This window comes from Gracilibacillus pellucidus (genome assembly GCF_033949965.1).
GTDB classification, from domain to species: Bacteria; Bacillota; Bacilli; order Bacillales; family Amphibacillaceae; genus Gracilibacillus; species Gracilibacillus pellucidus.
Genome location: NZ_JAWZSR010000005.1, coordinates 1 through 57,671, shown reverse-complemented (window position 1 = coordinate 57,671; position 57,671 = coordinate 1). Strand labels below are relative to the sequence as shown.

Annotated in this window: 62 protein-coding genes, 11 tRNA genes, 1 rRNA gene and 2 riboswitches (1 of these 76 running past the window's edge); of the genes, 60 read left to right on the top strand and 14 right to left on the bottom strand. The window is 37.3% G+C overall.

The window, feature by feature from the left end; genetic code table 11:
• On the bottom strand, window positions 1-1,054 hold the 5' portion of the coding sequence (locus tag SH601_RS10240; protein WP_319958201.1) for a CynX/NimT family MFS transporter. The gene continues 137 nt to the left of window position 1, outside the view; 1,054 of the gene's 1,191 nt are visible here — the first part of the coding sequence; its start codon is at window positions 1,052-1,054; its stop codon lies off the left edge, out of view.
• A gap of 175 nt (window positions 1,055-1,229) precedes the next feature.
• On the opposite strand from SH601_RS10240, the gene lepB reads away from it, so the two are divergent.
• The 17 genes from lepB (at window position 1,230) to murB (ending at window position 18,861) form a co-directional block, all read left to right on the top strand.
• Window positions 1,230-1,778, top strand: coding sequence for a signal peptidase I (gene lepB, locus SH601_RS10235; protein ID WP_319958200.1), 549 nt, complete (start codon window positions 1,230-1,232; stop codon window positions 1,776-1,778).
• 47 nt (window positions 1,779-1,825) lie between these two features.
• A riboswitch (TPP riboswitch) is annotated at window positions 1,826-1,934 on the top strand.
• 108 nt (window positions 1,935-2,042) lie between these two features.
• A complete protein-coding gene (tenA, locus tag SH601_RS10230; RefSeq protein WP_319958372.1) occupies window positions 2,043-2,732 on the top strand; it encodes a thiaminase II in 690 nt (229 codons plus the stop codon).
• The gene (gene thiD, locus SH601_RS10225) at window positions 2,729-3,553 is read left to right on the top strand and encodes a bifunctional hydroxymethylpyrimidine kinase/phosphomethylpyrimidine kinase (protein ID WP_319958199.1); all 825 of its coding nucleotides are present in this window, start codon (window positions 2,729-2,731) and stop codon (window positions 3,551-3,553) included. The genes tenA and thiD (SH601_RS10225) overlap by 4 nt, the downstream gene beginning before the upstream one ends.
• Window positions 3,550-4,338 (top strand): hydroxyethylthiazole kinase, encoded by a 789-nt coding sequence (thiM, locus tag SH601_RS10220; protein WP_319958198.1) that lies wholly within the window; start codon window positions 3,550-3,552, stop codon window positions 4,336-4,338. Before thiD (SH601_RS10225) ends, thiM begins: the two co-directional genes overlap by 4 nt.
• The gene (gene thiE, locus SH601_RS10215) at window positions 4,335-4,982 is read left to right on the top strand and encodes a thiamine phosphate synthase (protein ID WP_319958197.1); all 648 of its coding nucleotides are present in this window, start codon (window positions 4,335-4,337) and stop codon (window positions 4,980-4,982) included. Before thiM ends, thiE begins: the two co-directional genes overlap by 4 nt.
• 67 nt (window positions 4,983-5,049) lie before the next feature.
• Complete coding sequence (locus tag SH601_RS10210; RefSeq protein WP_319958196.1) at window positions 5,050-5,574, top strand: type 1 glutamine amidotransferase domain-containing protein; 525 nt, start codon at window positions 5,050-5,052, stop codon at window positions 5,572-5,574.
• Window positions 5,575-5,685: 111 nt separating this feature from the next.
• Complete coding sequence (locus tag SH601_RS10205; protein WP_319958195.1) at window positions 5,686-6,162, top strand: DUF456 domain-containing protein; 477 nt, start codon at window positions 5,686-5,688, stop codon at window positions 6,160-6,162.
• 32 nt (window positions 6,163-6,194) lie between these two features.
• A complete protein-coding gene (gene thiD, locus SH601_RS10200) occupies window positions 6,195-7,007 on the top strand; it encodes a bifunctional hydroxymethylpyrimidine kinase/phosphomethylpyrimidine kinase (RefSeq protein WP_319958194.1) in 813 nt (270 codons plus the stop codon).
• A gap of 142 nt (window positions 7,008-7,149) precedes the next feature.
• A complete protein-coding gene (locus tag SH601_RS10195; protein ID WP_319958371.1) occupies window positions 7,150-8,055 on the top strand; it encodes an ABC transporter ATP-binding protein in 906 nt (301 codons plus the stop codon).
• A complete protein-coding gene (locus tag SH601_RS10190; RefSeq protein ID WP_319958193.1) occupies window positions 8,048-8,995 on the top strand; it encodes an ABC transporter permease in 948 nt (315 codons plus the stop codon). Before SH601_RS10195 ends, SH601_RS10190 begins: the two co-directional genes overlap by 8 nt.
• Before the next feature lie 21 nt (window positions 8,996-9,016).
• Entirely contained in the window at window positions 9,017-9,445 is a 429-nt protein-coding gene (locus tag SH601_RS10185; protein WP_319958192.1) for a DUF4064 domain-containing protein, read from the top strand.
• Window positions 9,446-9,690: 245 nt separating this feature from the next.
• A complete protein-coding gene (locus tag SH601_RS10180) occupies window positions 9,691-10,950 on the top strand; it encodes an argininosuccinate synthase (RefSeq protein WP_319958191.1) in 1,260 nt (419 codons plus the stop codon).
• A complete protein-coding gene (argH, locus tag SH601_RS10175; RefSeq protein WP_319958190.1) occupies window positions 10,947-12,371 on the top strand; it encodes an argininosuccinate lyase in 1,425 nt (474 codons plus the stop codon). Before SH601_RS10180 ends, argH begins: the two co-directional genes overlap by 4 nt.
• A 215-nt stretch (window positions 12,372-12,586) precedes the next feature.
• Window positions 12,587-13,681, top strand: a complete 1,095-nt coding sequence (locus SH601_RS10170) for a carbamoyl phosphate synthase small subunit (protein ID WP_319958189.1) — start codon at window positions 12,587-12,589, stop codon at window positions 13,679-13,681.
• The gene (gene carB / locus SH601_RS10165) at window positions 13,674-16,910 is read left to right on the top strand and encodes a carbamoyl-phosphate synthase (glutamine-hydrolyzing) large subunit (RefSeq protein ID WP_319958188.1); all 3,237 of its coding nucleotides are present in this window, start codon (window positions 13,674-13,676) and stop codon (window positions 16,908-16,910) included. Before SH601_RS10170 ends, carB begins: the two co-directional genes overlap by 8 nt.
• Window positions 16,907-17,842: an ornithine carbamoyltransferase gene (argF, locus tag SH601_RS10160; RefSeq protein WP_319958187.1), complete on the top strand. Its 936-nt coding sequence runs from the start codon at window positions 16,907-16,909 to the stop codon at window positions 17,840-17,842. Before carB ends, argF begins: the two co-directional genes overlap by 4 nt.
• 116 nt (window positions 17,843-17,958) lie before the next feature.
• Window positions 17,959-18,861, top strand: a complete 903-nt coding sequence (gene murB, locus SH601_RS10155) for a UDP-N-acetylmuramate dehydrogenase (protein WP_319958186.1) — start codon at window positions 17,959-17,961, stop codon at window positions 18,859-18,861.
• 171 nt (window positions 18,862-19,032) lie between these two features.
• On the opposite strand, the gene SH601_RS10150 is transcribed toward murB, so the two are convergent.
• The 3 genes from SH601_RS10150 to SH601_RS10140 all read right to left on the bottom strand — a co-directional run bounded on the left by SH601_RS10150 (window position 19,033) and on the right by SH601_RS10140 (window position 20,078).
• Complete coding sequence (locus SH601_RS10150; RefSeq protein ID WP_319958185.1) at window positions 19,033-19,374, bottom strand: hypothetical protein; 342 nt, start codon at window positions 19,372-19,374, stop codon at window positions 19,033-19,035.
• A 229-nt stretch (window positions 19,375-19,603) separates the two neighbouring features.
• Window positions 19,604-19,879: a nuclease-related domain-containing protein gene (locus SH601_RS10145; RefSeq protein WP_319958184.1), complete on the bottom strand. Its 276-nt coding sequence runs from the start codon at window positions 19,877-19,879 to the stop codon at window positions 19,604-19,606.
• Between the two features lie 13 nt (window positions 19,880-19,892).
• Window positions 19,893-20,078 (bottom strand): PspC domain-containing protein, encoded by a 186-nt coding sequence (locus SH601_RS10140; RefSeq protein ID WP_319958183.1) that lies wholly within the window; start codon window positions 20,076-20,078, stop codon window positions 19,893-19,895.
• A 117-nt stretch (window positions 20,079-20,195) separates the two neighbouring features.
• A riboswitch (FMN riboswitch) is annotated at window positions 20,196-20,344 on the top strand.
• Window positions 20,345-20,667: 323 nt separating this feature from the next.
• Here SH601_RS10140 and ribD point away from each other — a divergent pair.
• Genes ribD through ribH form a run of 4 tightly spaced genes read left to right on the top strand, consistent with a single transcriptional unit; the run spans window position 20,668 to window position 24,081 of the window.
• The gene (gene ribD / locus SH601_RS10135) at window positions 20,668-21,774 is read left to right on the top strand and encodes a bifunctional diaminohydroxyphosphoribosylaminopyrimidine deaminase/5-amino-6-(5-phosphoribosylamino)uracil reductase RibD (protein ID WP_319958182.1); all 1,107 of its coding nucleotides are present in this window, start codon (window positions 20,668-20,670) and stop codon (window positions 21,772-21,774) included.
• A complete protein-coding gene (gene ribE / locus SH601_RS10130) occupies window positions 21,756-22,388 on the top strand; it encodes a riboflavin synthase (RefSeq protein ID WP_319958181.1) in 633 nt (210 codons plus the stop codon). The genes ribD and ribE overlap by 19 nt, the downstream gene beginning before the upstream one ends.
• 10 nt (window positions 22,389-22,398) lie before the next feature.
• Window positions 22,399-23,601: a bifunctional 3,4-dihydroxy-2-butanone-4-phosphate synthase/GTP cyclohydrolase II gene (locus tag SH601_RS10125; protein ID WP_319958180.1), complete on the top strand. Its 1,203-nt coding sequence runs from the start codon at window positions 22,399-22,401 to the stop codon at window positions 23,599-23,601.
• Window positions 23,602-23,613: 12 nt separating this feature from the next.
• Complete coding sequence (gene ribH, locus SH601_RS10120) at window positions 23,614-24,081, top strand: 6,7-dimethyl-8-ribityllumazine synthase (protein WP_319958179.1); 468 nt, start codon at window positions 23,614-23,616, stop codon at window positions 24,079-24,081.
• A 42-nt stretch (window positions 24,082-24,123) separates the two neighbouring features.
• Here the strand turns inward: ribH and SH601_RS10115 are convergent, their stop codons facing one another.
• From SH601_RS10115 to SH601_RS10100, 4 genes are all read right to left on the bottom strand, one after another.
• Window positions 24,124-24,603, bottom strand: coding sequence for a glutathione peroxidase (locus tag SH601_RS10115; RefSeq protein ID WP_319958178.1), 480 nt, complete (start codon window positions 24,601-24,603; stop codon window positions 24,124-24,126).
• A gap of 85 nt (window positions 24,604-24,688) precedes the next feature.
• Window positions 24,689-25,663 (bottom strand): oxygen-dependent tRNA uridine(34) hydroxylase TrhO, encoded by a 975-nt coding sequence (gene trhO / locus SH601_RS10110; RefSeq protein WP_319958177.1) that lies wholly within the window; start codon window positions 25,661-25,663, stop codon window positions 24,689-24,691.
• Window positions 25,664-25,806: 143 nt separating this feature from the next.
• Window positions 25,807-26,682, bottom strand: coding sequence for an NAD(P)-dependent oxidoreductase (locus SH601_RS10105; RefSeq protein ID WP_319958176.1), 876 nt, complete (start codon window positions 26,680-26,682; stop codon window positions 25,807-25,809).
• Window positions 26,683-26,862: 180 nt separating this feature from the next.
• Window positions 26,863-28,110: a S1C family serine protease gene (locus SH601_RS10100; protein WP_319958175.1), complete on the bottom strand. Its 1,248-nt coding sequence runs from the start codon at window positions 28,108-28,110 to the stop codon at window positions 26,863-26,865.
• Window positions 28,111-28,310: 200 nt separating this feature from the next.
• Here SH601_RS10100 and SH601_RS10095 point away from each other — a divergent pair, with 200 nt between their 5' ends.
• The 4 genes from SH601_RS10095 to SH601_RS10080 all read left to right on the top strand — a co-directional run bounded on the left by SH601_RS10095 (window position 28,311) and on the right by SH601_RS10080 (window position 32,613).
• Entirely contained in the window at window positions 28,311-29,003 is a 693-nt protein-coding gene (locus SH601_RS10095) for a response regulator transcription factor (protein ID WP_319958174.1), read from the top strand.
• Window positions 29,000-30,355, top strand: a complete 1,356-nt coding sequence (locus SH601_RS10090; RefSeq protein WP_319958173.1) for a sensor histidine kinase — start codon at window positions 29,000-29,002, stop codon at window positions 30,353-30,355. The genes SH601_RS10095 and SH601_RS10090 overlap by 4 nt, the downstream gene beginning before the upstream one ends.
• 79 nt (window positions 30,356-30,434) lie before the next feature.
• A complete protein-coding gene (gene typA, locus SH601_RS10085; protein ID WP_319958172.1) occupies window positions 30,435-32,258 on the top strand; it encodes a translational GTPase TypA in 1,824 nt (607 codons plus the stop codon).
• A 76-nt stretch (window positions 32,259-32,334) separates the two neighbouring features.
• On the top strand, window positions 32,335-32,613 hold the full coding sequence (locus SH601_RS10080; RefSeq protein ID WP_319958171.1) for a YkvA family protein: 279 nt from the start codon (window positions 32,335-32,337) through the stop codon (window positions 32,611-32,613).
• Window positions 32,614-32,617: 4 nt separating this feature from the next.
• Here SH601_RS10080 and SH601_RS10075 read toward each other — a convergent pair whose 3' ends face one another.
• Both SH601_RS10075 and SH601_RS10070 read right to left on the bottom strand, forming a co-directional pair.
• On the bottom strand, window positions 32,618-33,958 hold the full coding sequence (locus tag SH601_RS10075) for an ABC transporter permease (RefSeq protein WP_319958170.1): 1,341 nt from the start codon (window positions 33,956-33,958) through the stop codon (window positions 32,618-32,620).
• The gene (locus SH601_RS10070) at window positions 33,955-34,647 is read right to left on the bottom strand and encodes an ABC transporter ATP-binding protein (protein ID WP_319958169.1); all 693 of its coding nucleotides are present in this window, start codon (window positions 34,645-34,647) and stop codon (window positions 33,955-33,957) included. The genes SH601_RS10075 and SH601_RS10070 overlap by 4 nt, the downstream gene beginning before the upstream one ends.
• A gap of 110 nt (window positions 34,648-34,757) precedes the next feature.
• Here SH601_RS10070 and SH601_RS10065 point away from each other — a divergent pair, with 110 nt between their 5' ends.
• From SH601_RS10065 to SH601_RS10035, 7 genes are all read left to right on the top strand, one after another.
• Window positions 34,758-35,900, top strand: a complete 1,143-nt coding sequence (locus SH601_RS10065; RefSeq protein ID WP_319958168.1) for a CapA family protein — start codon at window positions 34,758-34,760, stop codon at window positions 35,898-35,900.
• 13 nt (window positions 35,901-35,913) lie between these two features.
• The gene (locus SH601_RS10060) at window positions 35,914-36,726 is read left to right on the top strand and encodes a DUF368 domain-containing protein (protein WP_319958167.1); all 813 of its coding nucleotides are present in this window, start codon (window positions 35,914-35,916) and stop codon (window positions 36,724-36,726) included.
• Between the two features lie 82 nt (window positions 36,727-36,808).
• Complete coding sequence (locus tag SH601_RS10055; RefSeq protein WP_319958166.1) at window positions 36,809-37,129, top strand: thioredoxin family protein; 321 nt, start codon at window positions 36,809-36,811, stop codon at window positions 37,127-37,129.
• 123 nt (window positions 37,130-37,252) lie between these two features.
• On the top strand, window positions 37,253-37,723 hold the full coding sequence (locus SH601_RS10050) for a MarR family winged helix-turn-helix transcriptional regulator (protein ID WP_319958165.1): 471 nt from the start codon (window positions 37,253-37,255) through the stop codon (window positions 37,721-37,723).
• A gap of 167 nt (window positions 37,724-37,890) precedes the next feature.
• Entirely contained in the window at window positions 37,891-38,151 is a 261-nt protein-coding gene (locus SH601_RS10045) for a hypothetical protein (protein ID WP_319958164.1), read from the top strand.
• 59 nt (window positions 38,152-38,210) lie between these two features.
• A complete protein-coding gene (locus SH601_RS10040; protein WP_319958163.1) occupies window positions 38,211-38,549 on the top strand; it encodes a YppG family protein in 339 nt (112 codons plus the stop codon).
• Window positions 38,550-38,697: 148 nt separating this feature from the next.
• Window positions 38,698-39,429 carry an alpha/beta hydrolase gene (locus SH601_RS10035; protein ID WP_319958162.1) on the top strand — a complete coding sequence of 244 codons (732 nt, stop codon included), beginning with the start codon at window positions 38,698-38,700 and terminating at the stop codon, window positions 39,427-39,429.
• A gap of 35 nt (window positions 39,430-39,464) precedes the next feature.
• Here the strand turns inward: SH601_RS10035 and SH601_RS10030 are convergent, their stop codons facing one another.
• Window positions 39,465-40,370: a DMT family transporter gene (locus SH601_RS10030; protein WP_319958161.1), complete on the bottom strand. Its 906-nt coding sequence runs from the start codon at window positions 40,368-40,370 to the stop codon at window positions 39,465-39,467.
• Between the two features lie 405 nt (window positions 40,371-40,775).
• Between SH601_RS10030 and cshA the strand changes: the two genes are divergently transcribed.
• The gene (cshA, locus tag SH601_RS10025) at window positions 40,776-42,236 is read left to right on the top strand and encodes a degradosome RNA helicase CshA (RefSeq protein WP_319958160.1); all 1,461 of its coding nucleotides are present in this window, start codon (window positions 40,776-40,778) and stop codon (window positions 42,234-42,236) included.
• 453 nt (window positions 42,237-42,689) lie between these two features.
• Here the strand turns inward: cshA and SH601_RS10020 are convergent, their stop codons facing one another.
• A complete protein-coding gene (locus SH601_RS10020; RefSeq protein ID WP_319958159.1) occupies window positions 42,690-43,133 on the bottom strand; it encodes a hypothetical protein in 444 nt (147 codons plus the stop codon).
• A 20-nt stretch (window positions 43,134-43,153) separates the two neighbouring features.
• Entirely contained in the window at window positions 43,154-43,918 is a 765-nt protein-coding gene (locus SH601_RS10015) for a rhomboid family intramembrane serine protease (protein ID WP_319958158.1), read from the bottom strand.
• Window positions 43,919-44,052: 134 nt separating this feature from the next.
• Here SH601_RS10015 and acpS point away from each other — a divergent pair, with 134 nt between their 5' ends.
• The 14 genes from acpS (at window position 44,053) to SH601_RS09945 (ending at window position 55,337) form a co-directional block, all read left to right on the top strand.
• Window positions 44,053-44,418: a holo-ACP synthase gene (gene acpS / locus SH601_RS10010; protein ID WP_319958157.1), complete on the top strand. Its 366-nt coding sequence runs from the start codon at window positions 44,053-44,055 to the stop codon at window positions 44,416-44,418.
• 256 nt (window positions 44,419-44,674) lie between these two features.
• Complete coding sequence (locus SH601_RS10005; RefSeq protein WP_319958156.1) at window positions 44,675-45,694, top strand: LolA family protein; 1,020 nt, start codon at window positions 44,675-44,677, stop codon at window positions 45,692-45,694.
• Between the two features lie 317 nt (window positions 45,695-46,011).
• Entirely contained in the window at window positions 46,012-47,130 is a 1,119-nt protein-coding gene (alr, locus tag SH601_RS10000; RefSeq protein WP_319958155.1) for an alanine racemase, read from the top strand.
• A 170-nt stretch (window positions 47,131-47,300) separates the two neighbouring features.
• Complete coding sequence (locus tag SH601_RS09995; RefSeq protein WP_319958154.1) at window positions 47,301-47,576, top strand: CopG family ribbon-helix-helix protein; 276 nt, start codon at window positions 47,301-47,303, stop codon at window positions 47,574-47,576.
• Window positions 47,577-47,579: 3 nt separating this feature from the next.
• Window positions 47,580-47,930, top strand: coding sequence for a type II toxin-antitoxin system PemK/MazF family toxin (locus SH601_RS09990; RefSeq protein WP_319958153.1), 351 nt, complete (start codon window positions 47,580-47,582; stop codon window positions 47,928-47,930).
• A 173-nt stretch (window positions 47,931-48,103) separates the two neighbouring features.
• Entirely contained in the window at window positions 48,104-48,970 is an 867-nt protein-coding gene (locus SH601_RS09985; RefSeq protein ID WP_319958152.1) for an RsbT co-antagonist protein RsbRA, read from the top strand.
• A 12-nt stretch (window positions 48,971-48,982) separates the two neighbouring features.
• Window positions 48,983-49,339: an STAS domain-containing protein gene (locus SH601_RS09980; protein WP_319958151.1), complete on the top strand. Its 357-nt coding sequence runs from the start codon at window positions 48,983-48,985 to the stop codon at window positions 49,337-49,339.
• Window positions 49,340-49,341: 2 nt separating this feature from the next.
• A complete protein-coding gene (locus SH601_RS09975) occupies window positions 49,342-49,743 on the top strand; it encodes an anti-sigma regulatory factor (RefSeq protein WP_319958150.1) in 402 nt (133 codons plus the stop codon).
• Between the two features lie 35 nt (window positions 49,744-49,778).
• Window positions 49,779-50,786, top strand: a complete 1,008-nt coding sequence (locus tag SH601_RS09970) for a PP2C family protein-serine/threonine phosphatase (protein WP_319958148.1) — start codon at window positions 49,779-49,781, stop codon at window positions 50,784-50,786.
• 133 nt (window positions 50,787-50,919) lie between these two features.
• Window positions 50,920-51,249, top strand: coding sequence for an anti-sigma factor antagonist (locus tag SH601_RS09965; RefSeq protein ID WP_319958147.1), 330 nt, complete (start codon window positions 50,920-50,922; stop codon window positions 51,247-51,249).
• Between the two features lies 1 nt (window position 51,250).
• Complete coding sequence (gene rsbW, locus SH601_RS09960) at window positions 51,251-51,727, top strand: anti-sigma B factor RsbW (protein WP_319958145.1); 477 nt, start codon at window positions 51,251-51,253, stop codon at window positions 51,725-51,727.
• On the top strand, window positions 51,699-52,490 hold the full coding sequence (sigB, locus tag SH601_RS09955; RefSeq protein ID WP_319958144.1) for an RNA polymerase sigma factor SigB: 792 nt from the start codon (window positions 51,699-51,701) through the stop codon (window positions 52,488-52,490). Before rsbW ends, sigB begins: the two co-directional genes overlap by 29 nt.
• Window positions 52,490-53,095: a SpoIIE family protein phosphatase gene (locus tag SH601_RS09950; protein ID WP_319958143.1), complete on the top strand. Its 606-nt coding sequence runs from the start codon at window positions 52,490-52,492 to the stop codon at window positions 53,093-53,095. The genes sigB and SH601_RS09950 overlap by 1 nt, the downstream gene beginning before the upstream one ends.
• A gap of 76 nt (window positions 53,096-53,171) precedes the next feature.
• On the top strand, window positions 53,172-55,337 hold the full coding sequence (locus tag SH601_RS09945) for a Tex family protein (protein WP_319958142.1): 2,166 nt from the start codon (window positions 53,172-53,174) through the stop codon (window positions 55,335-55,337).
• 71 nt (window positions 55,338-55,408) lie between these two features.
• Here the strand turns inward: SH601_RS09945 and cmpA are convergent, their stop codons facing one another.
• A complete protein-coding gene (cmpA, locus tag SH601_RS09940; RefSeq protein ID WP_319958141.1) occupies window positions 55,409-55,531 on the bottom strand; it encodes a cortex morphogenetic protein CmpA in 123 nt (40 codons plus the stop codon).
• Between the two features lie 75 nt (window positions 55,532-55,606).
• Here cmpA and SH601_RS09935 point away from each other — a divergent pair, with 75 nt between their 5' ends.
• From SH601_RS09935 to SH601_RS09875, 13 genes are all read left to right on the top strand, one after another.
• Window positions 55,607-56,065 carry a SprT family protein gene (locus SH601_RS09935; RefSeq protein WP_413775113.1) on the top strand — a complete coding sequence of 153 codons (459 nt, stop codon included), beginning with the start codon at window positions 55,607-55,609 and terminating at the stop codon, window positions 56,063-56,065.
• Between the two features lie 255 nt (window positions 56,066-56,320).
• Window positions 56,321-56,395: transfer RNA gene (locus tag SH601_RS09930), tRNA-Asn, on the top strand.
• A gap of 1 nt (window position 56,396) precedes the next feature.
• Window positions 56,397-56,487: transfer RNA gene (locus SH601_RS09925), tRNA-Ser, on the top strand.
• Window positions 56,488-56,500: 13 nt separating this feature from the next.
• Window positions 56,501-56,572: transfer RNA gene (locus SH601_RS09920), tRNA-Glu, on the top strand.
• A 25-nt stretch (window positions 56,573-56,597) separates the two neighbouring features.
• Window positions 56,598-56,674 (top strand) — tRNA-Asp (locus tag SH601_RS09915).
• A 5-nt stretch (window positions 56,675-56,679) separates the two neighbouring features.
• Window positions 56,680-56,754, top strand: a tRNA-Gln gene (locus SH601_RS09910).
• 156 nt (window positions 56,755-56,910) lie between these two features.
• Window positions 56,911-56,983, top strand: a tRNA-Lys gene (locus SH601_RS09905).
• 21 nt (window positions 56,984-57,004) lie between these two features.
• A tRNA-Leu gene (locus SH601_RS09900) sits at window positions 57,005-57,091 on the top strand.
• A gap of 70 nt (window positions 57,092-57,161) precedes the next feature.
• Window positions 57,162-57,238: transfer RNA gene (locus SH601_RS09895), tRNA-Arg, on the top strand.
• 4 nt (window positions 57,239-57,242) lie between these two features.
• Window positions 57,243-57,319, top strand: a tRNA-Pro gene (locus SH601_RS09890).
• Between the two features lie 34 nt (window positions 57,320-57,353).
• Window positions 57,354-57,427 (top strand) — tRNA-Gly (locus SH601_RS09885).
• A gap of 9 nt (window positions 57,428-57,436) precedes the next feature.
• Window positions 57,437-57,513 (top strand) — tRNA-Ile (locus SH601_RS09880).
• A 93-nt stretch (window positions 57,514-57,606) separates the two neighbouring features.
• A 16S ribosomal RNA gene (locus tag SH601_RS09875) occupies window positions 57,607-57,671 on the top strand; the annotation flags it as partial.

The following is a 57,671-nucleotide window of genomic DNA, read 5'->3' as shown; positions in this document are numbered from 1 at the left end:
CGGCTAATAAGTAGCCAAATGATTGTGACATGCCTGATAGTTCAGCAGCTTGTCTTGCGTTTGATGTTCTGAGTCCAAGTAGAGCTAATGCTAAACTAATCGAAGCTCCTAACATGATCCCGATCAAGGTGACCGCAATCGTTATACCTACTATACCAGGTTCAACATAAAGCATACTATAGCCGATAATACCAAATAGTCCTGTGACAGCTACGATAGGCTGTTGATTCGATAATCTGCTGGCAATCACTGGTGTGAAGAATGTAATAGGTACACTTATAAATTGCATATAAGCAACATACCAGCCTGCTGTAGAAGCAGTCAATTCATAAGAAATTAATATTTCTGCTAGCCATGAGACTGTTACATAAAATAAGAAAGACTGTAATCCCATAAAGAATGTTACAAACCATGCGGTAGGTGAACGTAACAATTTACCGATGCTTGCTTCATACAATTGTGGATCTTCTTCTTTTGGCTGTTTACTCATGACGAATAACCAAACAAGTATACCGACAATGGTTAATATACTCCAACTAGCTAATGACCATTTCCATCCAATTCCTGCAGTTGTGGTAATAGGTACACTTAAACCAGATCCGAGTGCCGCAAAAATAGACATCGAAGTGGAGTACGCACCTGTCATTACACCAATTTTCTCTGGGAATTTACTTTTAATTAAGCTTGGTAAAATAACATTGATAATAGCAATTCCAACCCCGATTAAGATCGTACCAATAAATAATAAAATAATGGATGAGGTAGAACGAATCCAAATACCAATAAGGATGGTAATCAAACCGTAAAGTAATGCTTTTTCGTTACTTGTTCGGTTGGCGATTTTAGGTGCGATGGGTGACATAAAGGCAAAAGCGATTAAAGGTAAACTTGTTAACAAGCCAGCACTCCAATTGCTAATGTTTAAATCTGAACGAATAATCCCGATAATAGGACCAACTGATGTAATTGCAGGACGTAAATTAAATGCTAAAAGGATAATTCCTACAATAAGCAGACCAGTATACAGTCTCTTTGTGTCCTGTTGTTTTTCCATTTGTTCACCTGATTTCTATAGTATTATTAACAACTAGTTATAGATATGTGCTAAAATAAGTAAGTAGCGCTATGCTACTAGATTTTGCATTATAATAGAATACCATACATTAATTATAGGCAAAAGTTAATTGTTTTAAAAAAAGCTCATTATGATGAAAGAAGGTCACATTTGTATGGATAATCCAGTCGTTAAAGAAATACTTTCATGGTTAAAAGCACTACTGATAGCTATTGTCATCGTCCTCCTTTGTCGTCACTTTTTAATTACTCCGTCTATTGTAAAGGGAGAATCAATGATGCCCAATTTAGAGAATGGAGATCGGATTATTTTAAGTAAGATTAGTAGTATTGAACGATTTGATGAAATTGCTTTTGAAGCACCAGATGAGAATGAAAACTATGTGAAACGTGTCATCGGTTTACCAGGTGATACAGTTGAGGTGAGAGATGATGATTTGTATATCAATGGGGAAAAATATGAGGAACCATATTTGGATGAGTACAAATCGTTATTATCAGATGGACAGACGCTTACAAATGATTTTACACTAGAGGATATAACCGGAGTAGATACCGTGCCAGAAGGTTATATATTTGTACTAGGAGACAACCGTAGAATAAGTAAAGATGGTCGTGCATTTGGTTTTATTGATGAAGATTCTATAATTGGTGACGTGAAGTTCCGTATATGGCCACTACGCTCATTCGGATTTATTAAATAGTTGACAATCGTAGTGATACATGTTTTATTGGTAATAACTTCATAATAAAAATCCACTAGGGGTGCTACAAAAGTAGCTGAGATAAGAATGTGTTTTCTTGATCCCTTTGAACCTGAACTGGTTAGAACCAGCGGAGGAAAGTGGAGTCGGTCGGTGTACTTCATTTCTGCACCTTACTTTTGATATATGATTTCAAAAGCCGCTCTGCTTTTAGCAAGTGGCTTTTTATTATGGAAAAATATAAAAAAGTGGAGGCTGGAAATGATGAAATTTAGTCAAGTTTTGCGAGAATCAGCAGAGGATATTTACCAAGGAATTTTTGAACACCCATTTGTAGTTGGTATCGGAGAAGGCAATTTACACAAGGAAGCAATTGTTCATTATGTGAAGGCAGATTTTGAATATTTAAATGCTTTTATGAACATTTATGGAATTGCAATTGCTAAAAGCAGCACAAGAGAAGATATGAACTATTTTTATGACAAAATCGGTTTTGTTTTGAATAGCGAAATCCATCCACACCATAATTTATGCGAGGTGGCAGGGGTAGATTATGAAGAATTGCAAGGCTATCCATTACCACCAACAGCCAATCATTATGTGACACATATGAAAAGTGTTGCCCAACAAGGCTCGATGGGAGAGCTAATTGCAGCACTACTACCATGTCCATGGACATATTTAGAGATTGGGCATCACTTGAAAGAGAAATATCAACCGACAGAAGACCATCCTTTCTATGAATGGATTACTTTCTATGCGAAAGAGGATACAGCATCTGTGACAACGGAATTATGTGAACGTATTGATAAATGGGCAGAAAATGTTGGGGAAGAAGAGAAGGAAAAAGCAAAACAAGCCTTTATTAAAAGCTGTCAGCTTGAGTATCTATTTTGGGATATGGCTTACAATGTGGAGGAGTGGCCATTTTCTTTAGAGGGGGTACAACAATGAGTAAGGTAGCATCAGCACTGACGATAGCTGGAACAGATCCATCTGGTGGTGCGGGTATACAAGCAGATTTGAAAGTATTTCAAGAGCGACAAGTATATGGTATGAGTGTTATTACTTCTGTAGTGGCACAAAATACGTTAGGTGTTCAAGATGTTCAGCATTTGCCTATTGATTTTATTGAAAAGCAGTTAGATGCTGTATTATCAGATATACCACCTCAAGCAGTCAAAACAGGAATGATTGCTACAGTTGAGATGATGGAGCTCGTTGCTAGTAAACTAGCAAAAACAACTATTCCTTATGTGATTGACCCTGTTATGATAGCGAAAAGTGGTGATTCACTAATGGATATCACATCACGACAAGTGATCCGAAATACATTAGTTCCACTTGCTACTGTCGTAACACCAAATGTACCAGAAGCAGAAAGTTTAGTAGGTTTTGAGATTCATTCTAATCAAGAGGCAGAAAATGCAGCTAAAGTAATCGTAGAAGAATTAGGGGCGAAAGCAGCTGTTGTAAAAGGTGGCCATTTAGAAGGAGAAGCAACCGATGTTTTGTATGATGGAAGTAGCTTCAGTTATTTTAAAGCGGATCGCTATGAAACAAAGCATACACATGGAACTGGTTGTACTTTTTCAGCTGCGATAACGGCAGAATTAGCCAAAGGTAAATCTATTAAAGAGGCAGTAACGGTTGGTAAAGATTTTATAACGGATGCTATTCAATATCCATTAGCGTTGGGGAATGGGTATGGTCCGACCAATCATTGGGGATATAGATTGAAAGGTTTGCCACAGCAACAGGAGGTGTTGAAATGAGTCATTTACTTGAAAAGGTTAGACAAGAAAAACCGTTAATTCATAATATGACGAACCAAGTCGTGATGAATTTCACCGCGAACGGTTTATATGCTGTAGGTGCTACTCCTGTTATGACACATGCGAAAGAAGAAGTAGAAGAGATGGCAAAGAATGCTAGTGCTCTTTTATTGAATATAGGAACGTTGACGACAGAACAAGTAGAGGCAATGATTCTTGCAGGGAAATCCGCTAACAAGGCGGGGGTCCCTGTCGTATTAGATCCAGTTGGTGTAGGTGCGACAACATTTCGTACAACAGCAGCTAAGCAAATTTTGCAAGAAGTTCAGATAGCCTGTATTAGAGGAAATGCAGGTGAAATAGCCAATTTAGCGGATATTGATGTACAAGTTCGTGGTGTCGATAGCGCTAGCGATATGGATGAAAGACAGTTAGCGAGTGAAGCGTATAAGAGGTTACAAGTACCATTAGCGATCACCGGTGCGACAGATATTGTGATTAATAAAGAGGAACAGGTGATGATCTCTGGAGGGCATCCACTCCTGACAAAAGTTACGGGAACTGGTTGTTTATTATCTTCTGTTATTGCTGCTTTTTTAACCGTAACAGAAGATGTGACTAGTGCTATAGTAGATGCACTTAGTTATTATAGTGTAGCAGCAGAAAATGCGGCAACAAACCAGATATATCCAGGTAGCTTTCAAGTAGCATTTCTTGATCAATTAGCTGCAGTGGATGGAGAAGAAATGGATAAGAAAAAAAGCCGAATTAGGAGTTTTGAATGATGGAACGACAGTTATTGTCCGTATATTTTATTCTTGGTAGTAATGATACAGAAGAAGACCCTTTATACATATTGGAACAAGCTTTACAAGGTGGGATAACGCTTTTCCAATTTCGTGAAAAAGGTTCTGATGCACTTAATAGCGAAGCGAAAAAGCAATTAGCGAAACAGATGAAAAAGCTTTGCCACGTATATCAAGTTCCTTTTTTCGTTAATGATGATGTTGATTTGGCGGTAGAAATAGGTGCTGATGGTGTACATGTCGGACAGGATGATATGCCGATTAGTGAAGTACGGAAGCAAGTCCCTAAAGGTTGTTTCATAGGGGTATCTGCGACAAATGTGCAAGAGGCCGTACAGGCGAAAGCAGATGGTGCAGATTACATAGGTGTAGGTCCTATTTATAGTACGAATACGAAATCAGATGCTAAAGAGCCGATTGGAACAGCCGGACTGCAAGCAATTAGAGAGCAAGTTGGCGAGACACCTATTGTTGCTATCGGTGGAATTGATTTACCAAGTGTGCACGCTGTAATGCGAGCAGGTGCAGACGGAGTTTCTATTATTTCTGCGATTAGCCGAGCAACTAATTCTAAGCATGCAGCAGCAAGTTTTTTGGCGGATGTTAACGATTTTCATCAATAGCTATAAGTCGATAAAATGCGACTGTTTCTGATACACTAGAAGTATCATGATAGTAGGAGGTTATGTTGTGCGTCTTAAAGATAAAAAAGTAATTGCTTTAGTGGACGAAGACTTTGAAGACTTAGAGTTATGGTATCCTATTTTACGTTTGCGTGAAGAAGGAGCAACAGTACATCTAGTCGGAAAAGAAGCAGGTCATAAGTATATCGGAAAATATGGTGTTCCGGCAGAATCTGATTATGCGTATTCTGATATTAATGCAGAAGAGTATGATGGAATTTTAGTACCTGGCGGATGGGCGCCAGATAAGTTAAGAAGATTTCCAGAAGTAATCGAAATGGTTCGCTATATGGATCAAGCGAAAAAACCGATTGGCCAAATCTGTCACGCCGGTTGGGTGCTCATTTCAGCAGGTATTCTTCAAGGTAAGAAAGTAACTAGTACACCTGGTATTAAAGATGATATGACAAATGCAGGTAGCTTGTGGAGTGATGAGCCAGTGGTAACAGATGGACATATCATTTCTAGTCGTAGGCCACCAGATTTACCACCATATATGAAAGCATATGCAGACTTTCTAGCTGAACAATAAGCAAACTTGATCTTACAAGGTTTTCCTTGTAAGATTTTTTTATGGATGGCAATCTTAACGTGTTATGCTCAAGGTAAAGAGGTAAAAGTCTGATAGAATGGGGTATGATAAATGGAATTTCTATGGTGGACATTGATTGTTATATGTTTTGTGTTAGCTTTTGTTGGGATTATTTTTCCGATCATACCATCTGTTTTAGTTATTTGGGTTGGTTTCTTTATTTATCAATTTGCATTAGCAGCAGAAAATATAGGGTGGATTTTCTGGATTGCAATGGTCGTTCTAACATTGTTGCTTATATTTTCTGATATTATTGCAAATAGTTATTTTGTAAAGAAATTTGGCGGAAGTAAAGCAGGTGAAAGAATGGCGGCTTTAGGGGTAATCGTTGGCTCCTTTGTGATTCCGCCTTTTGGTATTATTATCGTACCGTTCCTTCTTGTAGTGATAACGGAAATAATTCAAAAAAAGACAACACAGGAGGCATTTAAAGCAGCATTTGGTTCCTTAATAGGATTTCTGAGTGGGACGTTTGCAAAAATTATTATTCAATTAATCATGATTATTTGGTTTTTTATCGCTATTTAAGGAAATATAAATGGACACCGAGGTGCTAACAAATGAAACGAGTAGTGACAATAGCTGGAGCTGCTGCACAAGGTAGTGCCGGCATTCAAGCAGATTTAAAGACATTTCAAGAACGTGATGTGTATGGAATGTCGGTGATTACAGCAACAGTAGCTAATAATTCTAAAACGAGTCAAGGCATTTTCATCAGAGATATCGAAGAAATAGAAGCACAATTTTACGCAGCAACAGAAATGGTTGGACTAGATGCGTTGAAAACGGGGATGCTTTTTTCAAGGGAAATCATTGAAAAAGTAAGTGAATTGTTACAAGACTTACCTGTACGGTATAAGGTAATTGATCCGGTCATGATTGGAAAAATGGGTTCGCAGTTACTTGCGGATGATGCGATTGAGGTATTGAAGGAGCAACTAATTCCACAAGCAACGATCATTACACCGAATCGTTTAGAGGCGGAGAAATTATTGGAAGAAGAAATTCCACGAGAAATCGAAGCGTTAAAAGCTGCGACTAAGAAATTATATGGATTGGGTCCACAATCTGTTTTATTAAAAGCAGGTAGTGTGGAAGATGAAGCAATTGATATTTTCTATGATGGACAAGAATTCACTGTATTTCGTTTGCCACTAGTCGAAACGATACATACAAGTGGAGCTGGATGTACCTTTGCAGCCTGTTTAACGGCAGAATTAGCAAAAGAGGTACCAATGATCCAAGCAATCGAGATGAGTAAACAATTTGTCTATAAAGCAATCAAACATGCTTTATCATTTGGTACGGGGATTGGTTCTGTAAGGCACGGGGCATTTAGACAAAAGAATGAACATGTACTAGGGAAGCAGTAATGGATGAACTGCTTCTTTTTTCCTGTAAAGAAGATGTATAATCCTAACTTTTTCTAAAAATTTTCCTTTTTATGAAACGTAATAAGTTGTTTTACCGTATATATGATTGGAAATAGGGAGGGGGAATAGTTTGAAGATAGCAATGGAGTTACAAAATGTACATAAATCAATTGGGAAAAAACCGATTATTAAAGGGTTGAATTTTTCGATTAAACAAGGAGAAGTGTTTGGTTTTTTAGGACCTAATGGTGCCGGTAAAACGACAACGATTCGGATGATGGTTGGTTTAATGAAAATTACGTCGGGTGATATTAAGATAAATGGTCTTAGTATTAAGAAGGATTATAAAGAGGCTATTCGTCATATCGGTGCAATTGTCGAGAACCCAGAAATGTACCCATATTTATCTGGTTGGAAGAATTTGAAGCATTATGCGCGCATGATTCCTGGCATTACGGATGATCGTATTCGTGAGGTAATTAGTTTAGTCGGTTTAGAAAAGGCAATCAATGAAAAAGTAGGCAGATACTCCTTAGGTATGCGCCAACGAATGGGTATTGCTCAAGCGCTTTTACATCGTCCGACGGTTTTAATCCTAGATGAACCAACGAATGGTCTTGATCCAGCTGGTATACGTGAAATTAGAAGTTATATTAGAAATCTAGCGGAAAAAGAACAAGTATCTGTCATTGTATCCAGCCATTTATTATCGGAAATAGAATTAATGTGTGACCGAATCGGCATTATTAAAAATGGTGAACTGATTACGGTAGAAGAAGTAAGAGATACAGATACAGAAGAGGAAGAAGTTACGGTAAGATTAGAGGTAGATGAGGAAGAAAAAGCAAAAACAGTTCTTCAAGAAACATTGAATTTAAATGTGCAATCTGAACAAACTCGTCTGAAGGTAAATGTCGCAAAATCTAATGTGCCTAATCTAGTTAAAGAGTTAGTGAAGGAAGACATAGCTATATATGAAGTAGCACTAGAACGAGGTAGTTTAGAAGATAAATTCTTTGAGTTGATTGGAGAGAATACTATTGCGTAATTTATTAGGGTTATTAAAGAATGAACAGATGAAGCTGTATTCCCGTTGGTCCACTTGGTCAATGTATATCATCCTTTTTGTCCTTATTGTAGGTAGTGCGTTAATTCTATTATGGGCAGATAGTGTTGATGAAACAACATATGGAGATGATTGGGAACAACAGCTTACACAAGAAAATGAAGAATATAGGGAATTAAATCAAGAAGGAGATTTTTTTGGTTTTGATTCTGAAATACAGAAGAATGAATATCGTATAGAGAATGATATTCCACCTTTGTCCTATGATGCATGGCAATTCACCCTTGATAACGCTAGTTTATCAACAATGATTAGCTTATTTACTATTATCGTAGCAGCTGGTATTATAGCAAATGAGTTTCGATGGGGAACCATTAAATTATTATTAATTCGTCCTAATTCTCGAACGAAGATATTATACACGAAGTTTTTATCTGTCTTATTTTTTTCGGTGACAATGCTATTGTTCTTAGTTGCTACTAGTTTTATAATAGGTGCAATAATTTTTGGTATCAATGGCTGGAATCCTAGTTTAATCCAAGTAGGGGCAGATGGTGTGGAAGAAGTAGCGATTTTCACAGAAATTATTACACAATATGGATTTAATGTGGTAAATTTAGTGATGATGACTACGTTTGCCTTTATGATTTCGACATTGTTTAGAAATAGTACAATGGCAATTGGATTGGCGATCTTCTTAATGTTTACAGGAAATATAGCTGTTGAGGTAGTGGCGAAGTATGATTGGGCTAAGTATATCTTGTTTGCCAATACAGACTTGAGCCAGTATTTCGGGTCAGGTAGTCCGATTGTGGAAAGTATGACATTAGGATTTTCGATCACAGTGTTAATTATTTACTTTGTATTATTTTTATTCATTTCGTGGTTATCGTTCTCTAAACGTGATGTTGCGGGAAATTAATTTTTATAAGGGGAGAGTAAAATGAAAAGAACAGCTGAAATAACACTATCCATTATTGGTTCTGTGTTGTATTTAATTGGAGCATTGTTTGGTGGCATTTTCCGTATGTTTGAAGGTAATGAAGAGTTAAGAGAGGAAATAATGAATGATCCACAAGTACAACAAACTGATATAGGAGATGTGCAACTAATATTAGATACTATGGGATCGTTTGGTACGGTAATTGTTGTTAGCTCCATTATTGCTATTGTAGTAGGTATTGTAGCGTCAATCTTATTTAAAGGAAATAACAAGCCAGTTATTGCAAGTATTTTGTTACTCGTGACATCTGTTGTTATTATCTTTATTACGTATGGTTTAGGTATCTTTGCAGGAATCTTCTTCATCATCGCAGGTATTATGGGTCTTGCGCGTAAACCTAAGCAAGAAGTAAACATGGAACAATATTAATAATCGAAAGTTTAGAACCTTCATCTGTTTATCAATAAAGCAGATGAAGGTTTTTAATATTTATTCATAAAAATGAATAATCGTCTGAATAGCTATTAAACTAGTAATCTTTTTCATATTCTAAGAAAAAAACAAAAAAATCTTAAAATAACTATTGAATTAATATGCTTAATAGTGCATAATAATACATAATTAATCAAACGAAAATAATGAGAACTATTTAAAATAGGTAAGGAGAGATTATGATGGCAAAAGAAAAAATTGTTTTAGCATATTCTGGAGGACTTGATACCTCTGTTGCAATTAAATGGTTACAAGATAAATATGATTATGATGTTATTGCGGTAGGATTGGATGTAGGTGAAGGAAAAGATTTAGAATTTGTGAAGAAGAAAGCTATTGATGTAGGAGCAATCAAATCTTATTCTGTTGATGCGAAGCAGCTTTTTGCGGAAGATTTCGTTTTACCTGCACTTCAAGCAAATGTGATGTATGAAGATAAATATCCATTAGTATCTGCGTTATCTCGTCCATTAATTGCAAAAGTACTTGTTGATATAGCGGAAAAAGAAGGAGCCGTTGCTGTTGCACATGGTTGTACAGGTAAAGGTAATGACCAAGTTCGTTTCGATGTTGCGTTTACGGCATTAAATCCGGATCTTCAAATTGTTGCACCTGTACGTGAATGGAAAATGACAAGAGATGAAGAAATCAACTACGCAAAAGAAAATGGTATTCCGATTCCGATTGATTTAGACAGTCCGTATAGTGTGGATCAGAACCTTTGGGGCCGTGCAAATGAATGTGGTATTTTGGAAGATCCGTGGGCCGTTGCGCCAGAAGATGCTTTTGAATTAACGGTTAACCCGGTAGATGCACCTGAAGAGCCGGAAATTATTGAAATTGAATTTAAACAAGGTAAGCCAGTTGCGATTAATGGTGAAGAATATCCGTTACATGAGTTGATATTAACATTAAATGATATTGCTGGTAAACATGGGATCGGACGAATCGATCACGTGGAGAACCGTCTTGTTGGAATTAAATCACGTGAAATTTATGAGGCTCCTGCAGCCATTACATTAATCAAGGCACATCACGAAATTGAGTCGATTACATTACCAAGAGAAGTGACGAAATTCAAACCAGTTGTAGAGCAACAGTTAGAACAAGCAATTTATGATGGCCTTTGGTTTACACAATTGACAGATGCACTAAAAGCATTTATTGCAGAAACACAAAAATATGTGAATGGTGTGGCGAAAGTTCAATTGTATAAAGGGCAAGCGTTTATTGTCGGACGTAAATCAGAAAATTCTTTATATGATATGGAGCTTGCTACGTATAACAAAGGTGATCAGTTTGATCATGATGCAGCGCTTGGTTTCATTAAACTTTGGGGATTACCTACAAAAGTACATTCAACGGTGAATGATGTGCATGCAGATAAAGCGAAAATCATGGAGAAAACAACAATTGATGTAAAGGAATCAGTGAAGTCATGAAACTATGGGGCGGTCGATTTACAAAACCAACAAATGAATTAGTTGATGAATATACGGCATCGATTAGCTTCGATCAAAAATTAGCACAATATGATATCCAAGGTAGTTTAGCACATGTGGAGATGCTGGCAAAATGCGAGATTATCCCAACAGAAGATGCAGAAACAATCAAAAAAGGATTAGAAATTGTAGCGAAAAAAATAGAAGCAGGCGAAGCAGAACTAACCGAAGCAAATGAAGATATTCATATGAATGTGGAGAAACTACTAATTGAGGAAGTAGGCGCTGTAGGTGGTAAGTTGCACACCGGAAGAAGTAGAAATGACCAAGTAGCGTTAGATATGCGCTTATATTTGCGTGATTCACTCGTAACGTTGGTCGAATTACTAGCTCATCTCCAAAAAGCTTTAGTAAAACAAGCGAAGGCAAACCTAGATACGATTTTGCCAGGCTATACGCATTTGCAACGCGCGCAACCAGTATTATTTGCACACCATATGATGGCATATGTATCCATGTTTGAACGTGACACAGATCGTTTATGTGACAGCTTCAAAAGGGTTAATCGTTCCCCGCTTGGTGCAGGGGCACTAGCGGGTACAACCTTCCCAATCGATCGTCATTATGTGGCGGAAAAGTTGAACTTTGATGGTGTCGTAGAAAACAGTTTAGACGCAGTTAGTGATCGTGACTTTGTTGTGGAATTTCTTTCTAATACTTCCTTGATCATGATGCATTTATCTCGTCTTAGTGAAGAATTAGTACAATGGTCAAGTGCGGAGTTCAATTTTATTGAGTTAGATGATGCGTTTAGTACTGGAAGTAGTATGATGCCACAAAAGAAAAATCCTGATGTCGCAGAATTAGTGAGAGGGAAGACAGGTCGAGTTTATGGCAACTTAATGGGGATGCTAACAACATTGAAGGGCTTGCCAATTGCTTATAATAAAGACATGCAAGAAGATAAAGAAGGTATGTTTGATTCAATGGAGACATTAAAAGGAGCTCTAGCTCTTTTTGCCCCGATGATTGAGACAATGGAAGTGAAGAAAGAGAATATGTATGCAGCGGTTGCGGAAGATTTCTCTAATGCAACAGATTTAGCGGATTACTTAGTCAATAAAGACTTACCATTTCGCGAGGCACACGCTGTTGTCGGTCAAGTTGTCTTGCATTGTATTCAAGAGAATAAATATTTATTAGATTTAAGTTTGGCAGATTTCCAAAACTTCTCTTATCTAATTGAAGATGATATTTATCACGTACTTTCACCGGAAACGGTTGTCAATGCAAGGGATGTTGTAGGTGGAACAGCGAAAAATAGGGTTCAAGACCAAGTCAAGCAAGCAGAAACAATTCTAGAAGAAACAGATGCATGGGTAGGAACATATGGAGAAAAAGTAAACGTTCTGAAAAAATAATAAAAACGCAGCTGACCAACATCAGTTGCGTTTTTATTATCAGAAGAGAAAGTGATGCAGAACGCTTGGTGTCGATATTCACGTTGAAAGTGTGGAAAACATATTTTTTAGAAAATTTTTTAAATATTAATGAATAAATATGAATAATATAGTATAATTATAAAAAACAAATTAAATGGATTGAAATAAGAGATAGTTATTGGAGGGGAAAAATAATGCCAGAAACAACAGGTTATCTCGTTTTGAATACAGGGGATGTATTAGAAGGTAAATGGTTGAGTTCGTATAAGTATGCAGATGGGGAATTGGTGTTTAATACAGCAATGACAGGTTATCAAGAAGTAATGACAGACCCTTCTTATGCAGGACAAATCGTTACAATGACATATCCTTTAATCGGAAACTATGGCTGGAATGAGGTAGACTACGAAAGTATTCAACCTTCGTTAAAAGGTTTTATCGTTTCAACACCAAGTCATAACCCAGAACATTATGAATCCAAATATACATTAGTCGAAATGTTGGAGAAACACAAAATCCCAGCATTGTCGCATATTGATACAAGAGCATTAACGAAAATTATCCGTAAGCATGGGGAAGTGTACGGCAAAATGACGGATAACCCCGAAGATAAACCAGTTAATACAAGCGTGAACCCAAATATTGTTTCAACCGTATCGGTAGCAGAAAAAATAACGTATAAAACGAATAATTCAACTGATCAGAAAGCGCCACATGTAGTAGTTGTTGATTTTGGTTACAAGCATTCTATTGCACACTCACTACTAGAGTTAGGTTGTGATGTGACAGTTGTCCCTTTTGATACGAGATTTATTGAAGTTCAATCATTAGCTCCTGACGGTGTTGTGTTATCAAATGGGCCTGGTGATCCAAAGGCATTAGCACACCTCTCAACAAATTTGAAACAAATTGCCGATCACTTCCCAACAATGGGGATTTGCTTAGGGCATCAGCTAATCGCACTTGCCTATGGTGCGACAACGAAACGTTTACCATATGGTCATCGAGGTAGTAATCATCCGGTTAAAGATGTACAAACAGGAAAAGTGATGATTACCTCACAAAATCACGGTTATGTCGTTGATTATGATTCTGTGAAAATGGATGATTGGTATGTTTCGCATATCAATGTGAATGACAAATCAGTGGAAGGCTTAAAGCATAAAACTAAGCCTTTAATGACGGTGCAATTTCACCCAGAGGCACATCCAGGACCAATTGATACCCATCATTTATTCGTAAACTTTATCAAGCAGTTCATTACAAAGGGAGAGAAACAGCATGCCTAAGAAAGATGATATAAAGAAAGTGCTCGTAATCGGGTCTGGTCCGATTGTAATTGGGCAAGCAGCAGAATTTGATTATGCTGGTACACAAGCATGTCTAGCTTTAAAAGAAGACGGAATAGAAGTTATTTTAGTAAATAATAATCCTGCCACCATTATGACAGACGAAAATATAGCAGATAAAGTATATTTGGAGCCTTTAACATGTGAGTCCATCACGAAAATAATCGCAGAAGAACGTCCAGACGGTATTTTGCCAACTTTAGGTGGTCAAACAGGTCTTAATATGGCTGTATTATTAGATGAAGCAGGTGTATTGGAACAATACGATGTGACGTTACTAGGAACTCCGCTTGAGACGATTCAAAAAGGGGAAGACCGTGAAATGTTTAAATCCATGATGAAAGACATCGGAGAACCGATTGCAGAAAGTCTTTCTACTTCTTCTATTGAGGAAGCAGTAAGTTTCGCTAAAAAAGTAGGTTATCCGATGATTGTTCGACCTGCCTATACACTAGGTGGTGCAGGTGGCGGTATTGCAAATGACGAGCAGGAATTACGCACAATTGTGAAGAACGGCTTACATTATAGTCCAATTAATCAAGTGTTAATTGAGCAAAGTGTGAAGGGGTGGAAGGAAATAGAGTATGAGGTAATGCGTGATGCCAATGATACATGTATTATTGTCTGTAATATGGAGAACTTTGACCCTGTTGGAGTTCATACTGGTGACAGTATCGTTGTTGCGCCGTCTCAAACATTAACAGATCGCCAATATCAAATGCTTCGGACATCATCAGTAAAGGTTATCCGTGAGTTAGGTGTAATTGGCGGATGTAATATTCAATTTGCGCTAAACCCTGACAATGATGATTATATTATTATTGAAGTAAATCCACGAGTTAGCCGTTCTAGTGCACTAGCTTCTAAGGCAACAGGTTATCCGATTGCTCGAATTGCAGCAAAAGTGGCGCTAGGTTATCAATTAGATGAGGTGATTAATCCGATTACAGGTGATACATATGCAAGTTTTGAGCCTGCAATCGACTATATTGCGGCAAAAATTCCGCGCTGGCCATTTGATAAATTTACTGGTGCTGAACGATCGTTAGGTACTCAAATGAAAGCGACAGGAGAAGTAATGGCACTTGCGCGTAATTTCCCAGTGGCAATAAATAAAGCAATTCGTTCATTGGAAATTGGTTTAGATTCGCTACATTTACCAGGTGTAGAGAAGCTATCAGAACAAGAGCTGCATAATGCTTTAGAGAATGCAACAGACGAGCGAATGTTTATTGTGGCAGAAGCATTACGTAGAGGGATGTCAGTGGATGAGATTCATGACATTACGGCTATTAACAATTACTTTTTATATGAATTGAAAGCAATGATTGTTAAGGAACAAGAAATCGCAGAAAAAGGCTGGCGACAGATAGACGTGTCAGATTTGCAAGAGGCAAAAGGGTTCGGTATTTCTGATCATACGTTGGCTACATTATTACAAGTAGATATAAAAGAGATTCAACAAAAAATCAAAACAGAAAAGCTCGCACCTTCTTATAAAATGGTCGATACATGTGCTGCTGAATTCTCAGCGGAAACGCCTTATTTCTATAGTTCTTGGAATGAATGGGATGAGGTTGAATCATTGGATGGTGAAAAGCGAATGGTTGTGCTAGGTTCTGGTCCAATTCGAATTGGGCAAGGAGTCGAATTTGATTACTGCTCTGTTCATGCGGCCAAGTCCTTACAAGGACAAGGAATTGATGCGGTTGTGGTTAACAACAACCCTGAAACAGTGAGTACAGATTTTAATACAGCAGATCATCTTTATTTTGAACCATTAACGGTTGAGGATGTTTTACACGTAATCGACAAAGAGAATGCACAAGGTGTCCTCGTTCAATTCGGTGGTCAAACAGCTATTAATCTAGCTGACGGTTTGAAAAAAGCAGGTGTCCAGATTGCGGGCACGGCGCTAGATGCAATTGAAGCGGTAGAAGATCGAGATTTGTTCTATCAGTTGTTACAACGATTGAATATCCCACATATTCCAGGTGATACGGTAATGGATATTCATGATGCGAAAGCAGTGGCGCAAGAAATTGGTTACCCTGTTTTAATGCGACCATCTTATGTAATTGGTGGACAGGGAATGGTTATTTTGCACAATGAGCATCAACTTGTTGATTATTTATCGGACTTACAAGCAAAGACACATGATAATCGAATTTTCCCCTTATTAATTGATCGTTATATTGAAGGATATGAAGTGGAGATCGATGCGATTTGTGATGGAGCAGATATTTTAATTCCAGGAATCTTTGAACATGTTGAAAAAGCAGGTGTCCATTCAGGTGATAGTGTAGCAATTTTTCCAGCGCCGAGTTTAACAGATGATCATAAACAAACCATTGAGCAATATACAAAAAAAATCTCGGAGGAACTACAGATAAAAGGGATTATGAATATTCAGTTTGTACTAAGTGAAGATCGCCAAACCGTTTATGTATTAGAAGTGAATCCACGTGCTTCTCGAACGGTTCCTATTGCGAGTAAGGTAACAGGTGTACCAATGGTTGACTTGGCAACAAAAGTACAGATGGGAGAAGCGCTAGTAAGTCAGGAATGGAAGGTAGGCCTGCATAAAGAAGTGCCTTATTATGCAGTGAAAATGCCTGTTTTTTCTACAAATAAGTTACCAGGTGTTGATCCGATTCTCGGGCCTGAAATGAAATCAACAGGGGAAGCAATCGGAATTGGTACAACTGTAGAGCAGGCGATGGCAAAAGCGTTTGGATGGAAAGAGGATAGTCTGCAATCATTAAGAGAACAAGACACCATTTTCTTATCATTAGCGAAGATAGATGAAAAACTGCAGCGAGCATTACAGTCTAGTAATATCATGATTGAAGCAGACACAGAAACACAAGCTTTATTGTCAGCACATGATATCCATGTTCATAAAGTTGTGAGTGTACAAGAGGCAGAGCAGAAATGCTTAGCTGATCAATATGTATTGATTACAGATACACACCGAACTGGAGAAAAGGATGAGCATGTATCATTAAGAGAAGCAGCTCTAACGTCAGATACACTACACTTTAGTGCAAATGATACATTAAGTGCTTATATCAATGTTGCTCAAATAGAACAAGAGTCACCACAATCGATTCAATATTATCGACAGAATAAACCGAATATAAATAAGAAGGAGCGTGCAATGCCTTGACACGGAAAGAACAATTAAAAGGAAAAGACCTTTTAACACTTGCAGATTACTCGAAGTCGGAAATAGCCTATATTTTAGAATTAGCGATGGAAATTAAACAAAAACAAAAAAATGGTGAAGTTTATCAGCCGCTTAAAGGAAAAACATTAGGAATGATTTTTGAAAAATCCTCTACTCGTACGCGCGTTTCCTTTGAAACAGGTATTTATCAATTAGGTGGAATGGGACTGTTTTTAAGTTCGAACGATATTCAATTAGGGAGAGGAGAACCTATTTCTGATACAGCCAAAGTGTTATCAGGCTACTTAGATGGCATCATGATTCGTACTTTTTCCCAACAAGATGTCGAAGATTTAGCAGCGAATGCTTCTATTCCAGTCATCAATGGTTTAACGGATGATTATCATCCATGCCAAGTACTTGCCGATTTGCAAACGATCCAAGAGGTAAAAGGGAGGCTAGAAGGTTTAAAATTAGCTTATATCGGTGATGGAAACAATATGGCTCATTCCTTGATCATAGGCTGTGCAAAAATGGGATTAGATGTTGCAATTGCTGCGCCAGAGGGGTATCAGCCTGATGAGAATATCGTTAAACAAGCACAAGCTTTTACGGATGATAGCGAAATTTTCATTACAGAAGATGTCGTAGAAGCTGTAAAAGATGCAGATGTTATTTATTCAGATGTATGGGCAAGCATGGGACAGGAAGAAGAACAGAACGAACGAGAAAAAGCTTTTGCTTCGTATCAAGTAAATGCAGATCTATTCTCGCATGCGAAGCAAGATGCTATTTTCATGCACTGCTTACCTGCGCATCGAGGCGAAGAAGTAACAGCAGAAATTATTGATGGAGACCAATCTGTCGTATTTCAAGAAGCAGAAAACAGATTACATGCACAAAAGGCATTAATGGTTGCACTGATGGGCTAGATCTCTTTACGAGAGATCTAGTTTTTTTTTCATGTTGCAGTTCATATTTTGTTATTGCTATAATAAAGATTAATTGTGTGGCTTTCCACATTAGTAAATTAAAGGATTGATCTAACATGAGTATCTTAAAAGAGTTACAACAAATTATAGATCCAGAACACATTTTGATAGATGAAGCATTAAAAAAACATACGTATACACAATTAGGAGGCAGAGCAGATTTTTTCGTCACGCCATCAACGGTGGAAGAAGTACAAGAAATCATCCGTTTTGCCAATAAGTCGGCTATTCCTTTTACCTTATTAGGAAATGGCTCTAATGTCATTATTAGAGATGGCGGTATTCGTGGAATAGTGTTAAGTCTGAAAAAATTCAAAGGCATTCGTAGAGATGGAGAGAAGGTTGTTGCAGAAAGTGGCGCTCGTATCATTGATACTTCCCGTTTCGCTTTAGAGGAACGCTTATCAGGTTTGGAATTTGCTTGCGGAATTCCAGGATCAGTAGGTGGAGCATTGTATATGAATGCTGGTGCTTATGGCGGTGAGGTAAAAGATTGCTTAGAAAGCGCGCTAGTAGTCGATGCGGGTGGAGAGGTACATCGTATGCCAGCAGAAGCATTTGACCTTGATTACCGAACAAGTAATATCGCCGCAAAAGGATATATTGTTTTAGAAGCAACCTTCCATTTAACAGAAGGAGACTATGATGAAATAAAAGCAGTGATGGATGATTTAACGTATATGCGTGAATCTAAACAACCGTTAGAATATCCATCATGTGGTAGTGTATTCAAACGACCACCAGGTTATTTTGCAGGAAAATTAATTCAAGATAGCCATTTGCAAGGCAAGGGAGTAGGTGGAGCAGAGGTTTCCACTAAACATGCAGGATTTATCGTGAACAAAAATAATGCGACCGCTACAGAGTATATTTCCGTCATCGAAATGGTGCAACGCGAAGTAAAAGCAAAATTTGATGTTGAGTTAGAGCGAGAAGTTAGAATTTTAGGAGAAGATTGAGAAGCGAGCGAGTAACGGTGAGTGAATGAACGCCTGAAAAAGAGGTAGGGCAGAAAATTCGGTCACTCATAAGCGAGATGAAAGCCCGAAAAAGCGAAGGAAAGAAACCACAGTTACTCATCCATCATAAAAAAACAGCACCTTATGATATGGTAGGGCGCTGTTTTTGTTTTACTTATAATAAGTCCATTGTCGAACTCCTGTTTTTTGAAAATGTTTCTCTAAACATCCACGAATTATTTTTTTAGAATATTCCTCAATACACCAATCATAGACAAGATTAGTTGTCAGTTTTTCATGAGGAAATAGTAGTTGTAATTCTTGAATATTTCGTAAAATGCTCTCCGATATTTGTTCGTTTTCTCCACATTTTTTACACGCACTTTTTCTAGCATTGATTTCAACTGATAGATGCTGACAGTTACAACAACGAACTCCTTTTTTGATATGAGGATAGTCACCAATATCGTGTTGAATGAAGTGATGGGCTAAACGATGTTGTACTGTATTCAAGGAGCGGAAAAAATCTTTTTAGCTGAGTGGAGAAAACGAAATGCTTACTGATCGGTGCTTCATAGAGGGTAAATGCCGGATGGATAAGCACATCCATTGAGTGGGGATATCTTTTTGCTGCAAAAACTTTCGCATTAATGTTTCATTTTTAATTAATTGTAAAAGAGGATTGCTTGTTTCTTGTAGGGTAGCTTACTCCAACTTTTTTCACCATATTTGTAATCTCCGTTTAATTTTTCACATCAAAAAGGTATAGCGTGTCGCCGGTAAGAAGAATGGAATCGATTTGGAATGTGGTAGTGCCTAGCTCAAGTCGAATGTCACTGAGGATAATAAAGTGGTCTGGCAATTCTTTTTCAAGCAACTGCTCCCATCTTTTCTCACCATCATAGCCTACTTGTAATTGATGAAAATAATTTGTTTCTTGTTGGGTAAAGTTTACTCGTGCTTGCAATGCTTCAAAAATAGATAATCCATAAGGTTTTTGTCCGATTTTTTTAATCATTATTATTTCCTTTCTACAAAGATTGAACAGGTGCATCCATTACATTAGCGAGAATAATATAAACAAAAAGCCCAGCAGGTATAAGAAAGATAAAAGCCAATCGAACTAAAAAAGGCGAGATTCCAAAATGCTCGGCAATACCGCCACATACACCATCTAATGATTGATTAGTAGTCGATCTTCGGATACGAATCTTCATTACCATAACCTCCCTTCTAAAAAAATAGTAACACATTTTACCATACTCTAACAAAACAGATTCATTGCAAATGAAGGAAAAATTCTATATACTATCCGTAATAAAATATTGCGATAAATATTCCTTTGGGGCAGGGTGAAATTCCCGACCGACGGTGATAAAAGTTTTTAACTTTTTCAGTCCGTGACCTGGAGCATGTAAATGTGAAGGTGGATTTGGTGAGATTCCAAAGCCGACAGTGATAGTCTGGATGGGAAAAGGAATTGGTGATGTAGTGACTTTTCTATAGGGAAAAGTAGATCTTTTTGTATTGGCAAAAAGGCTTCTTTCTAATAGCTTTATTGCTACAAATCCAAGTTTTTTTACTATGAATACACACAACCCCTAGGTTATTTATGCCTAGGGTTTTTTATTTTATCACGGTGTAAACATCCGTAAAACCTCCACTTCAAGGTTTGAGTAAAAACGAGGAAATGAAGATGGGGGGATAAACGGACGCTAACTCCCTGATAAGTTTCGCTAACAATCAGTGGGAGTAAAAAACTCCCACTGATTGAAGTCTCACTTTATATGAAAAAGGAATGATCAAGTGAAAACACATGAGGAATGGATGGATCTCGCGTTAAATTTAGCGGAAGCAACAATCGGACAAACAAGTCCGAACCCATCTGTTGGAGCTGTTGTCGTCAAGGATGGAGAACTTCTCGGTGTTGGCACACATTTAAAAGCGGGTGGACCACATGCCGAAGTACATGCAATCAACCAAGCGGGAGAAAGGGCAAAGGGGGCGGATGTGTACGTTACGCTTGAGCCTTGTTCCCATTACGGTAAAACACCACCATGTGCAGAGCTTCTTGTGCAGAGTCAGGTGAAAAAAGTGTATATTGCCTGCCTTGATCCGAATCCAAAAGTAACTGGAAATGGTGTAGCTATTTTAAAACAAGCAGGGATTGAAGTGGAAATTGGTATTAGAGAAGAACGCGCATTGCAAATCAATCAGCACTTTTTCCACTATATGAATGAGAAGCGACCATTTATTACGTTAAAAGCTGCGACAACATTAGATGGCAAAACAGCAACAGCTACAGGTGATAGTAAATGGATTACATCTCAATTAGCTAGAGAAGATGTCCATAAACAACGACATCAATATGATGCTATTTTAGTAGGACGACAAACAGTTGAACAGGATAATCCTAGTTTGACTACTCGCCTGCCCCAAGGTGGAAAAAGTCCGATTCGCATTATTTTAGATACACATTTATCACTGGACGGTGATTTCCACATTTTTAAACCAGATTCACCGACTTGGATCGTATGTGGTAAGCAAGCAGACAAGAATCGTTTCCTAAACAAATATCCGCATGTAAAAGTGATTCAGTTACAGACTACTAAAGTCGACATAGCGGATTTAATGGAAATTTTAGCAGAAGAGAAAATCGAGTCCCTTTATGTGGAAGGTGGTGCAAGTGTGCATCAATCCTTCGTACAAGCTGGATTATTTGATGAATGTCACTGGTATATAGCGCCAAAATTATTAGGTGGTGATGATGCTAGGGCCGTCATTGGTGGTACTTCACCGATCAAAATGGCAGAAGCAGAGCAACTAGTATTCCAACATATCGAACAAATGGGCCCCGATATAAAAATCATTGCCAAACGAAAGGAGGAATCTTCATGTTTACCGGAATTGTAGAAGAAAAAGGTAAGATCATCTCTATTACACAAACCAATCAAGCATTGCAACTAAAAATTCAAGGGAGAAAGGTAACAGACGATGTTACTGTTGGTGATAGTATTTCTGTCAATGGAGTTTGTTTAACAGTCACTCATTTTGCTAATGATTGGTTTACAGTTGATGTGATTCCTGAAACATTTCGAGGCTCTTCATTAGCATCATTGTCCGCTCAATCGACTGTGAATTTAGAGCGTGCAATGAGTGCAAATGGTAGATTTGGTGGTCATTTTGTTTCTGGTCATGTTGATGCAGTAGGAACAATTGAACGTACGTGGCAAGAGGATAATGCGAAATATTATTATATTGCGACAAAGGATACACGTTATTTGACAATGAAAGGTTCCGTTGCTGTTGATGGTACGTCGCTAACGGTTTTTGGTGTCGATGATAAAGGGTTCACCATTTCGCTCATACCAGAAACACAAGCAGCAACTGTTCTTGGAACTAAACATCAAGGGGATATTGTCAATGTTGAATTCGATATGTTAGCGAAATATATGGAACGTCTTCTTGAGACAAGAAATCAAACAACAGGTATAACAGAAGAAAAATTGAAACAGTACGGTTTTTAGGGGGATCGTGATGAAACAATCTGTAGAAGTAGCTATTGAGGCATTAAAAGAAGGAAAAGTAGTTATCGTAGTAGATGATGAAAATCGTGAAAATGAAGGTGATTTTATTGCCCTAGCAGAGCATACAACACCAGAAGTAATTAACTTTATGGCGAAAGAAGGCCGAGGTTTAATTTGTGCCCCGATGACAAAAAGCTATGCTGATCGTTATCAGCTAGGAGAAATGGTTAGCCGTAATACAGATGATTATGGCACTAATTTTACGGTAAGTATTGATTATCATACAACACATACAGGAATCAGTGCTCAGGAACGATCTTTAACCATTCAAAAGTTAGTCGATGACAACACAACAGCACAAGAATTTAATCGTCCAGGACATGTATTTCCATTGATCGCTAAAGAAGCTGGTGTGTTGGAACGAACAGGGCACACTGAAGCAGCGATTGATTTAGCAAGATTAGCTGATTCCAAGCCAGTTGCGACTATTTGTGAGATTATGAAGCAAGATGGTACGATGGCACGCCGACCTGATTTAGAAAAAATCGCGGAAAAACATGACTTACCATTGATCACAATAGGGCAATTGGTTAACTATCGTAAACGTTATGACCAATTAATTGTTAAAGAAACAGAAATTGATTTACCAACAGCATATGGTGAGTTTAAATTGGTAGCCTATACCGAAAAATATACAGGGCAAGAGCATATCGCATTATATAAAGGGGAATTAGATCCAAATGAGCCTACATTGGTTCGCGTTCATTCTGAATGTTTAACGGGCGATGTACTAGGTTCACAGCGTTGTGATTGTGGTCCACAGCTGGAAAAAGCTTTAGCAGAAATCCAAAAGGCAGGGCGAGGAGTTCTTGTCTACATGCGACAAGAAGGTCGTGGAATTGGCTTAGTGAATAAAATGAAGGCCTATAAACTACAAGAGGAAGGCTATGACACCGTAGAAGCAAATCATCAACTAGGTTTTCCGGATGATTTACGAGACTATGCCATCAGTGTGCAAATTTTGCGTGATTTAGGTGTTGGTAAACTACATTTACTTACAAATAACCCGCGTAAGCTTTCAAGCATGGAGGAATATGGATTGGAACTAGTAGGAAGAAAAGCGATCGAAATTCCAGCAAATAAAAATAACGAACATTATTTACGAACAAAAGTAGAAAAATTAGATCATTTATTACATGTGAAGGATAAATAGGAGGAGTATACAATGGGTAAAGTATTTGAAGGAAATTTAGTAGGAACTGACTTGAAAGTAGGAATCGTAGTAGGTCGATTCAATGAATTTATTACAGGCAAATTATTAAGTGGTGCAGAAGATGCTTTTCGTCGTCACGGTGTAAGTGAGAATAACATTGAAGTCGCTTGGGTACCTGGTGCATTTGAAATTCCTTTAGTTGCGAAAAAAATGGCGGCATCAGGCAAATATGATGCAGTTGTTACATTAGGAACGGTTATCCGTGGTTCTACGCCACACTTTGATTATGTCAGCAATGAAGTATCAAAAGGTGTTGCAAGTGTGTCAATGGATGCGGACATTCCTGTTATTTTCGGTGTTTTAACAACAGATACGATTGAGCAAGCAATTGAACGAGCTGGAACAAAGGCAGGGAACAAAGGGGCAGAGGCAGCTATTTCAGCGATTGAGATGGCAAATCTGTTGAAAGAAATGGAATAAACAAATAAAAAACATGGACCGACATTATTCGGACCATGTTTTTTATTTCTGTAGAAGTTCTATGATATCTTTTTCCATTTCTTCTGGTTGTGTTTTTGGAGCATAGCGCTTCACAACATTTCCGTCTGCATCAATTAAAAATTTGGTGAAGTTCCATTTAATTTGATCGGAAATAATACCAGGTGCTTCTTTGGTTAGATGTTGAAATAAAGGGTGGGCCGTTTTGCCACGTACATCTGTTTTAGCAAACATCGGGAAAGTAACGCCATAGTTTAGGCGACAATATTCTTCTGCGTCAGTACTTGAACCAGGTTCTTGGTTCATGAACTGATTACTAGGGAATCCTAAAATTTGCAAGCCGTCATCTTTATATTTTTCATATAAGTGCTGCAGGCCATCAAACTGTGGAGTGAATCCACATTTACTAGCAGTATTGACAATGATCATTGCTTTGGTTTTGTATTCCTGTACAGTTGTATCTGTACCTTGAACAGTTTCAATTGAAATATCGAATAATGACAATGAAATCGCCTCCTCATAAAAAGGATAACATAAAAATACGAGGAAACAAAAAGAACACGAGATTAATCTCGTGTTCTTTTTGTTTTTATTGAACAACCCCGTCTGCTTCAGCAATTCTAGCTAATCTTGCATGAATTTCTTCTTCTGATAGGTCATGTTCTTTTACATATAGGTTGCGAGGGTGAACACGGCATTCGTGTGTACATCCACGCATATATTTGTGTTCATTTTCTTCTGAACAAAGAATTTGTTTATTACACTCAGGGTTTGCACAATTTGCATAGCGTTCACACGGCTCACCATCGAAATAGTCACGACCGACTACAACATGTTCTTTGCGATTTACTGGTACAGAAATACGTTCATCGAATACGTATAGTTGACCGTCCCATAGTTCACCTTGTACTTCTGGGTCTTGTCCGTAAGTGACAATTCCACCATGAAGTTGGCCGACGTCGTCAAAGCCTTTTTCCTTCATCCAACCACCGAATTTTTCACAGCGAATTCCACCTGTACAATACATTAATACTTTTTTACCTTCTAATTGATCGCGATTGTTTTCAATCCATTCAGGAAGATCGCGGAAATTATCGATATCAGGGTTGATTGCACCACGGAAATGACCTAATTCATATTCATAATCATTACGAGTATCTAAAATAACGGTGTTTTCATCCTGCATTGCTTCATAAAATTCTTGTGGGTTTAAGAAGTCTGCATTTTTCTCACGAGGATCCACATCTTCTTCACCTAAACGAAGTGTTACTAATTCAGGACGATGACGGCAGTGCATTTTCTTAAATGCATGTCCATCTGCTTCATCTATTTTGAATACCATGTCACTAAACCTTGGGTCGTTATGCATGGCCTCCATATATTGATTTGTTTGTTCTACGGTGCCAGAAACAGTACCGTTAATACCTTCTTCTGCAACAAGAATACGTCCTTTTAGTCCGAGTTCTTTACAGAAATTTAAATGTTCTTGTGCATATGTTTCTGGTTCATCAATTGTTACGAACTTATAATACAATAGTACTTGATACTTTTCTTGTGTTTCCATTATTATTACCACCTATCAATTCATATTTGCAAGATATAAATGTTTTTAGGTTGGTTTATACTTTTATTATCTTGCAAGAAAACATTTTATCATGTTTTAGTTATGTTCACAACATCAATAGGTGAATTGTATGGGTATGATTACTAGGATAGCTCGCCTTCAAACCACTTAATCAATGCCTGTGTACCACGGTCTTCTAACCCTTTTTCAGCTAATACTTCATATAACTCTAATGATAAGGCAAGTCCAGGAGTTTGAATGCCCAAATTTTTTGCATTGGATAAGGCAATTTTCATATCTTTAATAAAATGTTTAATATAAAAGCCCGGATCGCTATCACCTTTAATCATACGAGGAGCTAAGTTAGAAAGTGACCAGCTACCAGCAGCACCTGCAGAAATACTTTTTAAAACGCGTACGGGATCTAGCCCGGCTTTTTTGGCATAAATAATAGCTTCGGATACCCCGATCATATTAGAGGCGATCGTAATTTGGTTGGCCATCTTTGTATGTTGTCCAGCTCCTGCCGGTCCTTGTAATACAATATTTTCTCCCATTAGCGCTAAAATGGGCTCTACTTGGAGAAAGTCCTCGTTTTGACCGCCGACCATAATCGTTAGGGTGCCATTCTGAGCGCCGATGTCACCGCCGGATACAGGTGCATCAAGACTATGTAACCTTCTTTTCTTAGCAGCGTGAAAAATGGTTTCAGCAAGAATTGGATCAGAAGTGGTCATATCAATGAGATACGTACCTTGCTTAGCGTTGGCAATAATGCCATTTTCGCCTAGGTAAATGTCTTCCACATCAGATGGATAGCCCACAATGGAAATGACGATATCCACATTTTGAGCAAGAGAAGCAATCGATTCTTGCCAAACTGCGCCAGCATCAAGAAGTTCTGCTGCTTTATTTTTGGTTCTTGTAAAAATATGAAGCTCATGACCCGCCTCCATCAAATGACGTGCCATACTTTTTCCCATTACACCAGTTCCGATAAAGCCAATAGAAGTTGTCATCAATCTCATCTCCTTTTTCTTTTACTTTACCACGGTGTAAACGTCCGTAATACCCCCACTTCAAGATTCGAGTTAAAACAAAGAAGCGAAGATGGGGGATAAACGGACGCTAACGCCCTGATAAGTTTCGCTAACAATCAGCGGGAGTCAAAAACTCCCCTGAGTAAGGGGAGTTTACTCTTATTGAATATTTGATTGTTCATCAAGTACTAATTTTGCAGTTTGAAGGTTGCCGTCTCTAAAGAATGTGACGTTTACTTCTTGACCAACATTTGTTTCACTATATAAATATTTTCTAAGGTCTAGCATAGAGTGAATATCTTGATCATCGATTTTTGTTACGACATCATATTGTTGTAAGCCAGCCTTGTCTGCAGCAGAGCTTGGTTCAACTTGTGCGATAACAATACCGTGATCGACATTGTCATCTAAATGCAATGTGTCTTGTACATGACGTTGTGGAACACTAGCTAAATCTAAAGCACTGATACCGATGAATGGACGTGCTACATCATTGCCAGTTTCTAACTGTTCGATGATTGGTTTGGCGTCATCAACAGGGATGGCGAATCCAATGCCTTCAACAGAAGATTGAGCAATTTTCATAGAATTAATACCAATTACTTCTCCAGTACCATTGATTAATGCACCACCACTGTTACCAGGGTTAATTGCGGCATCTGTTTGAATGACATTGACCGTCCAGTCTGCTTGATTGTTATTTGTTAAATCGACATCGACACCGCGATTTAAACCACTGATAATTCCTTGTGTAACAGATCCTGCAAACTCTTCCCCTAGTGGGTTACCGATGGCGATAGCTGTATCTCCAACACTTAAGTTATCAGAAGAGCCTAATTCAGCAACTGTTGTCACTTTATCACTTGGAATTCGTAATACCGCTAAATCAGATAATGAATCTGTTCCCATGACCGTTGCATTTACATTTTCACCATCTGTGAGGACAATTTTAACTTGTTGAGCACCTTCTACTACGTGATTATTTGTTACGACATATGCATATTCGCCATCTTTTTTATAAATAACACCTGAACCTGTACCGGCAGGCTGTGCTTCTTCCCAAAGATCCACTTGTTGAATATTAGAAACCCCAACGACTGCATCAGATACTTTTTGAACAGCACTGCCAATTGAGTTCGTAGATTGGTTAGCTACATTTGCTGTTGGGACTGATTCACTTGTCGTTGCTTGTGTTGCCGTTTCATCATTATCTGCAGATGCTGCATCGTCATTATTAATGGTGTTAATAAAAATACCACTAGTAAATAATGCAGCAATAACCCCACCTGCGACACCACTAACTAAATAAGAAAGAGTACTTTTACTTTTTTTGGCCTTCGGTTGTTCAACTACTGTTTGGGTTTCTTCTTGTTGTTCGGTTGGTTGTTGATTGAATTCTTCACTCATCTATAATCATCCTTTCCTAAAAGAAATAGGTTAATTTGTTTCTGTACTATTATCATACCGCGCATTTACGGTACATTGATGGGATAATTGTATAATTTGTGTGTAAAAGACAGAATTATTTGGTCGATGCTTAATTTTTTGGCGTAAATGTGCGAAAATAAGAGCAAGGTAACTGGGTAGAATGGGAGAGGTGACAGACTTTGAACCAACATGTATATATCGTAGAAGATGATCCAAATATTCGAGATATTGTGAAAGCCTATTTAGTAAAGGAAGGGTTTCAAGTAACGATGCGTGAGAATGCAGAGGATGCATGGAGTCTTGCTGAACAGGGACAGCCCGATATGTGGATTTTAGATATTATGCTTCCAGGGATGGATGGCTATGAATTATGTAAAAAAATACGGCAAGTAAGTGAAGTGCCGATTATTATCATATCAGCTAAAGATGAAGAAGTTGATAAGATTCTCGGGCTGGAGCTTGGTAGTGATGATTACTTAACGAAGCCATTTAGTCCAAGAGAATTAGTCGCAAGGGTGAAGCGTTTGTTCAAACGTGCAGAAACACAGCCGGTTAAGCCTGTTAATGATGAATCTATTCTTACGCTTGGGGATTTAGAAATTGATAAAGCAGCTCGGACGGTTCATTGGCAACAAAAAGAAATAGATGTGACGTCAAAAGAATTTGAAATGTTAGAAATTTTTGCAGCACAACCGAATAGAGCTTTTTCTAGAGAAGAATTATTAACCCTTGTCTGGGGGAATGATTATTTTGGAAGTGATCGAGCAGTAGATGATTTAGTGAAACGATTACGTAAAAAGCTAGATGGCTTACCAATTGAAACGGTTTGGGGTTATGGCTATCGCCTTGAGTATGATGAGGCGCAGCGATGAAACTTCAGCATCAGATTACAATTGCTTTTACAACGCTTTTAGTTATCATTATGACCATAACAGGTATTTTAATTTATTCTCAACTTCTGCAAATGCTCATCCAAAATGAACAACGACAGCTAGAGGATAAAGGAGGATTGATTGTTGATTTTATTTTAACAGAAGGACTAAATGATACGAGAAGTGTTCAACGTTTTTTTCAGTTACTTGAACAGTATAATTTGCAAGTATTTGTTTATGATGAAAATGATGACAGAATTGTTCTTTCCTCTTTATCGGATGTCGATATGATTGACGACTGGACACAGGAATATAACTTGAATAGTCGCATTCAGCCTGTATGGCAAGGAGATGGCGACCGCTATGTTGTATCGATTATTCCAATCGTTTCACCGCATTCAACACAGCACTTAGTTTTATTAACACCATTAGATAATCTGCAAGAGGTACAAAAAAACTTAGTTAATCGATTGTTTTTAATTTTTGTTATCGGTATTCTGGTTACCATTTTAATCAGTCACTATTTAACAGCGACGCTCGTTACACCATTGACGAAATTACGACATCAATTGAAGAAAATTGAGAAGCGAAAATTCGATGAAATGGAAGAGGTAAAAGCAGCTGGTGAGATTAAGCAAGTGGAGCAAAGTGTTGTGGAGATGGCAAATGAATTAAACAGTTATATTCAATCACAACAGCAATTTTTCCAAAATGCTAGTCATGAGCTGAAAACCCCTTTAATGGCAATTCAAGGTTATGCTGAGGGTATTCGTGATGGTGTGTTTGAAGGGGACGACGCAGACCGAGGCTTCGAAGTAATGATTGCTGAGATTAAACGTCTGAAAAAAATTATCAATGAAATTATTTTATTGGCAAAACTAGATAGTGAAACAGACATTTATAAAGTGGAGAAAGTAAATAGTAAAGTGTTTATGAAACAAGTGGTGGAAAGAGCGATCCCGATTGCTAATGAGAAAAATATAGAAGTGCTCGAGCATCCTGTCGATGAAATAGAAATTTCTTTTGATGGAGAGAAAATGTTACAAGCAGTGATGAATATTGTTTCTAATGCTATTCGACATGCCAACACGGAAATAGAGATAGCTGCATTTGTTAAAGCAAAACAATTTCATATAGAAATAACGGATAACGGCTCGGGAATTGATGAGGAGTTAATGAAGAAGTTGTTCCATCGATTTGTAAAAGGTGAAAGCGGAGAGACAGGATTAGGGCTAGCGATCGCACGAGCTATTGTCGAGCGATCTGGTGGAGTAATAAAAGCAAGTAATACGACAGAAGGTGGAGCAAGATTCACGATGATCTTTACCGAATTTAAAAAAATTAATGCTTAATACTAACAATTCTAAACGATTGTGGTATACTGGATAAGTTATAATATGATGAACGCATTTCTTAAGAGGAGAGAATAATATGACGCAATTAAGAGAAGAGCTTCGCAATATTGCGATTATTGCCCACGTTGACCACGGTAAAACAACTTTAGTTGACCAGTTACTTCGTTATTCAGGGACTTTTCGTGATAATGAGCAAATAGAAGAACGTGCAATGGATTCCAACGACATTGAAAAAGAGCGTGGAATTACTATTTTAGCGAAAAACACAGCGATCAATTATCAAGATACACGAATTAATATATTAGATACACCAGGACACGCAGACTTCGGTGGTGAAGTAGAGCGTATCATGAAAATGGTAGATGGAGTATTGCTTGTAGTAGATGCTTACGAAGGATGTATGCCACAAACTCGTTTCGTATTGAAAAAAGCACTAGAGCAAAAATTACAGCCTGTTGTTGTATTAAATAAAATTGATAGACCAAATGCTCGCCCAGATGAAGTAGTAGATGAAGTATTAGACTTATTCATCGAGCTTGGTGCGGATGACGATCAATTAGAGTTCCCAGTTGTATATGCTTCTGCATTAAACGGAACATCTAGCTATCCTGATGAAGAGCAACAAGAAACAATGGAACCAATTTTTGAAACAATCTTAGAAAAAATTCCGGCTCCTATCAACAATGCCGAAGAACCATTACAATTCCAAGTAACCATGCTTGATTACAATGATTACTTAGGACGTATTGGGGTTGGACGTGTATACCGCGGCTCGATCAAAGTTGGACAGCAAGTATCATTAATGAAAACAGATGGTTCTGTGAAAAACTTCCGAGTGACGAAATTATTTGGTTTCATCGGATTAAAACGTATTGAAATTGAAGAAGCGAAAGCCGGTGACATTATTGCGCTTTCTGGTATGGAAGATATTAATGTTGGAGAAACGGTTTGTCCAACAGAACACCAAGAAGCATTACCAATTTTACGTATTGATGAACCAACGTTACAAATGACGTTTGTTGTAAATAACAGTCCATTCGCCGGAAGAGAAGGTAAATATATTACTTCTCGTCAAATCGAAGAACGCTTATTATCACAACTAGAGACAGACGTAAGTTTACGTGTAGATCCGACAGATTCTCCAGATGTTTGGACAGTATCAGGTCGTGGGGAATTACACTTGTCTATTTTAGTAGAGAATATGCGTCGTGAAGGATATGAGTTACAGCTTTCTAAACCAGAAGTTATCGTGAAAGAAGTTGATGGTGTTAAGTGTGAACCAATCGAACGTGTACAAATTGATGTGCCAGAAGACTATACAGGACCTGTAATGGAATCATTAGGTGCACGTAAAGGTGAAATGCTTGATATGGTCAACCATGGTACAGGCCAAGTTCGTATGGAATTCAAAGTGCCTTCACGTGGTTTAATTGGTTATGCAACAGAATTCATGACACAAACTCGTGGTTACGGTATTATCAATCATACATTTGAAGAGTATGCTCCACTTGTCAAAGGTCAAGTTGGTGGGCGTCGTGAAGGTGTGTTAGTAGCTTTAGAAAATGGTAAAGCTTCTACTTACGGAATCATGAACCTAGAAGACCGTGGTGTTATCTTTGTTGAACCAGGTACGGATGTATATGCTGGGATGATTGTTGGTGAACATAACCGTGAAAATGACCTTACTGTTAATATTACGAAAGAAAAACATTTAACAAATGTTCGTTCTGCAACAAAGGATCAAACAGCAACGATTCGTAAAACACGTGACATGTCATTAGAAGAAGCAATTCAGTACTTGAATGATGATGAGTATTGTGAAGTAACACCAGATTCTGTTCGTTTACGTAAGAAAATCCTTAACAAAAACGAACGTGAAAAAGCAGCGAAGAAAAAATAATAAGTAAAAACATAACCCGTTTTGGTGAGCGAAGGCTTACCAAAACGGGTTTTCTATATGAAGGGAAGGAACCATCATGCGCTTTTTTAGAAGAATAAGATTTCTATTTACCTTTCGTAAATCGATTCCTTTTTTAAAAGAATATTTTTTGTCTAATCAAGTAAAGCGAAGTACCAAAATAATTGCGCTAGCTCTTATTCTTGGTTATCTTCTTTTTCCGTTTGATTTAATTCCGGATTATTTGCTTGTTATAGGTCTATTTGATGACGTGATGATTGCGGCTCTCGTTTTACAACAGTTAATCCGAATGGCGCCAGCAAGTTTGAGGGAAAAGTATGAGCTAGAGATAAAATAGTTCTCTAGATCTCTCTTCTCATTGCTTTTAAAACATCTACTTGTGTAGCACGCTTGGCAGGCTTTAGTCCAGAAATAATGGTAACAATCAAACAAATGACGGTAGAAATAGCAATTAATGAGAAAGGTATGCTTGAAAATTGAAATCCTTCGGGTAATTCATTGTTAAATACCGACTCAATGATAAATGGTATACCAAGATTTAGTAAAATGCTTAGAATATACGCGACTATCGTACCTATTACAGCTCCTAATAAACCGATATAGCTACTCTCTAATAAGAATATTTGTTTAATTTTCTTTGGATGTGCTCCGAGTGCTTTCATAATACCGATATCTGGAGTTCGTTCTGTTACAGCCATTGTCATAGTGTTATAGATACCGATGGATGCAATAATAATGGCTATTGTCCCAATGAAGATAAGTCCTGCTTTAGCTACTGTAAAAATGACATTTATTTCTTTTAACTCATTTGCTGCAGAATAGGAGAGGTAATTTTTTTCAGATAATTGTTCTGATATCTCCTGTACATCTTCTAATGAATGGGCAAATACATTAACATTGTTATAACCAGTTAACTCTTCTGTTGATTTAGGATAATCTGGATCTATATTAGCACCTCTAGGTGTTCCGGTAAATGTTTCTATATCACGTAATAAATCGTCAGATATGTACATATATTGATCTTGTATCCATTCTCTTGCTGGTGGTTGGACAACACCGGTAATGGTTAATTCAATGGTATGTTCTTCGATCTCATCTCCCTCCCCTTTCTCCACAGTCATATCAATTTTCTCTCCAACTAATGAGTCAGCATATGCATATTTGTCTTTTAGTACCCCCTCCTCGTTATAGAGGTCTTCATCCTCCGCAACATCCGCTTGATAAAGTGTTCCAGCGAAATCTGAACCGACAACAACTTCATAAGGTGAGTCTGGCAATGCTCCTTCTGTCAATTCCATTCCTGCTTCGAATTCTGATGGAAAATCAGTTACTACTGTTTCGGCAAAAGTCTCGTAGTTATCTAAATGATAGGCTGGGATTTGAGCTAGATTCCGTTGTCTTGTAACAGCCTTTACTTTATCTATCTGTTCTAATTCTTCTATTTCCTTATCTGTAATGAGTGCATAATCATCATTTGTGTCAATTCCGTGTATTTGGATTTGTGTAACGGCACGATCGTGAATAATATCATTAACAAATGTTTTTTGTAAGCCGAATCCGACAGAGGCAAGTACAATTAAAAAAGTTACGCCCATCGCTGTAGCTAATACAGTCATAAAAACTCTAGACTTACTTCGTTTCATATTACTGCGAACAAATCGCCATTGATCTTTAAATTTCATGAGTTAATTTCCTCCTTTACCACGACGCCATCAAGCATATGAATCTTTTTTGAAGCAATTCGGGCAACTTCTTCGTCATGCGTAATAATTAAAAAGGTAATATTCATTTCTTTATTTAAGGAGCGGAGCAATTGTAAGATTTCTTGCTCTGTTTCACTATCTAAACTACCTGTTGGTTCATCAGCAAGAATAATTGGTGGTTTAATGACGAGTGTTCGGGCAATGCTAACACGTTGTTGTTGTCCCCCGGATAATTCACTAGGATAATGGTGATGATAATCACTAAGACCAACTTTTGCTAATGTTTGTGTGGTCCATTCTTTTCTCTCTTTTTCCGGTATTCCTTTGAACACTAATGGTAGTTCAACATTTTCAAAAGCAGTCATGCTTGGGATCAGCTGAAAATTTTGAAAGATAAATCCTATGTTATCTAAGCGAAAATTAGCAAATTCACCTTCATTAAAATTGGTTACATTTGTCTCGTTGATCATGACAGATCCTTCAGTAGGTTTCATGAATCCACCAATTATATTTAATAATGTCGATTTACCAGAGCCACTTTTTCCTGTGATGGCAAGAATATCGCCCTCCTCAACAGAAAAAGAGATGTTCTTTAATACGTGTAATGCGGTTTCCTTCTGTTTTTTTCCTAGTAAAAATGTATGGTTAATATTCTTTACTTCAATCATGTACATCCTCCTTTTTTTCTCTTCACTAATAATGGACGTAAATAAAATGGAGATTACTTCATTTTTTTGTGATAAAATGAAAAAAGCCTTCTTGAAGGAGTTTTCATATTATGAAAAAAACTAGCATATATTTCTTGTTAGTGTTTGTCGTTTTAACGGCTTGTAGTAGTCAGGAGATATCTATAGGAGTGCTGCATGAACATGCTAATAAGGAAAGAGTCAGTAAAGATACAAGTGTGAAACGTTTTAATAGGGAAATATCCATTGCGGCAATAGGGGATATATTGATCCATGACCGTGTTTACCTTGATGCATGGGATGGAGAGCTGTATGACTTTCAGCCGATGTTTGCCTCTATAAAAGATTACTTAATTAACACGGATATTACGCTGGCTAACCAGGAATCTATTATGGGTGGTGAAGCAATTGGCTTATCCAATTATCCACAATTTAATAGTCCGTTTGAAATAGGGGATACATTACAGGATGTCGGTGTGGATATTGTGACAATGGCAAATAATCATACGTTAGATCGTGGGGAACAAGCGATTCGGAATGCCGTTAACTATTATAACGAGATTGGTATGGCGTACACAGGTAGCTTTATAAGCGAAGAGGATAACGAAACGATTCGAGTGTTGGACGTAAAAGGAATAACTGTTGCCTTTTTAAGTTATACATATGGTACAAATGGAATGCCAGTCCCTGATAGAAAAGATTACTTAGTTAATTTAATAGATAAACAAGCTATTGAAAATGACGTGAAAAAGGCTAATAATTTAGCGGATATGACAATTGTGAGTTATCATTTTGGCGATGAATACCAACGTCTGCCGAATCAAGAACAACAGGATCTAGCACAATTTGCAGCAGATTTAGGTGTGGAAGTCGTGATAGGTCATCATCCACACGTCTTACAACCGGTTGATTGGGTAGAAGGTAAAGATGGTAATCAAACACTTGTCGCTTATTCGCTAGGGAATTTTTTATCGGGTCAATATGAGCTTTATCAACGAATAGGAGGAATTTTTCAATTCTCTGCAAAGAAAGATGGAACGACTATAACAGTGGATACACCAGTATTTTTGCCTACATTTGTCGATTTTGACATAATTAATGATAAAATGACAGACGTGCAAGTAATACCGTTAAAGGATGTTTCGGACGAACAATTATCGAATGCATCCGACCATTTAGAAGAGATAAAAGCACATTTAACTAAATATGTAGACGATGTACAGTTTATTGATTAAAGGAGAAGTGAGAATGGAATGGCGTAATATTTATCGTGGTTTTCTTATGGGCGCAAGTGACCTTGTCCCAGGTGTAAGTGGTGGAACATTGGCAGTAGCATTAGGCATCTATGACCGCTTGATTGAAGCGATCAATGGTTTGTTTACAAAAGATTTTAAAAAGCACCTGAGATTTTTAATTCCATTAGGTATCGGTATTGTAGCAGCAGTCTTTCTGCTGTCAAAGTTGATTAAATGGCTGTTACATTACTATCCGCAACCAACATTTTTTGCGTTTTTAGGTTTAGTAATCGGTATATTACCGCTATTATTCCGAAAGGCCGATGCTAGAAAAACGTTTAAAGTACAACACATTTTGCTACTCGTTATCGGCATTGCACTTGTTGCGTATATAGGTATTAATCAAACTGAGGATACTAGTATAGTCACAGAATTTGAGTTTTCTACTTATTTGTGGTTACTTGGATCAGGTTTCTTAGCAAGTACTGCAATGATTTTACCGGGGATTAGTGGCTCTTTTCTGCTGTTGACTTTAGGTTCCTATTATACCATTATTAATGCAGTAGACGAGTTGGATTTTGTCTCTATTGGCATAGTTGGTATTGGAGTTATACTAGGTATTTTAATAATGAGTAAAATTTTGCGATATTTATTAGCAGCATTTCCTACGGCGGTTTACGCTTTTGTAATTGGTATGGTGATTGGCTCTATCTTCGTTATTTTCCCAGGATGGCCAATTAGTGTTGGAATAACTATCGCATCGATTCTTACATTTGCTATCGGACTTTTCGTTGCGTATGTACTAGGAAGAGTGGAATATCGTTGAACAGAATAGTTGCTTTCCGTTAGTGATCATGCTAGCTTTGATTAAAATAGTAGAACCATTTAAAGAAAAAGGAGAATGAATGATGCAAGCTATCGAATCAGTAGAACAATTTAATGAAGTGATCGCTTCTGATAAACCAGTTATTATTAAATTTTATGCAGACTGGTGTCCAGACTGTAAGCGAATGGATATGTTTATTGGAGATATTTTAGAACAATATAATAATTATGATTGGTATCAAATAAACAGTGATGAAGTACAGGGATTGGCAGAGAAATATGAAGTAATGGGTATTCCAAGCTTGCTTATTTTCCAAAACGGTGAAAAATTAGCACATCGACATAGTGCATATACGAAAACACCGGATGATGTCCTAGAATTTCTACAAGAGGAATTAGCTTAGGAGGCAGTTTTGTACTGTCTCTTTTTTTGTGAAGTATTACAGAAATATTGTTAAAAATTGACTAGTTTTCACAATTTTCTTATAATACCATTCATATATAGATAATGAGAGGGGATGAGAGGGATGGATCGAAAGAAGCGTGAGTATGTAAAAAAGAAGCAAGACCCTTCCCTGAAACTGTTCGTAGTACTTTCTAAAGCATATCGTTCGGTTGCTGATCAAGTAGCGAAAGATATTAGAAACCATGGTTTAAATACGACGGACTTCGGTGTGTTAGAGCTTTTATATCACCTAGGGGAGCAACCATTACAAAAAATAGGAGATAAGATTTTATTGGCAAGTGGCAGTATTACATATGTAGTAGATAAATTAGAGAAGAAAGAGTTAGTGAAGCGTACACCTTGTCCAGATGACAAGAGAATTACATTCGCATCCATAACAGCAAAAGGAGAAGACTTATTAAATAATATCTTCCCTGAACATTGGAAACAAATTGAAGCAATAATGGAAGGATTAGATGTCGATGAAAAAGAGTCAGCTATTCAGTTATTGAAAAAACTAGGTATGTATGCTGACCAATTCTCTGATAAATGAAAATTAAAAAGGTTGTTCTTGACGGGATTGTGAAAATGGTGGAAAATCTTAAGGTTCATGTAAATTTCTAGCTGTAATAGTTGATTAATATCTTTGTTTGGTGTTTGTATGGTGTCTGAAATGGGTAAACATAACTGATATATATTTGTTAGAGAGGGGCACTTATAATGAGACATCAAATAGACGTATATATTAGTGACGATTGCTTAGAAAGTCAGCGGATGGTTGATTATCTATCCAATTATGATATTCCAATCAATGTAAAAAACACAACAATTGATAAGGATAACCTGCGTCAATTGCAAGAAGAAGGTATTTACTTAACACCTGCAATGGTAATTGATCATCATTATAGTGTTATCGGTTTTCAGGAGAATAAGATAAAAAACATGCTGAACTTGCATGGAGAAGCATCTATCCATCAGTGAACCTATTTTCCTTTTTTAGCATAGGCTAACAGTAGAAAATTGTAGATGGAGGGATAAGTATGGATTATCGAAATGATGGTTATCCCCATTATCAAATCCCTTATTCGTATGAGGGGTATCCTTATCAACCACCAACATATACGTCGCCAATGCCGATAACGCCATATCAATATTATCAAAAGCCGGTGATACCGAATCAATATGATGGATTTGACCCACAAGCAGTATCCACTGTTAACAAGCAACATCCGTCATTTCTTCAATATTTTCAAGATAAAAATGGTGAAATGGATTTAGATAAAGTGTTTCATACAGTTAATCAATTAGCTAACACTTATCAGCAAGTATCCCCATTAGTGAAGAATGTTGGTAGTATCTTGAAAAGTTTTCAAAGATAATCGTATATGATCCTTGTCCGTTGTGGCAAGGATTTCTATTGTTCCAGAATGATATTAAGAATTGAGCAGAAGCAATAGAGCTAAATGCGGGTTAACGAATGTAATATCCTAATAAGTTATCACCTTATGTGTAGGAGGTCAAAGTAAGATGACTGCATGTCTTGTTATTCATGGTTTTACTGGAGGCCCATACGAAGTGGAGCCACTTGCGACATATATTGAGGAGCAGACAGACTGGTATGTAGTAACACCAAAGCTGCCAGGCCATGGTTTGGGAGCAGGAAGAGACTTAGAGCTATCAGATGTTTCTTATAAAGATTGGATCTCAGAAGCAGAACAAGCCTATTTAAACATTGCCAAGGCGCATGCTGACGTATATTTAATAGGGTTTTCCATGGGAGGTATGATAGCCGCTTATTTAGCGGCAAAGTATACGTGTGTGAAGTTAGTTCTTCTATCCACTTCACGGAAATATATTAGTGTCCCAAGAATGGGAGCAGATATCTTACAATTTGCTCAAAAAGCGGTAAGGCATAAACTACATGATGATGTATTGTTTAATCATTATCGCAAAAAGTACGGGTCTGTTCCGTGGAAAGCAATTCGTGAATTTTTAAGATGTATGAAATTTACGAAACCATACTTAAAAGACATTCATTGTCCTGTGTTTATTGCACAAGGGATGCAAGATGGAATGGTTCCGTACAAAACGGTTCACTATCTTGATAAAGAAATCCCTGTTGATGCTGACATCATCTATTTCCATGATTCGAAGCATTTAATTTGCTTAGGGGATGATAAAGAGGTAGTCATTAACGCTGTTTTTCAATTTTTAACAAAGGAAAGTAGCCCTCAAGAACAAACGAGTGTAGGAGGATGAATAAAGTTCTTAGGAGAAGCAGGTCCCTAAGAACTTTATTTTTGCCCCACGGTTAACTTCATTTGTCTTTTTCTTCGGGTACTCGTGATGAATAGCAGTAAACCGAAGATAACAATAGTCCCGCCTAGCCATTGTGCCCAAGTGATCGTTTCGCCGATAATGAAAAAGGCGAGTATGGAAGCTCCGATTGGTTCAAATAAAATCCCCATCGAAATAACAGAGGTGCTAAACCATTTTAATGCCCAATTTAATAAATTTAAGCCTAGTATAGTTGGGATAATCGCTAGACTAAGGAAAATCATCCATTCATTAGAGCTATAGCCTGTTAACGGATAGGAAGTGGCTACGTTATAAATGACAATAGTAATCGCGCCTATGCTGTAGGCGATAAATGTGTAGCTCATGACAGAAATTTTCGCTCGAACCCCTTGTCCAAGTAAAAAGTAAATCGTAATAAAAACAGCACCAATAAGAGCGAGAAAATCTCCATATAGTGCTTCGCCAGCAATTTGAAAATCCCCCCAGGCGATTATAACACTTCCAAATATGGCAATAAGCATACTGATAACAGTGCCAGCTGAAAAGCGCTCATTAAAAAATAAATATGTTCCAACAAAAGCAAAAATAGGTTGTAATGTGACAATGACCGTAGAACTAGCTACAGATGTATACTGGAAAGATTCAAACCAGACGATATAATGAATCGCTAAACTAATACCAGCTAAAACCGTTAGCACCCATTCCCTTATTGCTAGCCTTTTTAGTTCATCTCTTCTTCTTAAAAGGATATAAGGTAATAATAAAACAGCAGCAAATAATAAACGATAGTTTGCGGTTACAGCTGAAGGGACGTCACTTGCCATTTTTACTAAGACAGCGGCAGTTGAAATCGAGATAACTCCGATAATAATCGCCATATATGGAAAGAATGTTTTTTGCACAACATCACCTACAATGATAGAGAATAGAATCTTTTTTTATTAGTATAACAATTATTTTTGGAAACACTAATGATAACTGTTTTTGCTGTAACTGCAATTGTTTGAAACGATATAAAATATTATATAGAATAAACAAGAAGAGTGTGTTATGATGTAATAATCCATTGAATGGTCATTTTAAGCCTCTTCCAGATGTGGAGGAAGGCTTTTTTCATTGTTATTCGTATGTATCTTTGTTAAAATTGAGATTTCTTACGATAACGACATGTCATATAAGGTAGCTTATCATACCTTTAGTATATATTTTATGTAGCTAGAATAACTTGGATACACTAATAATAACGAAGAAAAAATGATAATAAAAATGAGAATTATATAGTGAAAATAAAGGAGTAGAAATTAATAGTGACAAAATTTAATCAATTAAGTATCTCAGCGTCAATTATGAAATCAATAGAGAAGATGGGCTTTGAGGAAGCTACGCCAATTCAAGCTCAAACGATTCCATTAGGTATGGAAGGTAAAGATGTTATCGGTCAAGCACAAACAGGTACAGGAAAAACAGCTGCGTTTGGTATTCCGATGATCGAAAAAATTAATCCAAAAGAGCGTAAAATTCAAGGGCTAGTTGTTGCTCCAACACGTGAATTAGCTATTCAAGTAGCAGAAGAAATGCACAAAATCGGTAAATTTAAAGGTGTTCGCACGCTTCCAGTTTATGGTGGTCAGCATATGGAACGTCAAATTAAAGCATTAAAAGATGGTCCACATATCGTTGTAGCAACTCCAGGACGTTTATTAGATCATTTACGTCGTCGAACAATCCGTGTTGACAATGTTCATACTGCTGTATTAGATGAAGCAGATGAAATGCTAAACATGGGATTCATTGATGATATTCGTGACATTCTTAAGGCTATTCCAGAAGAGCGACAAACATTACTATTTTCTGCAACAATGCCAAAAGAAATTAGAAATATCGCTGCAACATTAATGAAAGAACCATCAGAAGTAAAAGTCAAAGCGAAAGAAATGACCGTATCAAATATCGATCAATTCTTTGTTGAAGTACATGAAAAACAAAAGTTTGATACATTAACAAACTTACTTGATATCCATGTGCCAGAATTAGCTATTGTATTCGGTCGTACGAAAAAACGTGTGGATGAACTAACAGAAGGACTTCAAGCTCGTGGTTTCCGTGCTGAAGGAATTCATGGTGATTTAACACAAGGTAAACGTACATCTGTTTTGAAAAAATTCAAGTTCGGTCGTATTGAAATTTTAGTAGCGACAGACGTAGCTGCACGTGGTTTAGATATTTCTGGTGTAACACATGTTTATAACTTCGATATTCCACAAGATCCAGAAAGCTATGTACACCGTATTGGACGTACAGGTCGTGCTGGTAAAATGGGTGAAGCTATTTCTTTCATTACACCGAGAGAAATGCCGCACTTACATCAAATCGAAAAAGTAACAAAAAGTAAGATGCAACGTATGACTGCTCCTAGCTATGATGAGGCAAAACGCGGTCAACAACAATTAACTGTACAAAAATTATTGAAAACAATCGAGAAGCAAGATCTTCAAGACTACCGTGAAACAGCTAGTGAGATTTTAAGTGAGCATGATTCTGCAACTGTAGTAGCAGCAGCACTTAAGATGTTAACAAAAGAAAGAAGACAAACACCAGTTACGTTATCTTCTGTTCAACCAGTAAGCGTGAAGAAATCTAACAACAGAGATAAAAGTAAAAAATTCAGAAATGATAAACGTGGATATGGTCGCAAAGGAAAACAAGGTGGCCGTAACCGCAAATTCCAAAACAAACGTAACAACAATAACAATAATAATAAAAGATAATGTAAGATAGGAATCAGTGGGAGATAAACTCCTGCTGATTTTTTTGTAATATAGGTAAGTATATAATCCGCTGTATCAAGGCATTTGTAAGCAGAGTAGCCATTTTGAAATAGCTTGTACAGGGAAAACTCCGCTATGAAACTGTTCTACATTGTTTGTGACTATTAACTACTCGAGCTTTCTTCAACTGTGCAATAAAAAGGAATGTCGGCGAGTACATTCATTGAAGAGCATTAATTAGCGAAGTGGGCAAGCCGTAGTGGTTGTTACGCTTATTATTCATGTCAAAATAACTACTTTGGAGAGGGTTGGGTGGGTTTTCCTATTTTTTTTTTAGAAAGGATGAAATGGGAGTATTTATTTAGACTAACTGATGAGAAATAGGAAAGCTCAAACTTCATTTAGAACAATTCTAACAAAATAAAAAGTCCGCTAATAACGGACTTTACGTATCTAAATTAAGATAATGCCAATGGATGCAATGATTGGTACAGCCATCAGTAGGGAATAGCCGATAAAAGGTAAAGCTAATAAACTATTTCTATCTGACTGCTCTAGGTTAGAGGCAGTATTCTTCAACTCTCTAGTTGTTATGAATATCTGGATGAAACTGATAATGAGTACAATGACAATAATAATGATGGCGATACTTTTATTAACGACAGATAGCATCTCATTAGCAGAATTTGCGAATCCTAGGATAATAAATAGTATGGGAATAACTTCTAGCATTCCTATATGAATGAAGAAGCGGCTTTGTTCCTTTTGTAATGCTTGTCGATCATACTCATTACGCACGATTCGATAGGATAATCTTTTAGTTAGCTGTCCATAGACAAAGGAAATACCTAAGGCTATGATGATGGCTGCGATAGTGAATAACGTTAATGCTAACATGTATTACTTTCCTCCTGCTACTAGAATAGTCGAGAGATCACACCAAGTATAACAAGGGCGATTAGCACACCGAATAATATTTTCTTTACATATGGATTAGGTTTACTGCGAAATCTCTTTTTGTTCCAACGATTCGGATCAAAACCAATTTCGTCATCATGTTTAACGCGACGTTTATTCTTCCATGGTGAGAAGGCCTGCGCATTGTTTAATAAAATCGGTCCTAATGCAAATCCTGCAATAAAGCCAAAAACATGACCAGCGATATTAATATTTGGTCTGATAAACGTCAAGATTAAACCAATGATCGTAATAATGAGAACAACTCGAGCATCTTGTGAATCGATTAATTTTTTCTCGAAAAAGACCATAAATATATATATACCAAACAAGCCATAAATGGCACCAGAAGCACCAACATGAATATAATATGGATTTGGTTCTACGATATAAGTTAAAATATTTGCTGCGATACCTGACATTAAGTATAAGCTAATAAACTTCCATTTCCCGAGCATTTGCTCTAATGCTGGTGCAAATAAGACAAGTGAAAAGGAATTAAATAGTACATGTGTGAATCCACCATGTAGAAATATTGGTGTCACTAAACGCCAATATTCTCCTTGGCTAATTAAGCCATTAACACCAGCACCCATGATGTAAATCGAGTTCCCGATACTAGGGACAAATCCGAGTAGCCATATCAAAATTTGCAGTGCGATAATTACGGAAACTACCGGATAAAACTGTAAAAAGTCACGAAACCTTTCTGTTCGAAAAAACATAGTATTCTCCTTTTGAAAAATTGATTGTTTTCATTTTAGCATATATACAAGCGAGAGTAATAGCAACACTCTTTCATTTGTTTCACCTATTAAAAAAACTGCGTTATACTTACGATGTAAATGGAGTTGATTATATGATAAAAGGAATTGGAGTCGACATTATTGAGCTGAGACGTATAAGAAAAATTATGGAACGCCAGCCGAAGATAATTAATCGTATTTTAACAGTGAAAGAGAAGGAGTTATTAGATGCTCTTTCATCTGATAAGCGAAGAATAGAATTTATAGCGGGTAGATTTGCTGCAAAAGAAGCTTTTTCCAAAGCAAGGGGAACTGGAATTGGAAAATTACGCTTTAGGGATATTGAAATTACGAACCATCATAGTGGAGCACCGATTTTACATTCAAACGTTTTAACTACTGAGATATGCTTTGTGTCTATCTCTCATAGTGAAGAATATGCTGTTGCTCAAGTGATAATTGAAAGTGAACCTGCATAATAAGGAAGGTTGTCTCATACTATTTTAGTGCGGGTAGGAGGGAACAAGATGTACATCGTAACCGCAAAAGAGGTGTACGGAATAATTCGTGATAGGAAAAGAAAAGGGGAGGTTTGTAGCATATAGAGGAAAAGAACAAGGCTGATCGATAGAGCTTGTTTGATGGAAGAGTTCTCGCAAATATTTCGTACAATATCTCAGGCGGGGATCGTGTTCCCTTTGTCCACTTGAGAGGAGACAAAGGAGAGGTGTCGCGATGAAAAAATATATGGGTATCCTTATCGGGATTTTATTGCTCATTGTTTTAGCAGCTTGTGGAGAAAAATCGAAGGAAGATGTTGTGAAGAAGTTGGAAGAGAACCTAGAGAAGATGACTGCCTATCAGTCACAAGCGGTGATGAAATTAAGCACGGGGAAAGAAGATCAAGAATATAAAGTGGAAGTAACACATCAGACACCAGACTATTATCGTGTATTATTAAAAAATGAAAATGATGAAGAAAGTAGTCAAATCATTCTGCGAAATGATGAAGGGGTATTTGTTTTAACGCCAGCATTAAACAAAAGCTTCAAGTTCCAAAGCGAATGGCCAGCAAACAATAGTCAGCCATATTTGTATCAATCATTAATTAATGATTTAATCGAAGATCCAGATGCAACATTTACGACAACAGAAGGACATTATGTGTTTGAGACGAAAACAAGTTATGAAAGTAACAGTAATTTGCCGTATCAGACGATTTATTTTGATAAGAAAACATATGCACCAGTGATGGTGAAAGTGCAAGATCATGATAAAAATGATCTGGTAGAAGTCGAATTTACTAACTTTGAGGTTGATCCGGATTTACCGGAAGATACATTTGATATGGAGACGAATATGACGAGTAGTATTTTCGGGGTGCCTGTGATGGGACAAGAAGATGTGCCAAGTCAGTTAACGGTTTTATATCCTTCGGAAAACCTTGGTGCTGAGTTAGTGGAAGAAACACAGATGGACACGGAGAACGGAAAACGAGTAATGTTGTCGTATGAAGGAGACCGCCATTTCACCGTTATTCAAGAGACGTTTGATGTTTATCCGACAAGTACGATATCACCAGAAACAGTTACAGGAGAACCAGTTGACCTAGGTTTTACAGTGGGAGCAAGTAGTGATGATACCTTACAATGGCACTATCAAGGTGTGAATTACTATATTGCAAGTGAGCATCTGACGAAAGAGGAAATGAAAGAAGTTGCAAGATCCATGTCAACGGAAGCAGCGATGAAATAAAGTACGTCTTCTGTTTGTAGGATTTTTACATTCTTACTGATCGGTAGCGAATCGTATCAGGAAATTAGTGTCCGTGGATTACCTAATTAGTTTACTTAAAACAATTAGAATCTAGGAGCGGTGGACTTTACAGACTTTTGCACGGTGATAAAGTGATACTACTACTGGTAATTGTAAAAGCAGACTTTTTTGAAAGTCTGCTTTTTTAGTTACGTGAGTAATAACAATATACTCTCTGATTTTTTTATATATCGTTTTCCTGCTTTTTGGTATATAATGAAAAACATTAGATCGTACAGCAATGAAGGAGAATCGTCATGAACGAAAATTTTTATCGAGATTCTTGGGTAGAAGTGAATTTGAATCATATTATATATAATATACAGCAATTAAAAAATAAATTGTCCGATCAAACACAGATCTATGCAGTGGTAAAAGCAAATGCATATGGACATGGTGACGTGGAAGTAGCCAAAACAGCCTTGGAAGCAGGCGCAACAAGACTAGCGGTTGCGATATTAGATGAGGCGCTCCACTTACGAAAAGCAGGTATTCAAGCACCGATATTAGTAATGGGATGGATACGACCAGAAGATGCTAAGATTGCTGCAGAACATGATATTACAGTGACATGTTATCAAAAAGAATGGTTGGAAGAAGTGAGAAAGATTTCTTTAGCTAATCCGCTCAAAGTCCACTTGAAGTGGGATACTGGAATGGGGAGAATTGGTATTCGTACAGAAGAGGAAATGGCAGAATTACTTCCGTTACTAGACGGTGGCAATGTGTTATTAGAAGGAATCTTCACACATTTTGCAACGGCAGATGAGCACAATATGGATCACTTCGAAGGACAAATCGCTCAGTTTGAAAAATTAAGGGCATTTTTTGAAAGAAATTGGTCAAAACATAAGATAGTGTATCATACAGGTAATAGTGCAGCGAGCATGCGCTTTCCTGAAAAAATGTTTGATTTTGTCCGTTTCGGTATTAGCATGTATGGATTGTACCCATCACAAGTAGTGAAACGGGAAAGACCAATAGTATTAAAGCCAGCACTTTCTTTACACAGTCGCTTAATCCATGTGAAGAAGGTAGAGAAAGGAACGCCTATTAGTTATGGTGCAACATATGTTACAGAGAAGGAAGAGTGGATTGGTACGGTGCCAATCGGTTATGCTGATGGAATACGTCGATCCATGCAAGATGCAGAAGTGTTAGTGAATGGTGAACGCTGTCAAATTGTTGGGCGCATTTGCATGGATCAATTGATGATCCGTTTGCCAAATCAGGCAGAAGTTGGCGATAAAGTCACATTGATTGGTGAACAACAGGAAAAAGTAGTAGAAATGGATGAATGGGCGGAAAAGTTGGATACTATTAATTATGAAATAGCATGCATGCTCAGTTACCGATTGCCGAGAGTATATTTGTAGAATAAATCTGGCACACAAGATAATTCTGCAAACTTCTGGTAATACTGAATGTATATTGTAGAAAAAAACGAAAAAATATCAAATATCCCTTTGCAATGCCTTTTCGTGAATGATATGATTAGGATGGATTACGAATTTAGGCTTGTTAATGTTGGTGGAGGTGTGTGGTTTTGTCTGAAGACTTACAAGAAGTTGCCGTGAGATTACCTAAAAACCTGTTGAATGAGGTGGATGGCTTGATGAAAAGTGAAGATAGCAATTTAAGTGATTTTATTTGTCAAGCAACAAAGACGTATTTACGTGAAACAAAGAAACGTCATATCCAGGAAGCAATGCAAAAAGGCTATATGGAGATGGCAAAAATCAACCTGAATATTGCTTCTGAAGCTTTTCAAGCGGAAGAGGAGGCAGAAATCACCCTAGAGCGCGTCGTAAGCGGGGTGTAGATTTTGATTGTAAAAAGAGGCGACGTATATTTCGCCGATCTCTCCCCTGTTGTGGGGTCTGAGCAGGGCGGTGTACGTCCTGTATTAGTTTTGCAAAATGATATTGGAAACCGCTTTAGCCCTACTGTGATTGTTGCTGCGATTACCGCCCAAATTCAAAAGGCTAAATTACCGACACATGTCGAAATAGACGCAAATAAATATGGATTTGAACGGAATTCTGTTATATTGTTAGAGCAGATCCGAACGATCGATAAGCAGCGGTTAACAGATAAGATAACGCAGCTAGATAGTAATATGATGGAACGAATTGATAAAGGATTAGAAATTAGTTTAGGCCTAATTGATTTCTAATCCTTTATCTACAAACACCCTTGCTTTTTTAAAAAGCAAGGGTGTTTTTTTTATAGGTAAGGGAAAAAAGTTCGTATTTATGGACAAAATGTTCTTTTAATTAATCGAAAATTCTATTATTTTGATGTAAACTAATTAGTAGAGTGAAATAGAGAGAAGTGGAGGTCGAATAAATGCCTGAAACATTACGTAAAATTGTCATCGAAAACAGTGATGTGATTTCCAAAAAGTGGTTGAACGAAATTACAGAAAAGCGTATAACAGATTATACATCAAGTATATCAGATGATCTGTATCATACGACAAATCAAGAGTTTATCAATGTTATTTTTACTAGTATTAATCGAAAAGGTGATATCGTCGAGATGGATGATTTTGCAGAACGTTTAATCAGTCTTGGCTGGCCACTTAGTTATATAACGGATGGATTGCAAAAATTTAAGCGTGTAACGATTGAATTTATTATAAGTCAATCTAAACAAAATGATTCAAACGAGTTTTCAAACATTTTGATTATTGTAGAGGACTGGGTAGAGCCGCTTATCAGTCATCTCGTTAATCGGTATTCAGGAAGCTGGGAAAATACCGTATCCTTGCAAAGAATGGCATTACAAGAATTATCAGCACCACTTATTCCGGTAATGGATAATATTACAGTTATGCCTTTAGTTGGTACAGTTGACACAGAACGAGCAAAATTAATTATGGAAAATCTTTTAGAAGGTGTGATTAAACACAATTCAGAGGTTGTCCTAATGGATATCACTGGGGTGCCAGTTGTAGATACGATGGTAGCCCATCATATTATACAGGCAGCTGAAGCGGTGCGTCTTATAGGAGCGACTTGTATTTTAGTAGGGATCCGGCCAGAAATTGCCCAGACAATTGTTAATTTAGGTATTGATTTGAGCAAATTTCCGACAAAAAGCTCTTTGAAAAAAGGATTTAATGAAGCGTTGAAATTAACTAATCGAGAAATTATTGATTTAAAGCAAGATGATAAAGATGAAATCATCAAGATGATTGATTCATTGAAATAAGGAGGTGCTTCGATGAGAATCCCAATATTAAAATTACATAATTATTTATTGGTTTCTATTCAAATTGATCTCGATGATCAAACAGCGATTGATTTTCAGGAAGACTTACTTCATAACATACATAAGAGTGGAGCAACAGGTGTAGTCATCGATTTAACTTCCGTTGATATGATAGATTCCTTTATAGCTAAAGTATTAGGCGATGTTGTATCAATGTCAGATTTAATGGGAGCAAAAGTTGTTCTAACAGGTATTCAACCTGCTGTTGCAATCACTTTAATTGATTTAGGTATTCATATGCAAAATGTTGCTACAGCACTTGATTTAGAACAAGGGCTAATTAAACTTCACCAGGAACTGGGGGAGTAAAGATGATAACAAGCTCAAGTGTGAGAATAAAGAAAGAATGGGATATTGTTGGTGCTAGGCAAATGGGCAGAAAGTTAGCAAAAGATTTGGGTTTTGGAACGATTGACCAAGCGAGAATCGCCACTGCGATATCAGAGTTAGCTAGAAATATCTATTTATATGCCGAAGAAGGAAAGGTTGAGTATGAAATTATAGAGGAGATGAATAAGAAAGGTTTAAGAATTGTAGCATCTGACAAAGGGCCAGGTATAGAAGATTTAAGTAAAGTAATGGAAGACGGTTATTCTACTTCTGGTGGACTAGGTGCAGGATTACCGGGGGTAAAAAGATTGATGGATTTTTTTGATATCATTTCTGATCCTGGTAAAGGAACGACTATATCTACTATTAAATGGGTTCGGTAATAAAACATAGTAATTATAGCTAAGGGGGTATGGAAATGAAAACCGAAAAAATCGATGTCAGTAACTATAGAGATTTATTACAAAAGTATATTATGGCACAAGATGAAAGGTCGTTATATCAAGCAGAACAATTCAGTAAGTATTCTATACAGCACAACATATCTCCTGAAGAAATTATTAATGTCCATATCCAAGCATTAAAAGAATTATATCCGGAATTACCAGCGGAAATTGACGCTTCTATGAATTTTTTGTTAGAAACAATGATTTCATATGGGCTTGCATATCAGGAGTTCAGGTCGTTACAAGAGAAACAAGGAGCACTTGAATCAGAAATTTCGATTGCAGCAAATGTACAACAAAACTTACTATCTACTACCAAGCCGAACGTAATAGGGCTTGATATTGGAGCAATCAGTGTTCCGTCACATCAGATGAATGGAGATTACTATCACTTTGTTACGGATGAATCGAATAATTTAGGGATTGCAGTTGCAGATGTCATTGGGAAAGGAATACCCGCTGCTTTAGCGATGTCGATGATCAAGTATTCAATGGATAGTTTTCCAGATACGATGAGAAGTCCTAGTGTTATATTAGAACATTTAAACCGCGTAGTAGGCCGAAATATTGCTGACTCTAGTATGTTTATTACAATGTTCTACGGATTATATAATGATGATACAGGAGCGTTGCAATATTCATCGGCTGGTCACGAACCGGGATTTTATTATTGTGCAGAGAAGGATACCTTTTTCGAAATGAAAACACAAGGGCTTGTATTAGGTGTTACTTGTCAGGCGGATTATGAGCAACATGGTATTACGATGGTAGAAGGCGATATAGCAATCTTTTTAACAGATGGTGTAACAGAATGTCGTATTGGTGATCGTTTTATTGAGAAAGAAGAAGTGTTAGAAGTTATTAGAGAGTATATGCATTTACCTGCCCAAGAAGCGGTATGTTCTGTTTATCGTCATTTTGAACGTTTACAAGATTTCCATTTACGAGATGATTTTACTCTTATCTTTTTAAAAAAGTAGTTTATAGAAAATAAAATAGGGAATAAAGAAAGGTAAGCTTAAAACTAAAATTGACAAGCCTTATCTTTTATCAACAGCAAAGACAAGCCCAGTAAGAGAGCGAGTTTTGTCGGTTGACGAGGAGGTAACTGTTTTGAATTTATATGTAGAGACAAAAGAAGACGGCAATACGCAAGAAGTGAAATTATCTGGAGAAATTGATGCCTATACAGCACCTAAGTTAAAGGAAGCTCTGTTGCCGTTAATAGAGATTAAAGGAACGGAAGTGGTTGTCAATATGGAGGATGTAAGTTACATGGATAGTACAGGTTTAGGTGTATTTATCGGGGCGTTGAAATCCTCGGACGCAAATAATAGTAAATTACGCTTGATTTGCCTGCAAGATCGTGTGAGAAGATTGTTCGATATTACTGGATTAGATGGCATTATTAATATTGATTCAAGTGTACGAGGTGGGAAATAATATGGAACCCTTTGACTTTATTGAAATGAAAGTGCCAGCTAAGGCTGAATATGTAGGTGTGGTTAGGTTAAGTACATCAGGGATAGCGAACCGAATGGGCTTTAGCTATGAAGATATAGAAGATTTAAAGGTAGCAATATCAGAAGCAATGGCAAATGCTACAGAACATGCTTATAAGAAGGAAGATGGTGGCGAAGTAACAATAGGTTTTGGTGTTTATCAAGATCGTTTAGAAGTGATGATTGCAGATAGAGGTGGTAGCTTCGATTTACAGAAAGTAAAAAAAGGTATAGGACCATATGAAAGTGATCAATCTATCGAAGATTTGCGTGAAGGTGGCTTCGGATTATTTTTAATTGAAGCATTAATGGATAAAGTGGAAATAAAAAATGATTACGGTGTGATTGTATTAATGACGAAATACCTCCATGAAAATGAGGTGGATGTTAATGACAACCAAATCTCAACCACGCAGTAATCGTGATGATGAGGTTTATCAATGGATTCGAATTTCTCAAGAGAACCCAGATGACCAAGCTACGCAAGAGAAAATTGTGTTAACGTATCAAAATCTCGTAAAGTCACTTGCGCGTAAATATGCAAAAAACGAAATAATTTATGAAGATCTTGAACAAGTGGGAATGTTAGGTCTGTTGGCAGCGATTAGAAGATATGACCCGAATGTTGGGAAATCGTTTGAATCATTTGCTATCCCTACTATTATTGGAGAAATCAAACGATTCATTCGTGATAAAACATGGAGTATACATGTTCCAAGAAGAATTAAAGAGCTAGGCCCAAAAATTAAAAAGGCAACAGAAACTTTATTAACAGATAATCAGCAATCACCATCTATTAAGGAGATAGCTGATTTCATTCAAGTCTCAGAAGAAGAAGTGCTTGAAACAATGGAGATGAGTCAAAGCTATAATGCTTTATCTGTTGATCGAAAAATTGAAGCAGATGCTGAAGGTAGTGAAGTATCCATTTTAGATTTAGTCGGCAATAAAGAGTTAGGCTATGATGACGTGGACAGACAACTGTTATTGAAGAAGATTATGCCGATTTTAACCGAGCGGGAGCAACAAATCTTACAATATACGTATTTTGAGAATAAAAGCCAGAAGGAAACAGGAGAAATACTAGGAATATCACAAATGCATGTATCAAGAATACAACGGCAAGCACTAAAGAAACTTCGTGAAGCATTACATGCAGAAGATATGGAGGCCATTCGTTAATGCAAAGACGAGAACATATGAAGGTATCTGTTTTCCAAAAAGCTAAAAAAGGCAATTATTATTGTGGGGATAGTTACTTTTATCACGAATCTGATGGCAAATATATTTGTGCGTTAGCGGATGGGCTCGGTAGTGGTGAATTAGCGAGGGAATCATCACAAATTGTTATGGATGTCATTCGTGAATATCGGAATGAATCTGTTAAAACAATAATGAAAAAAAGTAGTGAGAAGCTAATGGGAAAACGCGGAGTAGTCTTAGGGATTTTGCGAATTAATTTTATGACAAAGCAATACACTTACTCGTCAATTGGGAATATCGGATTGATGACCATTAATGCACAGTCTACTAAAAAAAGAAATATACCACTAGCGGGATATTTGAGTAGTTATGAAAAACCATTTAAAGAAATGACAGGCGAATTGGAGCCAGATATGATTTTTATTATGTTTTCTGATGGAGTGCAAGCAAGGGAAGTATCTAATCCGTATTTTCATCATCGAGAAGTGGAACATATAACAGATACTTTTGCTTACTTGAACCAACAACCATTAGAAGATGATACGACTTTAATAGCAATGAAGTATTATGAAGAATCCCTTTAGATGATAGGGGGTTCTTTTTTGTTTTGTTGATAATTTTGTTAAAATAAAGAAGGATCTATATGAAGGAGGAAGCGCATTGGCAAATAGTGAAGAATATATACAACTAATTAATGCTGTTACAGATAAAACAAAGATTAATCAAAAAGCAGTAAAAAGTGTTATTCAATTATTAGAAGAAGGAAATACGGTACCTTTTATTGCACGTTATCGAAAAGAAATGACAGGGTCACTTGATGAGGTGCAGATTAAAGATATCCAAGATGCATGGAATTATGTCAATACACTTTCTGACCGAAAAAAAGAAGTCATTCGCTTGATAGATGAACAAGGGAAATTAACGGAAGATTTGCAGAAGAACATCGAGCAAGCCACACAACTTCAAAAAGTAGAAGATTTGTATCGTCCTTATAAACAGAAACGTCGTACAAGAGCAACAATTGCCAAAGAAAAAGGTCTAGAGCCATTAGCGGAAACAATATATAAAGAACAGACTACTGATTTAGCGAATGCTTCTGATTATTTATCCGAAGAACATGGTTTACATACAGTAGAGGATGTGCTAGCCGGCGTTCAAGATATAATAGCAGAATGGGTAGCAGATGAACCGGCATATCGCGAACAGATTCGTAAGCAAACATATCAAAAAGGCTTGATCGTTGCTAAAGCGAAAAAACCAGAATTAGATGAGAAAAAAATTTATGAAATGTATTATGAGTATAGTGAAGCAGTAAGCAAAATTGTCTCGCACCGAATTTTAGCGCTAAATAGAGGAGAAAAAGAAGAGGTGCTCAGAGTACAAGTAGAGCCTCCGGTAGAGAGTGTAAAAGAGTATTTGCGCAAACAGGTTCTACAACCATCTGCAACAGTAGAAATAAAAGAATATTTATTGCAAGTGATAGAGGATAGCTATAAGCGCTTGATACAACCCTCTGTTGAAAGAGAAATACGTTCCAATTTATCAGAAGTAGCGGAAGAACAAGCGATTGATATTTTCTCTAAAAACCTAAAAAGCTTATTGTTACAACCACCATTGAAAGGAAAATATGTGTTAGGTGTAGACCCGGCTTTTAGAACAGGATGTAAATTATCGGTTATTGATGATACTGGGAAGGTTAAAGCAATTGATGTCATGTATCCAACAGCGCCAAAACATGATACAGCTGGAGCGGAGAAAAAAGTAATCAACTTTTTAGACGAGTATCCAGTAGAATTAATTGCAATTGGTAATGGTACAGCTTCGCGTGAGACAGAGCAATTTATTGCTGATGTTATTGATAAGCACCAATTAGATATTGCCTACATTATTGTGAATGAAGCTGGAGCCAGTGTGTACTCTGCATCTAAACTAGCAAGAGAGGAATTTCCTGATTTGCAGGTTGAAGAGCGAAGTGCAGTATCTATTGCCAGACGTGTGCAAGATCCACTTGCAGAATTAGTAAAAATAGAGCCTAAAGCAATTGGTGTTGGGCAATATCAACACGATGTTAGCCAGAAAAGATTAGCCGAATCGTTAACCTTTGTAGTCGAAACAGCGGTAAACCAAGTTGGAGTAAATGTTAATACAGCCTCTTCCTCTTTATTACAATATGCTTCAGGACTAAATAAGACAGTTGCAAACAATATTGTAAAATATCGTGATGAACATGGTAAATTCACAAACCGAAAACAATTAAAAGATATACCTAGGCTTGGTAATAAAACATACGAACAAAGTATCGGATTCTTGCGAGTAGTAGATGGGGAAGAGCCATTAGATCGCACACCAATCCATCCAGAATCGTATAAAGCAGCAAAACAGGTTTTAACAGAAGTGAATTGTCAGGTAGATGATTTAGGTACAGAGAACTTGAAAGACTTAATCAATCAATTAGATAAAAAAGCTTTAGCAGAGACTTTAGAAATTGGTTTACCAACTTTAGAGGATATATTAAAGGCTTTAGTGAGTCCAAACCGTGACCCACGTGATGATTTACCACAGCCATTACTGAAGAAAAATGTATTATCAATGGAAGATTTAAAAAATGGTATGGAATTACAAGGAACAGTCCGCAATGTAGTAGACTTTGGTGTGTTCGTTGATATCGGCGTAAAACAAGATGGATTAGTTCATATTTCAAAAATGTCTAACAACTACGTGAAACACCCAATGGATATTGCATCCGTTGGTGATGTAGTAACTGTATGGGTGGACCAAGTGGATATAGAGAAAGGGCGAATTGCGCTTACGATGGTTCAATCATAAAGTTAGACTTCAATCAGTAGGAGCGTTCGTGATAAAAAAAGAAGAGTAAAGGGGGCATTCAAAAGCTCCTTTTACTCCACTTTATTTTCTTCACTATCCCAATAAAAGAACCAGCATTGATTTAACAAACGGATTTGATACTTATTTTTATGAAGGAATGCACCAGCTAACTGTTTTTGAAGCCATTTAGGCATTCTTAACATCCTTTCATGAATAACTGTTGTTTTATCATATGAAATAAGATAGGATGGTGTGAATGTGTGGGAATAATGACACAGACAGAGTTAGAGAAATTGATACATGATATTTCAAACAATATATTTAAGAAACCCTTTATAGATGAAGTCCGATTCAATAACCGTCTAAGGACTACTGGAGGGCGCTACATACCATCACAAAGAGTTATCGAATTAAACCCTAAGTATTATACAGAATTAGGGTACGATGAATTTGTTGGGATTATTAAGCATGAGTTGTGTCACTATCATCTTCATATCGAGGGGAAAGGCTATCAACATCGTGATCCGGAGTTTAAGCAGCTTTTAAAAGAAACGAATTCACCAAGGCATTGTAATCCATTACCGTCCATTCAAAAAGAGTACCGATACAAATATCAATGTACGAATTGCGGTTATATCTATCCGAGGAAAAAGAGAATGAATTTAAAACAATATCGCTGTGGTAAGTGCAAAGGAACGCTAATTTTATTGCAGGGTAATCATCCGTAAACTGTCTATTTCATCATTCAAGTTGTAACAGATAAGCTGAGCGGAGAATACAGGGGCACAATACTTTTTGATAAGACTTAAAAAAATATAATAAAACTATTGACTATGGTATAAAACATGTGTTAAATTATATTGGTGTCACTTCGAGAGACGCATTTTCAAAACAACTTCAAAAATTATTTCAAAAAAGTTGTTGACATTTCTAAAAAGATGTTATATTATATTTAACGTCGCCAATATGGTTGAACAAATTATTCCACAGTAGCTCAGCGGTAGAGCAATCGGCTGTTAACCGATCGGTCGTAGGTTCGAGTCCTACCTGTGGAGCCATGGAGAAGTACTCAAGTGGCTGAAGAGGCGCCCCTGCTAAGGGTGTAGGTCGTGTAAGCGGCGCGAGGGTTCAAATCCCTCCTTCTCCGCCATTAATTTTTTAATGGCCCGTTGGTCAAGCGGTTAAGACACCGCCCTTTCACGGCGGTAACACGGGTTCGAATCCCGTACGGGTCATCTTTTTTAAAAGAAGAATTTAATAGGTCCGGTAGTTCAGTTGGTTAGAATGCCTGCCTGTCACGCAGGAGGTCGCGGGTTCGAGTCCCGTCCGGACCGCCATTCGTTGGGCTATAGCCAAGCGGTAAGGCAACGGTTTTTGGTACCGTCATGCGCTGGTTCGAATCCAGCTAGCCCAGCCATTTAAATATTTTTATTAATCTTTTCTTTTGATCAATCTTTCACAAGAAAGATAAAAGAAGATGGACAGTGTAGGTAAGGATGCTTCTGCTAGCGTTTGAAATCAGATGATTTCAAAAAACAGAATGCGAACTGCTTTCGTGATATTATTGCATTAAGAGCCATTAGCTCAGTTGGTAGAGCATCTGACTTTTAATCAGAGGGTCGGAGGTTCGAGCCCTCCATGGCTCATCATTTTATTGCATGCAGCGAGCGGTCGTGGCGGAATGGCAGACGCGCTAGGTTGAGGGCCTAGTGGGAGATAATCCCGTGGAGGTTCAAGTCCTCTCGACCGCACCAAAAAAACTTTTAAAAAACTATTGACTTGGTTACAACTTGTGTGATATATTAATAGATGTCGCTTTAATAAGCGCCCGTAGCTCAATTGGATAGAGCGTTTGACTACGGATCAAGAGGTTAGGGGTTCGACTCCTCTCGGGCGCGCCATAACCGGGAAGTGGCTCAGTTTGGTAGAGCACTTGGTTTGGGACCAAGGGGTCGCAGGTTCAAATCCTGTCTTCCCGACCAGCAGAAAATTTAATTAGATACATTTAAAACACTTGCGGGTGTAGTTTAACGGCAAAACCTCAGCCTTCCAAGCTGATGTCGAGGGTTCGATTCCCTTCACCCGCTCCATTAATAAATGGGCCTGTAGCTCAGCTGGTTAGAGCGCACGCCTGATAAGCGTGAGGTCGGTGGTTCGAGTCCACTCAGGCCCACCATTTATACAAATTGAACTTTGAAAACTGAACAAAACAACCAGTATGAATTTAAACATGAAACATGCTAGCTTATAGAAGTGAGCATAAGTCAACTTTATTGAGAGTTTGATCTTGGCTCAGGACGAACGCTGGCGGCGTGCCTAATACATGCAAGTCGA

Bases quoted from the DNA above. Each gene is read 5' to 3' on its own strand.
- thiM (WP_319958198.1), top strand. From the start codon at position 3,550: ATGAGTCATTTACTTGAAAAGGTTAGACAAGAAAAACCGTTAATTCAT.
- argH (WP_319958190.1), top strand. From the start codon at position 10,947: ATGAAACTATGGGGCGGTCGATTTACAAAACCAACAAATGAATTAGTT.
- SH601_RS10105 (WP_319958176.1), bottom strand. From the start codon at position 26,682: ATGACAACTTCTATTGGCTTTATCGGAACTGGTGTAATGGGAAAAAGT.
- ribE (WP_319958181.1), top strand. From the start codon at position 21,756: ATGTTTACCGGAATTGTAGAAGAAAAAGGTAAGATCATCTCTATTACA.
- SH601_RS10100 (WP_319958175.1), bottom strand. From the start codon at position 28,110: ATGAGTGAAGAATTCAATCAACAACCAACCGAACAACAAGAAGAAACC.
- SH601_RS10040 (WP_319958163.1), top strand. From the start codon at position 38,211: ATGGATTATCGAAATGATGGTTATCCCCATTATCAAATCCCTTATTCG.
- SH601_RS09950 (WP_319958143.1), top strand. From the start codon at position 52,490: ATGCAAAGACGAGAACATATGAAGGTATCTGTTTTCCAAAAAGCTAAA.
- SH601_RS09975 (WP_319958150.1), top strand. From the start codon at position 49,342: ATGATAACAAGCTCAAGTGTGAGAATAAAGAAAGAATGGGATATTGTT.
- lepB (WP_319958200.1), top strand. From the start codon at position 1,230: ATGGATAATCCAGTCGTTAAAGAAATACTTTCATGGTTAAAAGCACTA.
- sigB (WP_319958144.1), top strand. From the start codon at position 51,699: ATGACAACCAAATCTCAACCACGCAGTAATCGTGATGATGAGGTTTAT.
- SH601_RS10055 (WP_319958166.1), top strand. From the start codon at position 36,809: ATGCAAGCTATCGAATCAGTAGAACAATTTAATGAAGTGATCGCTTCT.
- SH601_RS10185 (WP_319958192.1), top strand. From the start codon at position 9,017: ATGAAAAGAACAGCTGAAATAACACTATCCATTATTGGTTCTGTGTTG.
- rsbW (WP_319958145.1), top strand. From the start codon at position 51,251: ATGGAACCCTTTGACTTTATTGAAATGAAAGTGCCAGCTAAGGCTGAA.
- typA (WP_319958172.1), top strand. From the start codon at position 30,435: ATGACGCAATTAAGAGAAGAGCTTCGCAATATTGCGATTATTGCCCAC.
- SH601_RS09935 (WP_413775113.1), top strand. From the start codon at position 55,607: ATGACACAGACAGAGTTAGAGAAATTGATACATGATATTTCAAACAAT.
- SH601_RS10050 (WP_319958165.1), top strand. From the start codon at position 37,253: ATGGATCGAAAGAAGCGTGAGTATGTAAAAAAGAAGCAAGACCCTTCC.
- SH601_RS09980 (WP_319958151.1), top strand. From the start codon at position 48,983: ATGAGAATCCCAATATTAAAATTACATAATTATTTATTGGTTTCTATT.
- thiD (WP_319958199.1), top strand. From the start codon at position 2,729: ATGAGTAAGGTAGCATCAGCACTGACGATAGCTGGAACAGATCCATCT.
- SH601_RS10140 (WP_319958183.1), bottom strand. From the start codon at position 20,078: ATGAAGATTCGTATCCGAAGATCGACTACTAATCAATCATTAGATGGT.
- SH601_RS10035 (WP_319958162.1), top strand. From the start codon at position 38,698: ATGACTGCATGTCTTGTTATTCATGGTTTTACTGGAGGCCCATACGAA.
- SH601_RS10060 (WP_319958167.1), top strand. From the start codon at position 35,914: ATGGAATGGCGTAATATTTATCGTGGTTTTCTTATGGGCGCAAGTGAC.
- SH601_RS10045 (WP_319958164.1), top strand. From the start codon at position 37,891: ATGAGACATCAAATAGACGTATATATTAGTGACGATTGCTTAGAAAGT.
- SH601_RS09970 (WP_319958148.1), top strand. From the start codon at position 49,779: ATGAAAACCGAAAAAATCGATGTCAGTAACTATAGAGATTTATTACAA.
- SH601_RS10180 (WP_319958191.1), top strand. From the start codon at position 9,691: ATGGCAAAAGAAAAAATTGTTTTAGCATATTCTGGAGGACTTGATACC.
- SH601_RS10070 (WP_319958169.1), bottom strand. From the start codon at position 34,647: ATGATTGAAGTAAAGAATATTAACCATACATTTTTACTAGGAAAAAAA.
- tenA (WP_319958372.1), top strand. From the start codon at position 2,043: ATGAAATTTAGTCAAGTTTTGCGAGAATCAGCAGAGGATATTTACCAA.
- SH601_RS10090 (WP_319958173.1), top strand. From the start codon at position 29,000: ATGAAACTTCAGCATCAGATTACAATTGCTTTTACAACGCTTTTAGTT.
- ribH (WP_319958179.1), top strand. From the start codon at position 23,614: ATGGGTAAAGTATTTGAAGGAAATTTAGTAGGAACTGACTTGAAAGTA.
- SH601_RS10005 (WP_319958156.1), top strand. From the start codon at position 44,675: ATGAAAAAATATATGGGTATCCTTATCGGGATTTTATTGCTCATTGTT.
- alr (WP_319958155.1), top strand. From the start codon at position 46,012: ATGAACGAAAATTTTTATCGAGATTCTTGGGTAGAAGTGAATTTGAAT.
- thiE (WP_319958197.1), top strand. From the start codon at position 4,335: ATGATGGAACGACAGTTATTGTCCGTATATTTTATTCTTGGTAGTAAT.
- SH601_RS10125 (WP_319958180.1), top strand. From the start codon at position 22,399: ATGAAACAATCTGTAGAAGTAGCTATTGAGGCATTAAAAGAAGGAAAA.
- murB (WP_319958186.1), top strand. From the start codon at position 17,959: ATGAGTATCTTAAAAGAGTTACAACAAATTATAGATCCAGAACACATT.
- acpS (WP_319958157.1), top strand. From the start codon at position 44,053: ATGATAAAAGGAATTGGAGTCGACATTATTGAGCTGAGACGTATAAGA.
- SH601_RS10170 (WP_319958189.1), top strand. From the start codon at position 12,587: ATGCCAGAAACAACAGGTTATCTCGTTTTGAATACAGGGGATGTATTA.
- cmpA (WP_319958141.1), bottom strand. From the start codon at position 55,531: ATGCCTAAATGGCTTCAAAAACAGTTAGCTGGTGCATTCCTTCATAAA.
- thiD (WP_319958194.1), top strand. From the start codon at position 6,195: ATGAAACGAGTAGTGACAATAGCTGGAGCTGCTGCACAAGGTAGTGCC.
- SH601_RS10015 (WP_319958158.1), bottom strand. From the start codon at position 43,918: ATGTTTTTTCGAACAGAAAGGTTTCGTGACTTTTTACAGTTTTATCCG.
- SH601_RS10145 (WP_319958184.1), bottom strand. From the start codon at position 19,879: ATGATTAAAAAAATCGGACAAAAACCTTATGGATTATCTATTTTTGAA.
- SH601_RS10075 (WP_319958170.1), bottom strand. From the start codon at position 33,958: ATGAAATTTAAAGATCAATGGCGATTTGTTCGCAGTAATATGAAACGA.
- carB (WP_319958188.1), top strand. From the start codon at position 13,674: ATGCCTAAGAAAGATGATATAAAGAAAGTGCTCGTAATCGGGTCTGGT.
- SH601_RS09985 (WP_319958152.1), top strand. From the start codon at position 48,104: ATGCCTGAAACATTACGTAAAATTGTCATCGAAAACAGTGATGTGATT.
- SH601_RS10205 (WP_319958195.1), top strand. From the start codon at position 5,686: ATGGAATTTCTATGGTGGACATTGATTGTTATATGTTTTGTGTTAGCT.
- SH601_RS10080 (WP_319958171.1), top strand. From the start codon at position 32,335: ATGCGCTTTTTTAGAAGAATAAGATTTCTATTTACCTTTCGTAAATCG.
- SH601_RS10065 (WP_319958168.1), top strand. From the start codon at position 34,758: ATGAAAAAAACTAGCATATATTTCTTGTTAGTGTTTGTCGTTTTAACG.
- trhO (WP_319958177.1), bottom strand. From the start codon at position 25,663: ATGGAAACACAAGAAAAGTATCAAGTACTATTGTATTATAAGTTCGTA.
- SH601_RS10020 (WP_319958159.1), bottom strand. From the start codon at position 43,133: ATGTTAGCATTAACGTTATTCACTATCGCAGCCATCATCATAGCCTTA.
- SH601_RS10195 (WP_319958371.1), top strand. From the start codon at position 7,150: ATGGAGTTACAAAATGTACATAAATCAATTGGGAAAAAACCGATTATT.